The sequence below is a fragment of the Lactobacillus sp. PSON genome (assembly GCF_052615405.1).
Window position 1 is genome coordinate 1 of sequence record NZ_JBQXFW010000002.1, and the last position, 57,671, is coordinate 57,671.

General features: G+C 33.0%; 53 protein-coding genes and 1 other annotated feature (1 of these 54 running past the window's edge). Of the genes, 15 read left to right on the forward strand and 38 right to left on the reverse strand.

What is annotated here, in order from left to right; translation table 11 throughout:
• Positions 1-308 precede the first annotated feature (308 nt).
• The 3 genes from serS to ACTHPI_RS00475 all read right to left on the reverse strand — a co-directional run bounded on the left by serS (position 309) and on the right by ACTHPI_RS00475 (position 3,000).
• Positions 309-1,616: a serine--tRNA ligase gene (gene serS / locus ACTHPI_RS00465; protein WP_445352216.1), complete on the reverse strand. Its 1,308-nt coding sequence runs from the start codon at positions 1,614-1,616 to the stop codon at positions 309-311.
• Positions 1,617-1,843: 227 nt separating this feature from the next.
• Positions 1,844-2,395 carry a GNAT family N-acetyltransferase gene (locus tag ACTHPI_RS00470; protein WP_445352217.1) on the reverse strand — a complete coding sequence of 184 codons (552 nt, stop codon included), beginning with the start codon at positions 2,393-2,395 and terminating at the stop codon, positions 1,844-1,846.
• Complete coding sequence (locus ACTHPI_RS00475) at positions 2,395-3,000, reverse strand: TVP38/TMEM64 family protein (RefSeq protein ID WP_445352218.1); 606 nt, start codon at positions 2,998-3,000, stop codon at positions 2,395-2,397. Before ACTHPI_RS00475 ends, ACTHPI_RS00470 begins: the two co-directional genes overlap by 1 nt.
• 149 nt (positions 3,001-3,149) lie before the next feature.
• Between ACTHPI_RS00475 and ACTHPI_RS00480 the strand changes: the two genes are divergently transcribed.
• The 3 genes from ACTHPI_RS00480 to ACTHPI_RS00490 all read left to right on the forward strand — a co-directional run bounded on the left by ACTHPI_RS00480 (position 3,150) and on the right by ACTHPI_RS00490 (position 6,287).
• Complete coding sequence (locus ACTHPI_RS00480; RefSeq protein ID WP_445352219.1) at positions 3,150-3,944, forward strand: alpha/beta hydrolase; 795 nt, start codon at positions 3,150-3,152, stop codon at positions 3,942-3,944.
• Positions 3,945-3,946: 2 nt separating this feature from the next.
• Positions 3,947-4,816, forward strand: coding sequence for a helix-turn-helix domain-containing protein (locus tag ACTHPI_RS00485; protein ID WP_445352220.1), 870 nt, complete (start codon positions 3,947-3,949; stop codon positions 4,814-4,816).
• Positions 4,817-4,904: 88 nt separating this feature from the next.
• Positions 4,905-6,287, forward strand: coding sequence for an NAD-dependent succinate-semialdehyde dehydrogenase (locus tag ACTHPI_RS00490; protein WP_445352221.1), 1,383 nt, complete (start codon positions 4,905-4,907; stop codon positions 6,285-6,287).
• Positions 6,288-6,318: 31 nt separating this feature from the next.
• Here ACTHPI_RS00490 and ACTHPI_RS00495 read toward each other — a convergent pair whose 3' ends face one another.
• From ACTHPI_RS00495 to ACTHPI_RS00580, 18 genes are all read right to left on the reverse strand, one after another.
• A complete protein-coding gene (locus ACTHPI_RS00495; protein ID WP_445352222.1) occupies positions 6,319-7,320 on the reverse strand; it encodes a zinc ribbon domain-containing protein in 1,002 nt (333 codons plus the stop codon).
• A 177-nt stretch (positions 7,321-7,497) separates the two neighbouring features.
• Positions 7,498-11,355 (reverse strand): MMPL family transporter, encoded by a 3,858-nt coding sequence (locus tag ACTHPI_RS00500; protein WP_445352223.1) that lies wholly within the window; start codon positions 11,353-11,355, stop codon positions 7,498-7,500.
• Positions 11,356-11,370: 15 nt separating this feature from the next.
• Complete coding sequence (locus tag ACTHPI_RS00505) at positions 11,371-11,937, reverse strand: TetR/AcrR family transcriptional regulator (RefSeq protein WP_445352224.1); 567 nt, start codon at positions 11,935-11,937, stop codon at positions 11,371-11,373.
• Positions 11,938-12,064: 127 nt separating this feature from the next.
• The gene (locus ACTHPI_RS00510; protein WP_445352225.1) at positions 12,065-13,018 is read right to left on the reverse strand and encodes a serine hydrolase; all 954 of its coding nucleotides are present in this window, start codon (positions 13,016-13,018) and stop codon (positions 12,065-12,067) included.
• Between the two features lie 14 nt (positions 13,019-13,032).
• On the reverse strand, positions 13,033-13,950 hold the full coding sequence (locus tag ACTHPI_RS00515) for a magnesium transporter CorA family protein (protein ID WP_445352226.1): 918 nt from the start codon (positions 13,948-13,950) through the stop codon (positions 13,033-13,035).
• Positions 13,951-14,071: 121 nt separating this feature from the next.
• Entirely contained in the window at positions 14,072-15,370 is a 1,299-nt protein-coding gene (locus ACTHPI_RS00520) for an extracellular solute-binding protein (RefSeq protein ID WP_445352227.1), read from the reverse strand.
• Positions 15,371-15,420: 50 nt separating this feature from the next.
• Entirely contained in the window at positions 15,421-16,722 is a 1,302-nt protein-coding gene (locus ACTHPI_RS00525) for an MBL fold metallo-hydrolase (protein ID WP_445352228.1), read from the reverse strand.
• Positions 16,706-17,530, reverse strand: coding sequence for a carbohydrate ABC transporter permease (locus ACTHPI_RS00530; RefSeq protein ID WP_445352229.1), 825 nt, complete (start codon positions 17,528-17,530; stop codon positions 16,706-16,708). The genes ACTHPI_RS00525 and ACTHPI_RS00530 overlap by 17 nt, the downstream gene beginning before the upstream one ends.
• Before the next feature lie 2 nt (positions 17,531-17,532).
• Positions 17,533-18,399, reverse strand: coding sequence for a carbohydrate ABC transporter permease (locus tag ACTHPI_RS00535; RefSeq protein WP_445352230.1), 867 nt, complete (start codon positions 18,397-18,399; stop codon positions 17,533-17,535).
• Positions 18,399-19,484, reverse strand: coding sequence for an ABC transporter ATP-binding protein (locus ACTHPI_RS00540; protein WP_445352231.1), 1,086 nt, complete (start codon positions 19,482-19,484; stop codon positions 18,399-18,401). Before ACTHPI_RS00540 ends, ACTHPI_RS00535 begins: the two co-directional genes overlap by 1 nt.
• A gap of 319 nt (positions 19,485-19,803) precedes the next feature.
• Entirely contained in the window at positions 19,804-21,231 is a 1,428-nt protein-coding gene (locus ACTHPI_RS00545; protein WP_445352232.1) for a C69 family dipeptidase, read from the reverse strand.
• A 68-nt stretch (positions 21,232-21,299) separates the two neighbouring features.
• Positions 21,300-22,121, reverse strand: coding sequence for a DNA/RNA non-specific endonuclease (locus ACTHPI_RS00550; protein ID WP_445352233.1), 822 nt, complete (start codon positions 22,119-22,121; stop codon positions 21,300-21,302).
• Between the two features lie 22 nt (positions 22,122-22,143).
• Complete coding sequence (locus ACTHPI_RS00555; RefSeq protein ID WP_445352234.1) at positions 22,144-23,100, reverse strand: exonuclease domain-containing protein; 957 nt, start codon at positions 23,098-23,100, stop codon at positions 22,144-22,146.
• 108 nt (positions 23,101-23,208) lie between these two features.
• Positions 23,209-23,844, reverse strand: a complete 636-nt coding sequence (locus tag ACTHPI_RS00560) for a DUF421 domain-containing protein (RefSeq protein ID WP_445352235.1) — start codon at positions 23,842-23,844, stop codon at positions 23,209-23,211.
• Positions 23,845-24,291 carry a DUF3290 domain-containing protein gene (locus ACTHPI_RS00565; RefSeq protein WP_445352236.1) on the reverse strand — a complete coding sequence of 149 codons (447 nt, stop codon included), beginning with the start codon at positions 24,289-24,291 and terminating at the stop codon, positions 23,845-23,847.
• A gap of 69 nt (positions 24,292-24,360) precedes the next feature.
• Positions 24,361-25,101, reverse strand: a complete 741-nt coding sequence (gene pnuC / locus ACTHPI_RS00570; protein WP_445352237.1) for a nicotinamide riboside transporter PnuC — start codon at positions 25,099-25,101, stop codon at positions 24,361-24,363.
• Positions 25,102-25,322: 221 nt separating this feature from the next.
• On the reverse strand, positions 25,323-26,105 hold the full coding sequence (locus ACTHPI_RS00575) for a PAS domain-containing protein (protein WP_445352238.1): 783 nt from the start codon (positions 26,103-26,105) through the stop codon (positions 25,323-25,325).
• A 113-nt stretch (positions 26,106-26,218) separates the two neighbouring features.
• A complete protein-coding gene (locus ACTHPI_RS00580; RefSeq protein WP_445352239.1) occupies positions 26,219-27,823 on the reverse strand; it encodes an ATP-binding cassette domain-containing protein in 1,605 nt (534 codons plus the stop codon).
• 127 nt (positions 27,824-27,950) lie between these two features.
• Between ACTHPI_RS00580 and ACTHPI_RS00585 the strand changes: the two genes are divergently transcribed.
• Together ACTHPI_RS00585 and ACTHPI_RS00590 are read left to right on the forward strand one after the other, a co-directional pair.
• Entirely contained in the window at positions 27,951-28,865 is a 915-nt protein-coding gene (locus ACTHPI_RS00585) for a prolyl aminopeptidase (RefSeq protein ID WP_445352240.1), read from the forward strand.
• A 141-nt stretch (positions 28,866-29,006) separates the two neighbouring features.
• Complete coding sequence (locus tag ACTHPI_RS00590) at positions 29,007-29,633, forward strand: PepSY domain-containing protein (RefSeq protein ID WP_445352241.1); 627 nt, start codon at positions 29,007-29,009, stop codon at positions 29,631-29,633.
• A 30-nt stretch (positions 29,634-29,663) separates the two neighbouring features.
• On the opposite strand, the gene ACTHPI_RS00595 is transcribed toward ACTHPI_RS00590, so the two are convergent.
• Together ACTHPI_RS00595 and ACTHPI_RS00600 are read right to left on the reverse strand one after the other, a co-directional pair.
• A complete protein-coding gene (locus ACTHPI_RS00595; RefSeq protein WP_445352242.1) occupies positions 29,664-30,182 on the reverse strand; it encodes a GNAT family N-acetyltransferase in 519 nt (172 codons plus the stop codon).
• The gene (locus ACTHPI_RS00600) at positions 30,182-30,637 is read right to left on the reverse strand and encodes a MarR family winged helix-turn-helix transcriptional regulator (protein ID WP_445352243.1); all 456 of its coding nucleotides are present in this window, start codon (positions 30,635-30,637) and stop codon (positions 30,182-30,184) included. The genes ACTHPI_RS00595 and ACTHPI_RS00600 overlap by 1 nt, the downstream gene beginning before the upstream one ends.
• Before the next feature lie 104 nt (positions 30,638-30,741).
• Here ACTHPI_RS00600 and ACTHPI_RS00605 point away from each other — a divergent pair, with 104 nt between their 5' ends.
• Positions 30,742-31,113 (forward strand): DUF1304 domain-containing protein, encoded by a 372-nt coding sequence (locus ACTHPI_RS00605; RefSeq protein ID WP_445352244.1) that lies wholly within the window; start codon positions 30,742-30,744, stop codon positions 31,111-31,113.
• Positions 31,114-31,151: 38 nt separating this feature from the next.
• Here the strand turns inward: ACTHPI_RS00605 and efp are convergent, their stop codons facing one another.
• Together efp and coaA are read right to left on the reverse strand one after the other, a co-directional pair.
• Positions 31,152-31,727, reverse strand: a complete 576-nt coding sequence (efp, locus tag ACTHPI_RS00610; protein ID WP_445352245.1) for an elongation factor P — start codon at positions 31,725-31,727, stop codon at positions 31,152-31,154.
• A gap of 36 nt (positions 31,728-31,763) precedes the next feature.
• A complete protein-coding gene (gene coaA / locus ACTHPI_RS00615; protein WP_445352246.1) occupies positions 31,764-32,678 on the reverse strand; it encodes a type I pantothenate kinase in 915 nt (304 codons plus the stop codon).
• Positions 32,679-32,734: 56 nt separating this feature from the next.
• On the opposite strand from coaA, the gene ACTHPI_RS00620 reads away from it, so the two are divergent.
• Positions 32,735-33,298: an SGNH/GDSL hydrolase family protein gene (locus ACTHPI_RS00620; protein WP_445352247.1), complete on the forward strand. Its 564-nt coding sequence runs from the start codon at positions 32,735-32,737 to the stop codon at positions 33,296-33,298.
• Between the two features lie 17 nt (positions 33,299-33,315).
• Here ACTHPI_RS00620 and ACTHPI_RS00625 read toward each other — a convergent pair whose 3' ends face one another.
• From ACTHPI_RS00625 to helD, 4 genes are all read right to left on the reverse strand, one after another.
• Positions 33,316-34,137: an amino acid ABC transporter substrate-binding protein gene (locus ACTHPI_RS00625; RefSeq protein ID WP_445352248.1), complete on the reverse strand. Its 822-nt coding sequence runs from the start codon at positions 34,135-34,137 to the stop codon at positions 33,316-33,318.
• Between the two features lie 2 nt (positions 34,138-34,139).
• The gene (locus ACTHPI_RS00630; RefSeq protein WP_445352249.1) at positions 34,140-34,760 is read right to left on the reverse strand and encodes an amino acid ABC transporter ATP-binding protein; all 621 of its coding nucleotides are present in this window, start codon (positions 34,758-34,760) and stop codon (positions 34,140-34,142) included.
• 11 nt (positions 34,761-34,771) lie between these two features.
• Positions 34,772-35,413: an amino acid ABC transporter permease gene (locus tag ACTHPI_RS00635; protein WP_445352250.1), complete on the reverse strand. Its 642-nt coding sequence runs from the start codon at positions 35,411-35,413 to the stop codon at positions 34,772-34,774.
• Positions 35,414-35,562: 149 nt separating this feature from the next.
• Positions 35,563-35,796, reverse strand: a binding site (T-box leader).
• Positions 35,797-35,845: 49 nt separating this feature from the next.
• Positions 35,846-38,140, reverse strand: coding sequence for an RNA polymerase recycling motor HelD (gene helD / locus ACTHPI_RS00640; RefSeq protein ID WP_445352251.1), 2,295 nt, complete (start codon positions 38,138-38,140; stop codon positions 35,846-35,848).
• Positions 38,141-38,290: 150 nt separating this feature from the next.
• On the opposite strand from helD, the gene ACTHPI_RS00645 reads away from it, so the two are divergent.
• Positions 38,291-38,986: a matrixin family metalloprotease gene (locus ACTHPI_RS00645; protein WP_445352252.1), complete on the forward strand. Its 696-nt coding sequence runs from the start codon at positions 38,291-38,293 to the stop codon at positions 38,984-38,986.
• Positions 38,987-39,049: 63 nt separating this feature from the next.
• Positions 39,050-39,700, forward strand: a complete 651-nt coding sequence (locus ACTHPI_RS00650; RefSeq protein ID WP_445352253.1) for a histidine phosphatase family protein — start codon at positions 39,050-39,052, stop codon at positions 39,698-39,700.
• A 32-nt stretch (positions 39,701-39,732) separates the two neighbouring features.
• Here ACTHPI_RS00650 and ACTHPI_RS00655 read toward each other — a convergent pair whose 3' ends face one another.
• Both ACTHPI_RS00655 and ACTHPI_RS00660 read right to left on the reverse strand, forming a co-directional pair.
• Positions 39,733-41,586, reverse strand: coding sequence for an FtsX-like permease family protein (locus ACTHPI_RS00655; protein ID WP_445352254.1), 1,854 nt, complete (start codon positions 41,584-41,586; stop codon positions 39,733-39,735).
• Positions 41,587-41,597: 11 nt separating this feature from the next.
• Positions 41,598-42,344 (reverse strand): ABC transporter ATP-binding protein, encoded by a 747-nt coding sequence (locus ACTHPI_RS00660; RefSeq protein WP_445352255.1) that lies wholly within the window; start codon positions 42,342-42,344, stop codon positions 41,598-41,600.
• A gap of 138 nt (positions 42,345-42,482) precedes the next feature.
• Here ACTHPI_RS00660 and ACTHPI_RS00665 point away from each other — a divergent pair, with 138 nt between their 5' ends.
• A complete protein-coding gene (locus tag ACTHPI_RS00665) occupies positions 42,483-43,094 on the forward strand; it encodes a hypothetical protein (protein WP_445352256.1) in 612 nt (203 codons plus the stop codon).
• Positions 43,095-43,119: 25 nt separating this feature from the next.
• Here the strand turns inward: ACTHPI_RS00665 and ACTHPI_RS00670 are convergent, their stop codons facing one another.
• Positions 43,120-44,397, reverse strand: coding sequence for a TcaA 3rd/4th domain-containing protein (locus ACTHPI_RS00670; protein WP_445352257.1), 1,278 nt, complete (start codon positions 44,395-44,397; stop codon positions 43,120-43,122).
• Between the two features lie 111 nt (positions 44,398-44,508).
• On the opposite strand from ACTHPI_RS00670, the gene ACTHPI_RS00675 reads away from it, so the two are divergent.
• Positions 44,509-45,639: a glycoside hydrolase family 3 protein gene (locus ACTHPI_RS00675; RefSeq protein ID WP_445352258.1), complete on the forward strand. Its 1,131-nt coding sequence runs from the start codon at positions 44,509-44,511 to the stop codon at positions 45,637-45,639.
• 29 nt (positions 45,640-45,668) lie between these two features.
• Here the strand turns inward: ACTHPI_RS00675 and ACTHPI_RS00680 are convergent, their stop codons facing one another.
• Positions 45,669-47,837, reverse strand: a complete 2,169-nt coding sequence (locus ACTHPI_RS00680; protein WP_445352259.1) for a nuclease-related domain-containing protein — start codon at positions 47,835-47,837, stop codon at positions 45,669-45,671.
• Positions 47,838-47,909: 72 nt separating this feature from the next.
• A complete protein-coding gene (locus ACTHPI_RS00685; RefSeq protein WP_445352260.1) occupies positions 47,910-48,623 on the reverse strand; it encodes a hypothetical protein in 714 nt (237 codons plus the stop codon).
• A gap of 414 nt (positions 48,624-49,037) precedes the next feature.
• On the opposite strand from ACTHPI_RS00685, the gene ACTHPI_RS00690 reads away from it, so the two are divergent.
• Positions 49,038-51,035, forward strand: a complete 1,998-nt coding sequence (locus ACTHPI_RS00690) for an SLAP domain-containing protein (protein ID WP_445352261.1) — start codon at positions 49,038-49,040, stop codon at positions 51,033-51,035.
• A gap of 232 nt (positions 51,036-51,267) precedes the next feature.
• On the opposite strand, the gene ACTHPI_RS00695 is transcribed toward ACTHPI_RS00690, so the two are convergent.
• The 4 genes from ACTHPI_RS00695 to ACTHPI_RS00710 all read right to left on the reverse strand — a co-directional run bounded on the left by ACTHPI_RS00695 (position 51,268) and on the right by ACTHPI_RS00710 (position 54,771).
• On the reverse strand, positions 51,268-51,360 hold the full coding sequence (locus ACTHPI_RS00695; RefSeq protein WP_347337947.1) for a putative holin-like toxin: 93 nt from the start codon (positions 51,358-51,360) through the stop codon (positions 51,268-51,270).
• 270 nt (positions 51,361-51,630) lie between these two features.
• Positions 51,631-53,382 (reverse strand): SLAP domain-containing protein, encoded by a 1,752-nt coding sequence (locus ACTHPI_RS00700; protein ID WP_445352262.1) that lies wholly within the window; start codon positions 53,380-53,382, stop codon positions 51,631-51,633.
• 900 nt (positions 53,383-54,282) lie between these two features.
• Positions 54,283-54,531 (reverse strand): DUF2922 domain-containing protein, encoded by a 249-nt coding sequence (locus ACTHPI_RS00705; protein ID WP_445352263.1) that lies wholly within the window; start codon positions 54,529-54,531, stop codon positions 54,283-54,285.
• Positions 54,532-54,561: 30 nt separating this feature from the next.
• Positions 54,562-54,771, reverse strand: coding sequence for a DUF1659 domain-containing protein (locus ACTHPI_RS00710; protein ID WP_445352264.1), 210 nt, complete (start codon positions 54,769-54,771; stop codon positions 54,562-54,564).
• 190 nt (positions 54,772-54,961) lie between these two features.
• Here ACTHPI_RS00710 and ACTHPI_RS00715 point away from each other — a divergent pair, with 190 nt between their 5' ends.
• From ACTHPI_RS00715 to ACTHPI_RS00725, 3 genes are all read left to right on the forward strand, one after another.
• Complete coding sequence (locus tag ACTHPI_RS00715; protein WP_445352265.1) at positions 54,962-55,462, forward strand: hypothetical protein; 501 nt, start codon at positions 54,962-54,964, stop codon at positions 55,460-55,462.
• A gap of 212 nt (positions 55,463-55,674) precedes the next feature.
• Entirely contained in the window at positions 55,675-56,103 is a 429-nt protein-coding gene (locus ACTHPI_RS00720; protein ID WP_445352266.1) for a hypothetical protein, read from the forward strand.
• A 176-nt stretch (positions 56,104-56,279) separates the two neighbouring features.
• A protein-coding gene (locus tag ACTHPI_RS00725; protein WP_445352267.1) for a KUP/HAK/KT family potassium transporter crosses the window boundary here: on the forward strand, positions 56,280-57,671 show its 5' portion. Its footprint extends 633 nt past the window's final position; 1,392 of the gene's 2,025 nt are visible here — the first part of the coding sequence; it begins with the start codon at positions 56,280-56,282; the stop codon falls past the right edge of the window.

A 57,671-nucleotide genomic window follows, 5' to 3' on the forward strand; every position in this document is an offset into this window, starting at 1 on the left:
TTTCGTCAAGAACTTTTTTATTTTTTCTTTTCAAAAGTTTTTTTGAGCTCTCCTGCCATCTTTCTTTAGCTTCTCGCTTTTTCCTGACGACAGTTAAATATATTACCAGCTTTTCTTCTTTTTGACAACCCCTTTTTTAAATCTTTTTTTCAAAAGTTTTTACTTGAGTTGTCTCTTCCTTTTTCAGAAGTTCTTTATCGCTTCAAGCGACTTTATTAGAATACAGGACTTTCTCTTAAATTGCAACCCTTTTTTCTAACTTTTTTTAAATTAAATAAAAAAGAGGACCGAAGTCCCCTTTATATCAACTAAATCAAGCTTGCTTGCTTAGTAATTTTTTTCATGCCATTCATGTATGGTACCAAGGCATCTGGTACAGTAACACTGCCATCTTCATTTTGGTAATTTTCCAAAATTGCAGCTACAGTTCTACCAACAGCAAGACCTGAACCATTTAAAGTATGTACTAAATGAAGCTTACCGTCTTCACCACGGTAACGGATTTTAGCACGACGAGCTTGGAAATCAGTACAGTTTGAACAACTTGAAATTTCACGATACTTATCTTGTGCTGGCATCCAAACTTCAAGGTCATAAGTTTTAGCACTAGTAAAACTTGCATCCCCAGTAGAAAGGGCTACAACATGGTATGGTAAGCCTAACTTTTGTAGTAAATGTTCAGCATTATGAGTAAGCTTTTCAAGTTCATCCCATGATTCTTCTGGCTTACATAATTTAACCATTTCAACTTTTCTAAATTCGTGCATTCTAATTAAACCACGAGTATCACGTCCAGCAGATCCTGCTTCACTTCTGAAAGCTGGTGACATAGCAGTTACATTGATAGGTAATTTTTCATCATGAATAATTTCATCGCGGAAATAATTTACCAATGGTACTTCAGCAGTTGGAATTAAAGTTAAATCACGTGGCTTATCTGGATCATCATTATCAACAATAGTATAAACATCTTCATGGAATTTAGGGAATTGTCCAGTACCTTGCATTGAAGCATCATTTACTAAATAAGGTGGAATAATTTCAGTGTATCCTTCTTTAGTGTTTTCGTCCAAGAAGAAGTTAAATACTGCACGTTCTAAAAGAGCTCCGGCACCCTTATAGTAAACAAAACGAGCTCCAGAAACTTTGGCACCACGATCCCAATCTAAAATATCAAGGTCAGTTCCAATATCCCAGTGTGCTTTTGGCTTAAAGTCAAACTTAGTTGGCTCTTCCCACTTACGAACTTCTTCATTGTAGCTTTCATCAGGACCAATTGGGTCTGAATCTGCTGGGAAGTTAGGTAAACGAAGCAAAATATAGTCTTGTTTTTCTGTCAAATCACGAATTTCTTCATCCAAATCCTTAATTTGAGCACTTACTTCTTGCATTTGCTTAATAGCACTACTTGCATCTTCTTTATTACGCTTTGCTTCACCAATTTTCTTAGAAACATCATTTCTTTCAGCCTTAAGTTGTTCACTCTTGGTTAAATCTTCACGACGTTTTTTATCAATTTCAACTAATTTATCTAATTCTTCAGGCTTAATTCCGCGTGTTGCAAGCTTATCTTTAGCCCAATCAAGATTCTCACGAATCACTTTGATATCTAACATTTAAAAACCTCCATACAAAAAGAGCCGACTTATCCCTATATTTGGGACGAATCGGCTCTTACACTGTCTTTCGCGGTACCACCCAACTTCAGCCAAAAGATGGCTGCACTTCATTGAAATGACTGATAACGGCGTCAGACCGTGCAACTATTAATTGCCCACATTTAGAAATCTGGAAGCGACCGCACCTGCTTCTCACCACACTAGCAGACTCTCTTTAAGCAGTCTTAGGATTTCGTGTTTTCGTCTATTTTAAGCCATTCTGCTTTTTTGAGCAAATAATATTTTTCTTTATAAGAAAAAACTTCTGAAATTTGACTCATATCATATTCATAAACATACTTAAAACCTAAAATTTCAAGTAGCTTTTGACTACGAATATTTTCTTCAAAAACTCCAGCCCAAATTTCTAATTGATCTAATTCTTGAAAAGCATAATTCAAAATCAATCTTAAAGCTCTTTTCATTAAACCTTGACCTTCATAAAATGAGTCAATCAAAAAGCCAATCTCTTTAGATTTTAATAATCCACTTCGTTCATCTAGTCCTCGTTCATATAGTTCGACAAGTCCAATTACTCTATTAGTACTTTTTAAACAAATAGCAAAACTATATTTTCTTTTAGCATATTGCTTTGCTGCTTGCAAAGCCTCTTCATAATTTTTAAATTGGTTGAATCCTGCTAATTTATGAAAGCGAGAATTTTGTCCCCAAATGTATAAAACTGAAGCATCCCTCAACTCAAAATTTCTCAGATATATTTCTTCATCCTCAATCATTATTTACCTACTATCTTCAAAAGCCAATTAGCTCCATAAACAAGTCCAATACTATAAGCTGCAATCGTCCAAGGTTTACATAAAATTATAATCCAAAAATATGTCCAGAATTTCATCTTTGTTAATCCTGCTAATAAGCATAAAACATCATCTGGAGCAGCAGGAGCTAAAATACACAAGGCAAAAAACCAATTAAATTTCTTTTGATTTTTCGTCCATTTCATATATTTATCTAAAGTCTCTTCTGAAACAATATGCAAAATAAACGGTCTACCGTAATAACGAGCTAAGAAAAAATTAATAATCGATCCGATACATATTCCAATATAATTATATATAAAACCAGCTATCGGTCCAAAAAATACCACTCCCCCTAATAAGGAAACTCCCCCAGGAATGATTGGAATAACCACTTGTACAATTTGTATCAAGACAAAAACTATTGGCCCAATAATTTGTTTGTTTGCTAAATATGCCTTCATTTTTTCTTGATCGGTAAAAATTCCCAGCTTATACCAATAAATCACAAGCAAAACAATAATAATTCCACAAACTATCGTGGCATAATTAATCAACTTTCTACTAGTTTTTGCTGATAAATGCATCTCTAATTCGCCTCCAAAGTAAAATACCTCTAATTATATTTTAACTATGATTACATACTTGGAACAGTATTAGCAATTGTCTAACACATATTTTTGAGATTTTTAATATATAATGGAGTATGAATAGAATTTTGAAAGGGTGTGTAATTATGGTCGTAAGAAAAAATGATATTGTCTATGATACAGACAAAAATTTAAAAACTGATATTTATTTTCCAAATGATACTTCATCAAACACAAAGATTTTAATCTTTTGGCATGGTGGAGGCTGGTTCCGCGGTAGTAAAGAAGCAGCTAAAAAAATGGGAATTCGTTTTGCCAATGCTGGCTTCATGACTTTTATTCCTGAATATAGTCTTGCACCAAGTCAAATTTTTCCAGAAGCACATAATGATGCAAATCAATTTGTCAAATGGCTTTTAAAATCTGAATATACTGATGACGATGATCAAAAAAACATTGTTCAAATTGGAGCCAGTGTTGGTGGCACCATGGCATTAAATATCGCTGGCAAATATAGCTTCCCAACTGTCACATGGTCAGCACCAGTCGATTTTTCTGGTTGGATGAAAAAACACGAAGATGTTAAACCTTCATTTGAAGCAAAAGATGAACTAGGACTTACTGAGCCCCATGAAATCAATAATGCATTTTATAAATATTTTACTCTTACTTATGCGGGAGCTAATGATCCAAAAATTCTTAAAAAGATGGATGCTTCTTCATATGACTATAGCAATTTAAAGGAATTAATGATGATTAATTCTGCTGATGAATTAACTCCTTTGAAGAGTGTTTTGAATTTTGTTGATTTTTTAGCTCAAAAAAACTTAGGGGTAGAACTTCTAGTCATCAAAGGTTACGGACATGCGATGGATTACGCTAGCGATTACGTTGACGAATCTCTCGACTTTTTATATCAGACTATTAAGCGTCAAAAATAATTATGATTAATATACAAAAATTTATCCAAATCAGAAAATCACAAAAAATTTCTCAAAATGAACTTTGTAAAGATATCTGTACTCAGTCCACTTTGAGCAAGTTTGAAAATAATGGACAAGTTCCTTCTTTCAAAATTTTACAAAATTTATGCGACCGAATGAGCATCGAAGTTGGTGATATTATGACCACCAGCCAAGATAATAAAGCTACTCAAAAAATGTTTGAAGCTGAATTTGCTTTTACTACTTACAACTACACTAAAATTTATAAATTACTAGAAGAAATTGACCTCAATGATTTAAAACATAAAACAGATCAGCTACATTACAATTATTTACGAGGGATGTTTGCTTTTGAAAGTGATCGCAACAGCATGACCGGACTTTTTTATTTTAATAACATTTTAAATGATGATTCACTTACTAAAAATAATATTTATCGTCTTTTAGCCCTTAATGGCTGTAGTAAAATTTATTTTGAAGAACACGAAATGACTAAAGTACATCATTATTATGATCAAATACTAAAATATATTAAAGATGTTCCTATCGAAGATGAACTAACTACTTTACAAGTTCTATCAATTTTGTGTAATGCTGGCGAATTTTATGGTCAAGAAGAGGAATTCAAACAATCTAACTCTCTTTTGAAATATGGTTATAAAATTGCTAGCCAACGTCATACTGTTTATTTTTTAGCAAGAATCCTTTTACAATTGGGAATTAATGATATTAAACAAGATAAAAAAATTGACATTATCTTGCAGCATTTGTACGACGCATGTGCGTTTGCTCGCATCAATAAAAACCATGTAACTTTAGTTAAAGCTCGTAACTTAATTAAACAAGTTGAAAATAGGACCATAAATTAATTTTTAGTTTTTTATTTTCAAAAAACTAGTTATTATTTTGAAAGCGTTTTATAATATCAACATAAGTAGTTTTATACAGAGGAAAATTATGTCTAAATACGAATCTATCAATCCATATAACGGCGAAGTTTTCGCTACATTTGAAAATCCAGATAAACAAAAAATTGAAGAATCTCTTAGATTAAGTCATGCACTATACAAAAAATGGCGCCATGAAAAACCTGAAACTCGTGCCAAGCAACTTCATGAAGTAGCTCAAGGACTAAAAGAACATGAAGATGAACTTGCCAGAATGATGACTCTTGAAATGGGCAAACTTTTAAAAGAAGCTAAAGAAGAGGTTGAAATTTGTGTACAAATTTGTGAATTTTATGCAAAACATGGTACAGAAATGCTTAAACCTCAGAAATTAAATTCTGCACTTGGCAATAGTTATTATTTAAAGCAAGCTACAGGCGTTATTATGGCTTGTGAGCCTTGGAACTTTCCACTTTATCAAGTTATCCGTGTCTTTGCTCCAAACTTTGTAGTGGGTAATCCAATGCTTTTAAAACATGCACATAATGTACCATCAAGTGCCGCTTTAATTGAAAAAGTTATCAAAAGATCCGGTGCTCCTGAAGGCAGCTTAATTAATCTTTATTTAAGTTACGATCAATTAGCTGATGTAATTGCTGATGACCGTATTCAAGGCGTTGCTTTAACTGGATCAGAACGAGGAGGCAGTTCTGTTGCTGCAGAAGCTGGAAAAGCTTTGAAAAAGTCTACAATGGAATTAGGTGGTAATGATCCATTCATCGTTTTGGATGACGCGGATAGCGAAGTTTTGCGCAATGTGTTAAGTGATGCAAGAACTTATAATGATGGACAAGTCTGCACTTCTTCTAAACGAATTATTGTTGTTAAATCTCGCTATGATGAAGTTTTACACGAACTTAAAAATGTCTTCTCTAATTTAAAGCCGGGTGATCCACTTGACTCAAGCACTACTCTTTCACCAATGAATTCTGTTGGCTCTAAAGAAAAATTAGAAAAATTAGTTAATGAAGCTATTGATAATGGTGCTGAAGTCTTTTATCAATATCCTGAAATTGAATCTAAAGGTGCATTCTTTAGACCAATTATCTTAACTCATCTTGGAAAAGAAAATCCTGTTTTCGACAAGGAAATGTTTGGTCCTGTTGCTGAAGTATATTGTGTTGAAGATGAAGACGAAGCTATTGCATTAGCTAATGATTCAAGCTACGGTTTAGGTTCTTCAATTATCAGCAGCAATATAAAACATGCCCAAGATTTAGCTAGTGAAATTGAAACTGGTATGACCGTCATTAACGGTCGCTGGATCACTTCAGGTGACTTACCATTTGGTGGAGTTAAGAAGTCCGGCTACGGTCGTGAATTAAGTAAATTAGGTCTAATGGCATTTGTTAACGAACATTTAGTTATTGACGTCACTGACTCTAATAAATAATATGTTTATTTTATACTGAAAAAGATTGAGCTTATTGCTCAATCTTTTTTGCTCTTTTGAATAAATTATAGCCAGCAAGTCCAGTTGTTATTACACTTATTAAAACCAAAAAGTAAACTGATGCTCCAAGCGATACTGCATAAGCAAGGAATTGACTAGTAACTTGACTAAAAATTCCGCTTGCTGCTCTAGTTGGAGTTGATACTTTAAATATAACTAAAATCAAAAATACTGTTTCAATTAAAGACAAAATAAACGCTGTAGTTTTACTTTGAGATGTATTTTTTAAAGTATTGAAAATCACATAAATTGGAAAAACTACTAACAAAAACCAAATTAAATATAAGGATAAGGCTGTTAGCCAATTCTGTTGCGATAATAATCTTCCTGCTAAATTTAAAACCACTTTTGAAATTGATAAGTGCTCTGTATAAGTAATACTTGAAACTGATGCACCAGAACCAGTGAATAAAACAACTAAATTAATAATAGAAGTTAAAATTACAGACAAAGGAATATAACTAAAATGATTAATTTTCTTTGCTTTAACTTTTTTAACTCGCTTAGCTACATCTGGATGAGAATCTCCGAACTTTTTACTTTGACTTTTAACTTTTTCACTATGAGTTTCAATACTGTTAAACATATCGGAACCAACCTGATTAATTTTTTGAGTTAAACGTTTATCAGCAGTATATTGCTCAATTTTTTCTTTACGATTGCAAACAATATAAAGCCAACATATCAAAAGTAAAAAACTAATCCAACCTGCTGATCGAGAAAAGCTCATTACAATTAATAAAACTACTCCTAACACAAACACTATTGTTGCATTTGCTCTTACCCATTCAATCATCTTTTGAACAGTTGAATTTTGGCTTTTAGGTTTAAATTCTTTACGATATTGTGATCGACTTACTTTTGGAACATCATCAGAAAGCTTTTGATGATATTCTTCTAAATTAAAGCCACAATTTGGACATACTTTATCATCTGCTGTAACTTTTTGACCGCAATTTGGACAAGTTGACATATTATTCCTCCTTGGTATTTTTATCATTATACCATTAAGCCCAAATAGTCGCTGTCAGCTAATTGTTTTTTGAAATAAACTTATACTATCTTGAATTAGAAAGCTCTCAAAATGCCTAAATTTAAATTTTAGAGCAAAAAATAAAGCAAGTTCAATTACGAACTTGCTTTATTTTTATTATTTCATTGAATGCTTATGTTTACCCAAATTAAAGCCTGAAAAACCTTCATAAGTGAGTTTAACTCCAGCAGTCAAAGTAATTGGCATGATAAATACCAAGATTAGAAGTCCGACAATAACAGTTAAAGCAACTTCAATTAATGTTGGAATTCCAGATGGAATTAATGCAGCAAAAGTACCACCTAAGATAACAGCTGCAGAAATTACAACTGTACCAATAATTCCACATGCCTTCAAAATTCGTTCACTTGGTGAAGTCAATCCTTCAGTCTCTAATTCACGATAACGAGTCATAAGGAAGATACTGTAATCTACCCCAAGAGCAATTAACATGATGAAGCTGAAGAATGGAGTATTCCAAGTAAGCATGTCACGACCTAAGATTGCTTTAACAATCCATTGATTAATTGAAAGTGAGCATAGGTAAGCAATAAGAAGAGTACCTAAAATGTAAACTGGTTGAAGAAGTGAACGAGTTACAAACATAAGAGCAATTCCGATACCAATAAGCATAATAGCTGCGGTTCTTAAGAAGTCGCTACTTGCAACATTCTTAGTATCTTCAATCTTAGAACTTTGTCCACCCATTGCAACAGTTGCATTACCTAACTTAGTACCTTGAAGTGACTTTTTAGCCATTGCACTAAGTTCTTGTGAACGCTTAGTTGCTTCTTCGGCACTTGGATTTGAGTTAAAGACAATAATAAGCATTGCTGATTTCTTATCTGGGCTTAAGTAAACATCAATTGACTTTTGGAACATTTCATTTTGAATAAATTCTTTAGGAATGTAGAAAGTCTTAGCTGCAGCAGATGAACTTAATCCTCTTAAGTAAGTTTCACCTTGACCTAAACCACTATTAACTCTATCAATACCTGAAGTAATCTTAGGAGTACTGTCTGCTAAACGGTTTGCTCCTGATGACAATTGACTTGCACCTGAGGACAACTGACCTACACCATTTGCTAATTGATCAGCACCACTTGCTCCTTGTGCTAAGCCTGAGTTAAGACTGCCAGCACCTGAACTCAATGTACCAAGACCATTGTAGAGTTGACCTGCACCACTATTAAGACGACTTGCACCTGAACTCAAACTACCAAGGCCATTGTAGAGTTGACCTGCTCCTGAGTTCAAACGGTTTGCTCCTGCGCTAAGTGAACCAAGTCCAGTATTCAAAGTACCTACACCAGAATTAAGTTGTGCAGCTCCGCTATTAAGACGACCAGCACCTGCACTAAGTGAACCTAAACCATTGTAAAGTTGGTTGGCACCAGCATTCAAACTAGTTGCACCATTAACACCTTGTGAAACGGCATTTTGAACTTGACTCAAACCAGAATTTAATTGGTTAAGTGCTTGAATAGCACCAGGAAGAGCTTGGTTAGAAGCCGCTGCTAAAGTATTAACTTGAGTCTTCAAAGCTTGAAGTTGCGTTAACATATTAGTTTGCTGAACCGCAGCCATTGAACTTTGAAGTCCCTTAGCAGCTTCAGTAGCTTCAGCAATAGTACCATTTAATGAAGAAGCAGCACTTGAAGTATTAGAACTAGACATTGCGCTTGCTACAGCCTCTTGAGCAGCTTCAGCACCCGCTGCGGCTGCCTTGCTCTTTTGTTCATCTGTAGCATCTGAATCAGCTAATGCATTTGATACTGCACTTGATACTGCACTACCAATTTGTCCAGCAGCTTGACTTGCATTATTAGATGAACCACCTAAACTACCCGCAGCGCTTTGTAGTTTAGCTAAACTACTTTCAAGTTTAGCAGCATTTGCTTGTGCTGATTGCAAACTTGAAGTAAGAGAACTTGTATCAACAGACCCATTCAAAGCTGAATTTAATTGTTGAATACCATTATTAATTTGTGGCAATGCTGTTTGAAGCTGTGCCAATTGTGATTTATTTGAACCATTCATTTGAGCTGCTAATTGTGAACTCATTTGATTCAAACTATTAACTAATTGTTGAGTACCGTCCTTTAAGCTGCCGGCACCATTTTGTAATCTATCAGCACCACTTTGAAGACTACTTGCACCATTTTGAAGAGCTAAAGTACCACTTTCAAGACGACCAGCACCATTTTGCAAACGTGCCACACCACTTACAAGTGAACTAGTACCAGATTGTAAACTGCTTGCACCACTTTGAAGGCGACTAGTACCACTCACAAGACTGCTGGTACCACTTCTCAAAGTACCTGCACCGTTTTGTAAACGTTCCGCACCACTTTGAAGGCGACTTGCACCATTTTGAAGGCGGCTAGTACCACTCTTCAATTGGTCAGCACCATCTTGAAGACGACTAGTGCCACTCTTTAATTGGTCAGCACCATCTGCTAAGGCGCTTGCGCCACTAGTTACTTTTTGACTACCTTTGCTTAATTTACCAAGACCTGTACGGGCATCATCAACACCATCATTTACAGTATTCAATTGGTTATTTACATAAAGGGCATCAATTTTTTCACCATATGGTTGAGTAACCGAAGTTACAAATGATACATCTTTAGATTGTTGAAGTTGGTTAGTCAATTGATCAATTAACTTCAAATTATCTTCATTATCTAACTTATGATTACTCTTAATGTATAAGTATGAAGGTTCAGCCATTCCTTTTGAGAAGTGCTTTTGTACAATTAAAAGTCCTTGCTTTGCAGGAACACTGTCGGCAATTTCATCAGTATCATCATAATTTAAATTACCGTTGTACATTAACATAAATGGTGTAACGACTACTGCCAAGATAATTAAGAAAAGGAACGGATGCTTCAAAGTTGAAGCAGAAATTCCGTGCCAAAGTTTATCTTCACTTTCGCCGTTAAACTCTTTAGCAGGCCAGAACATCTTTTTGCCTAGAACCGCCATAAAGAATGGATTCAAAGTTAGAAGTACAACTAAAAGGACTGCTACACCAACTGCTACACCAACTGCAGATTGATAGATTGAGAACTTAGCTAAACTTAAAGCTGTAAATCCGATTAAAATTGAACTTCCTGAATAAAGAATGGTTTTACCAGCATTACGAAGAGCATCACTAAGCGCTTCATACTTATCCATCCCTTTACCCAAATCTTCTTTAAACTTGTCATACAGCAAGATATTATAGTCAGTACCAATACCAAAGAGAACAATAACCATAAATACTTGCGTAAAGTTTGAAAATGGGAAACCTGAATGTTCAACTAAGTTAGTAACAATTGAGAATGAAGTAATAAATGATACCCCAACTGTTAGTAATGAAATAAGCGGAACAATTGGTGACTTAAAGACAATAACTAATACAATAAAGATAAAGACAACGGTAATTGCTTCAGTCTTTTTAATACCTTCTTGAATTGAAGTCGAGAAAGCATTTTGCAAGATATCTGCACCCGTTATATAAGTACGAACACCTTGCGTCTTAACTGCATTGTTAATTTGTTTATCAACATCACTAATTCGACCATGCTTTTTAGAAATATTTAGTTGCATTACCCAAGTTGTGCCATCTTTTGATTGCAATTTCTTTCTGGTTGCAACATTAGAATCAGGAGCTAAAACGTCCGTAATTCCATATTTCTTTTTATGGTTTTCCAGATAGCTAACAGTATTGTTGATTGCAGCCTTGTCAGCATCTGTTAATTTGCCATGTTCCTTATTAAAAACAACCGCAACTTCATAGGTATCTTTTTTCTTTTTACCCCAATCGTTTTGGATTGTTTGTGCAACTTCGCTTTGAACGTTCTTAGGTAGCGAGATTGTAGAGTGCTCGCTAGTCAATTGGCTAACGTTAGGCAAAGCAATAACTGAAACTAGCAAAATTAAAATCCATGCAATTAATGAAAAGACATGGTTTTTCAGAAATTTTTGCACTTTTCCTTTTCCTCCCTAATTCTGTGTAACTGCAATTGGTTGGACAAGCCGTAAAATCATTTCATGATAATTACGATTTGCTTCATCTTTATTTTCAGTTGAAAAAGATGATGACTTATCTAAAAAGACATAGCCTAGTACCGCACCAATCAAAGCATGAAGTGAAATGGCATTATCTTTTTTTAAATTAAGCCTTTCACCTAAATTAATAATATTGAGAATTTCTTGATTAATTGCATCTTGTTCAGAATATTCATTCAAATGATACAAAATACTAGAAAGTGCTGGATCATTTAAAATAAAATCTCTTGTTACATCTGCAAAAGTCAAGAGCGCTTCTCTACCTGAAAGCCCCATTAAATTTTCAACCAAATGTTGGTTTAAAAGCTTAATTCGACTTGCTCCTACCAAGGAAAGTAGCTGCTTTCTCCCTGAAACATAATGATATAGTGATTGTGACCTGACACCTAAGGCTTTAGCTAAAGCTGGCAAAGTAGTCTGAGTCAAACCTTCATCTCGAATCAGTTCAATTGCTTTCTCAATTATCTTATTTAAATCAAGGCTTCTCCTTTTTTGTGCCAATTTCACCCCTCCTTTTAATAGCATAATAGATACTATACCACTACAAAGTGAAGATTACAATCTACAATGTGTAAATAGTTAAATATAAAAACAAGATTTACTTTTGCAAATCTTGTTTTTTTCAATCTTATTTAGCAAAATATTTATAAACTACTTGACCTAAATCCGCAAACTTTTTACTATTTTCACTCCACACAGAAATTGCATACGCATGATTGCGTCCTTGAACGATGGCAACAGCTGAATTATCATCCCCAATTGAATATGATGCACTAGCTATTTTTTTAACTAAGTTAGTTCTAGGAGTTGCCAAACTTAATGTTGTAAGGAAACGACTAGCATATTTTTGGTTTAAAGCACGTCCTTGATATACTCCAACCATAGTTTGAGTTAAATCAGCAGCTGTAACTTTACCATAAGGTTCTTTATTAAAGTTTTCAGAAATTGTAATTTGGCTTGCTCCAAGCTTTTTAGCAACTGCATCAATATTACTTTGACCAATCTTTCTAATCAAAGCATTCGCTGCAGTTTTGCTGCCACGCATCATTGCTTGTCTCAAGTATAAAACTCCATATGACATTCCAGTCTTTACTACTTTTTCGCTATTAACTTGATCAGCTTTAGTAATTTTAATTGCTGTTTTAGAAGAAATCTTTCCTTTTTGCTCTTGTTCAAATAACCCTAATAAAATGTACATCTTCATAATTGTATTTACATTATGAGTCTTACTAGTATTAGCTACTCGAGCAAAGCGAGAAGAATTAGTTAAATCCTGAACTGCTACTTGATAACTATTATCAATTCCCATCACAGACTTAATCTTTTGAGCAAGTTCTTTTTTACTGCCTTTTGCTATTTTTATATGATTAGAGTATTCTACAGAATCAATTTTAGGTTCTTTTTCCTTGGGCTTACTAAGTTTTGGAGACTCTTTTTTCTTAGTAAGTTTAGATTTATTTATTTTATTTTTAGATTCAATTACACTAACCTGTGCATTATTAACTCGCTCCACATTCCATGAATAAAGTCCAAAGGCAATTAACGTTGTCACAATTGAGCTAATAACTACATTCTTTTTCATATTTTTTCCTCAATCTAGAAAAAGTGATGCTTCCGCATTAACACTACAAGCCAAACCATCAATAAAATCATCAAAACTGTAATAAAAATCCAGTCAAATCCACTATGAAACATTGGTAAATCAACGTTCATCCCATAAAAACCTGTCATAATAGTTGGAATCGTTAACACTAAAGACCACACAGTTAAAAATTGCATTGTATCATTCAAGTTATTGTTCATCATATTATTTGAAGTTTGAGACAAAGTCTTAGTAACTTGTTGTGAAATCTGCACCATTTCGGCAGACTGGCTTGATTCAATAAGCACGTCATCAAGACGTTCTCGAGCTTCTTTAGTAAATTGCAATTTTGAATGGTCTAAACTGTGCAGCATCATTAAGTCAGTTTGAATAGAACTAGATAAATAAACCAAACTTTTTTCAATATTAGATAATTCTACCAAGTCCTTATTGTTAATATCATCAGATAACTTTTGATCTAGACTATTTCTTTCAGAATCAAGCTGAGTGACTGCACGCTGAAAATATTGAGAAGCATATAACAAAAAAATCATCAAAAGTTCTGTTACATCTTTTGCTTCTGACAGGCGCTCTCTCATATGCTCATCATTAAATTCATCAAATACATAACTAGTTGATTCAGTATGAAAGGTAAATACATTTTCCCCTACAACCAAAAATGTAATCGGACGAGAAGTAAAGTGCTTAATTGAATTAGTCGGCCAAATAGGAACATCATATACAAGCAAGTGACTGTGCGTGCGAATATCATAGTCATAGTGCGGACGTTCATGACGGTCAGAGATATATGAAATAATATCTGGCGTAAAGTTGAACTCATCTTGGAGTCGCTCACTATCTTGCTCACTTAAGTTACTAATGTCATACCACTTATATTTTGTTTCTATTGGAAAATTTTGCTGTCTAATCAACCAATCTCACCTCTACATTTATTTCTTTTTAACATTTACCATCTTACCATTTTTTTAATTTTCACGCGCAAAAAAACAGGTCTTAAGACCTGTTTCTTTAATTAAAATTTGTCATTCAGTTTTATTGCTTCCAAGCAGCATCAAATTTAGATTTACCTGCATTAATTGCATTATTAATGTTTTGTTTCTTTTGAGCTGCAGAAAGAATATTTTGCATAATACTGTTTAATTGAGTATAAGCAGCATTTGAGTTCTTTTCTACAGGAACACTGTATAAGTGATCCATAGCTGTATCAAGCTTAGCAGGAAGTTTAATATTCTTATTTGCCTTGTATTGACTTGACTTAACAACACTATTATTAACTGGAATATAACCAGTTGCGTTAGCCCATTTAAGTTGGCTTGATTTAGATACTAAGAACTTCACGTACTTAAATGCGGCAGCTTTTTGATCACTAGTTGCATGATTAAACATATAAATATCAGTACCTTGTTGCATAGTGTATTTACCTGGACGAGCTGCAACATCATAAGTGAACTTATTACCTACACCCTGCTTAACAAAACCTTCACCTGCAGAAGTTCCGATAAACATTGCTACTTTTTGGTTAGCAAATGGTCCTGATAAATAGTGTTCTGATCCTGCTACTCTGAAGTAACCTTTCTTAATACCATCTGCATAGTAATCAATCACACTCTTTGAAGTATTACCCGAGAAATTAATCTTGTTTGAGAAGTCAACCCCAGCATCTTTCATCCCTAATACATAGTAGTTCGAAAGTGAGTCAAATCCAGCACCTACAACTTGATGGTTACTCTTTTTATAGATAGTTTCTGAAGCTTCTTTAAGTTCTTTCATAGTTGTTGGAACCTTCTTAATGCCATACTTCTTAAACATATCCTTATTGTAAGTCAAAGTTTCAATTGACTTGTTAAATGGAATACCATATTGAGTACCTTTGATTTGGGCACCTTCTAACAATTCTTCACGAATGTCAGATTTCTTGCTGCTGCCCCAACCTACATTCTTATTATTAATGTATGGTGTCAAGTCAACTAGCATCTTATTTTGTGCAGCTGTATAGAGCCAACCAGGATAAGCTTGAGTAATAGTTGGTAAGTTATTTGGTGATTGCAATGTTGAATTGATCTTAGCTTGCAAGTCATTATAAGAACCCTGATTTTCTAATTTTACAGTAATCTTAGGATTCTCCTTTTCAAATTCCTTAGTCAACTTTTGTAAAGTTGATTGTTGAACACCAGTCATTCCATGCCAAAAGACTACATTAGTCTTTTTAGTAATTTTTGATGGAATTTTTGATGATTCTGAACTATTGCTCTTTCCATTAGAGCAAGCTGCAGTTCCAACTAAAGCTAAACCAGCGATAGCTGCCATAACAAGTTTTTTACTAAACTTCATTTGGATATATCCTCCCAAAAATAAAACTAAACAACAATTTTTTTGATTCACTAAAGCGTGATAGTTTCTCCACGCTCAGGTAAAATCCGTTTTCCATAGGGGTTTTCTTCCAATTCCGGATGCAATGTGTGCACCGGAGCTAAAATTTGGGGTTGAACCTCTTGAATGATTTCTTTCAATTCCTCTTCATCAGCATGTCCTGAACAGCGAAGAGCCTTAAATTCAATGCCATTTTTAGCAAAATTATCTACAAATGGCTTATACGCTGGATCAAAATCACCTAAAGGTTCAGCGTTGGAATGGATATATAGTCCGCCTTCCATGAGTTCATCATAATTACTATCAATTTGCCAGAGGTACTTGCTAGTATCTTGAAGCAATTCTTGATAAGGAAGCTCCAATTTAGAATCAAGATCAGCAAATATTTCCTCCCCTGGCAAGTAGTAATATGGAATATCTTTATTTAGACTTGCTTTTAATAAATGTGCCCGTTTAGCATGTAATACTACAGTTCGCGATGAAGCATTAATTATATTCAGAAGACGTTCAACATTAGTTGGATAAGTATTAAAAGTTATTTGGCGAGCTGGATTTTCTTTTTGTAAATTGATAATTTCTTCAGTTAATTCTTTTTCATTCTGAGGACCAGTAAATTCTTCACTATCTTCATCATGCTTTTCTTCTGGCCATGAAACACCGGTACCTTCAATAATGAATAGATCACTATTTTTTGAAGCTTGTAAGTATTCATGAACTTTGTCAGGATTATAGCCATGGAGGCGAATATCTCCTGTATAAGAAATCATCTTATCAGGGGTATGAATAATTAATCCCGTTGCTCCATATGCATCATGGTCACTAGGCCATACCTCCAAAGTGATGTCACCTACTTGAATCGGCTTTTTGTATTCGGCTGCAATAATTTCGCGAGTATAAGTTTTATCATGACCGGCAGCAGGAAGTAAAAAGTCACCTTTTTCATTTAATGCTGGCAATAAGTTAGCAGTAATAGGACCAGCATATAGCGGAATTTCTGGAGCAAGTAGATTCAAAACCTTACTATGGTCTAAGTGAAGATGAGAAATATAGGCTGCAGAATGTTCCCATTTTTGGGTATCAATAGCTTTTCCAGTAATAGCTGGATCATAAAAATCCGGTACGTCCCCAATTAGCTTATATTTAATTAGAGTTTTAAAATCTTCATCTTCTAATTTCAATCCTAATTCTGGCCGATACACTTCTCCTAAATCAAACAAAACGTGCGACTTATTATAAGCCACTTCAATCATCGGTCCACCTATAGTAGTTAACCCATTATAAAAAGTTACAGTAGTCTTATCCTTTAAGGTCATTGCGCACTACTCCTCGAATAATTTGTTTTCTAAAGATAAAATACAAAATCAAGATTGGCAACACTGTTAAAGTTGCTGCAGCAAGTTGCAATTGAGTTTCACTACCTGCATCACTTGCAAAAGACGTCAAACCATTGTTAAGAAGACGCATTGAATCTTCATTAGTTACTAATAATGGCCATAAGAATGAATTCCATCCAGAAATAAAGCTAAGTAAACCAACAGTGAAAAGCCCACCTTTGGACATTGGAACCAAAATTTTCCAAATGTATTCCCAATCACTAGCTCCATCAATCATAGAAGCTTTATAAATTGTACGTGAAATTGAACCAAAATAACTTTGAAGATAATACATATAGAAAATAGAAGTTAAAAATGGAAGAACTAAACCAATATAAGTATTAAGTAAGCCCATCTGAGCAATTGTATTATAGTTAGTAAAAATTATCGCTTCTCCCGGTACCATCAGCAATGATAAGAGAATAACTTGAATAAAATGTTTTCCTTTAAAGTGTAAGTTAACCATCGCAAATGCTCCCAAAAGTGCATTAAATAAACTGACAATAGTAGTTACACTTGCTGTAATAAAAGTATTAAGGAAATATCTAGCAAATGGAGCTTGAGCAAATACTTTCGCAAAATTTCCCCATTGCGGACTTTTCGGAATTAATGTTGGTGGAATTTTGGTAGTTTCTTGAAAACTCATCAATCCTCCCAAAATCATATAAATAAAAGGGAAAATTGTGATAATTGCAAACAAAATCAGGATAATATACCCAACTAAAACTCCCCAGCGAATTTTCTTCATTATTAATGTCCCCCTATTTTCTTCATCATTTTACGCTGTAAGAAAGTTACAAACAAAATAATAATGAACAACACAACTGTTGCAGCCATTGCAACACCTGGTGTGCCGACAATTTGGAATTTATTATAAATATAAAATACTGCTGTGGTTCCAGAGTTTCCAACACCTGCTTGTCCATTAAACAGGGCATATACAGAAGTATAAACTTTAAAGGCTGCAATAATATTCATTGTAAGTAAGAATGCCAAAGTTGGGACTAGTTGCGGAATAGTAATATGCCAGAACTTTTCTGTTCCATTTGCACCATACATATCAGCAATCGTGTAATAATTAGGATCAATATTTCTAAGAGCACCCATTAAAATTACAATGTTAAATGCTAAAGATGTCCATATTCCAAAAATTATAATCGTAGTCAATGACATTGCGGGGTCATCAATCCAATTTGGTGCTGGCAAATGAAAAGCTCGTAAAATAAAATTAAGCATTCCGTAATCGCCATTAAAAATATAGCGAAAAACAATACCAATCGCGATTGTTGATGTTACATAAGGCATGAAGAAAGTAGTTTCAAAAAATGACTTGTGTTTAACTTTGCTAAAAATCAGCCATGCTAACATCACTGAAATTGCTAGTCCTACAGGAACTGAAATTAAAGCATATAAAACAGTATTTCTAATTGCTAACCAAAATTCAGGATCTTTAAAAATATATTGATAATTACTAAATCCAGCCCAATCCAAGTTAATAAGTGATCCACCTTGAAAACTCATTACAAAAGCTCTCAATATCGGATAAATACTAAAGCAAGTTACAAAAATAATTGTTGGTGCTAAAAATAGCCATGCTTTCTTTTGATTCTGCTTCATTAGTAAACACGCTCTCCTTCCGGAGTAAAGATAAATACACGATTTAGTCGCATCTTAAGTTTTATATTATCTCCTGTTTTAATTGGTGTTTCTAAACTTACCAAGCTTCGAGCTTGAACTCCATCATGATCAAACTTCAGGATTCTTTCGCGTCCAATAAGTTCCACATCTTTGATATTAGCAGATACATAACCATTTTCATCTGGCAAAATATTTTCAGGACGAACCGACAAAATATAATCTCCATCTGGCATATCTCGTTTAAAGCGACTTTGATCTAAATCACTCACTTTAATTTCAAAATCTGATGCAGTAATTACACCATTTGATAGCTTAACTTTAAAATTATCAATTACAGGATTACCCACAAAATTAGCCACAAAGTAATTATTAGGTTCTAAGTAGAAATTCTGACCTAAATCATCTTGTTGAATCACACCTTCATTGAAAAGAATAATCTTATCTCCAATAGAAAGTGCTTCTTCTTGATCGTGAGTAACAAATAAAGTTGTAATTCCTACTTCTTTAACAAGAGAGCGAATTTCTTCTCTAATCTTAAGACGAAGTCGGGCGTCAAGATTAGATAAAGGTTCATCCATTAATAATATTTTAGGTTCTTGAACAAGAGCACGTGCAATTGCAACACGCTGTTGCTGACCACCAGATAATTGACCTGGCTTTTGATTAGCAAACTCAGTAATTTGCGTAATTTCCATATATTTTTCAGCTATCTTCTTAGCCTCTTCTTTTGACTTTTTCTGTTTTCCAACAGTTAATGGAAACATTACATTTTGAAGCACTGTCATATGAGGATATAGAGCATAATTTTGGAAAACATAGCCAATTTGACGATCTTTAGGAGCAGTCTTAACTACAGATTTTCCATCAAAAAGAATCTCTCCACTTGTTGGACTAAGAAGACCAGCCAAAATATTTAACATTGTTGTTTTCCCACATCCAGAAGGTCCTAATAAACATACAAGGTCACCCTTTTTTACTGAAAAACTAACATTTTTTATAGCTTGATGTCCATTATCATATACCTTCTTCAGATTTTTAACTTCAACAAAATTATTTTCATTCATAAAATCACGCACCACTATATATTGTTATACTTATAAAATTTCATCATCAATTTTAAGATAAAACTAGCAAAAGTACAAATAATTTTTGTAAAAAGATTCGTAGTTTCCGTGAAACTTGATAAAATTTATTGTGAAACCATATCGTTTTTAGTTATTTTTCTTAACTATATTATAGAATTATACTATAAATGTTCTTATTTACAACATATTGTATGTCATCTATCTAGACCAATAAAAAAAGACTACTGCGTTAGCAATAGTCTTTTTAAGAAATAAATAACTTTTTACTAAAAAAATTATCCGAACAATCTAATTTTCATTAAAGATTGTCCCCACGTTCAAATTGATATTTAGAATTATTCAAAGCTTGACGAACTAAATCACTCATTAAATGCTTAGTTTTTGCGGTGATTTTATTTGCGGTAATTTCATTTTGTTCGGTTAAAAAACTAGTCAATTTATCAATTGAAAGCTCTTTTGCTTTTTCATCGATTTCTGAAATACGACTTACACTAAAGCTTTGACATTCATCACGATAATTATTGATTTGATAAATATATTGGTGGTAACGTGGTTCAACAATTACTTGAAGAGTTTTATATAACCAATAGGCACTTTCTTCAGGATTAACTGTATGGTCAGCCACCTGATAATTTTGTGGAGTGTTATTAATATTGGTATAGAAAGGTACATATGGAGAATAAGCATAAAAGCCCATATTTAACCATTGAATACCAGCTAATTCCTTTGGAACGTCATTTCTAATTTGCAAAATGCTTGATTCCTGATTTCTATCAAGAGCAATAGAACGAAACTTCTTTTGGTCTTTTTCATTTCCAGATGCAAAAGTATCCATTGGATCATATTGAGTGCCATTATAATGACTTGTTAGAAATTTTTGAACATCTTCAACACTAATTTTCTTTTCAGGAACACGAGTAAATGGCATTTCTTGGCTAGTTGGATCTTGCTCAATACTTGGATTAAATAATTTTTGACCATACCAAGTTCTAGGTGTGTTGTAATAACTATCTGCTTCATCTTTAGTTCCAAAAATATCACGGAAATTAAATATACCGTCTTGAGAAGGATTGAGATGATATTTATCTACAAAATTGCGAATTGTAGAAGCATACATAAAATTATCTTCATCTGAAAAATCAATATTTTGAATAACCATGATATTTGGACAAATTGCATATGAATCATCTGGAACTCGGGCTGCTACCCATTGATGACCAGCGGCTGTTTCAAGATACCAAACCTCTTTATTATCAGAAAATGCAATTCCGTTTGTTTCACCAGTACCATACTTTTCAATTAATTGACCCAAACGCTTTACACCTTCACGAGCCGTTTTAATAAATGGCAAAACTAAGTAAACCATTGAGTCTTCATTGATTCCATCTTTTACAAGTGGATCATGGCCAAGGCAGCGAGGATTAGTTGCTTCGGTTTCAGTTGCACTCATTGCTACATTGTACTCATTGATTCCTTGTTCATCCCATCTGCCTTCACTCTCATCAGCAGTAGGAGAAGCAGTCCATCTACAACCGTCACCTTTTAAATGCATCTGAAAGCCGTTATATTTAGATATATAATTTTCATCATAATGACGTGCTTCATTAACTACAAATAACTTTTCGTTAATACCGCCATAACCATCTTCATCACGAGCAATCATGGTTGAACCATCTAGGGATGCATCTTTACCTACAAGAATTGCAGTACAGTTATCTTTTTTCATTATGTACCTTCTTCATTTACTCATACATTAAAATATATATTAATTTTACACCCACTAGTATATTTTGGCTATTCAGATACTTTCATTTGACGATCTCTGCGTGCACGTCCACTACTATAATCAAAAACATAACCAGGCTGAACATTAAAAAGATAGACATTAAAATCTAATGGACCATTTGTAGAAATAGCTTGTAAATTAATACCACGAGCCATCAACTCATTACCTCTAAAAATTGGAGTTGCTTGATAAATTACTCGCTGATTTTCACGAAGAGCTCTTCTAACCTTACTTTCAAATATAGTCTGGATTTTTTGATTAGAATAAGCTGATTGAGTAAACAAGTTTTTAGGATTATTTTGATCTCCTGATTTATTACTTGGATTATATTGACCATCTTGATCAATTCCTGCAGAAACAGAGTAGGCAATTAAATGTCCCCGATTATAAATTTGAGTGCCATTACGTCGATTATAATGCCAGCCAGTAGGTTCAATAAATTGACGAACTCTTAAACTATCATTAGCAACATTACGCTTTTCTAAAAAAGCAGTATTAGAATGAGATGTTCTATTCAAGCTATCTAAATTTGAATAAATTACTTTGTTAACCTTCCAAGCGTTTTTAATTAAAGTAGATTTATCATTATTAACAGTAATATAAGCTTTATCTCCACTTTTAAAATCTAGTTTAGCTAGTTTTTCATAATCCGATTTTGATAAACCACCATAAGCAGTATTAGCACGTTGAGCTGTTTTTATTGAGTTCGGATTATTTTGGCCAAAGTTATTAGCTTTAGAATATATTCCCCAGGCAATAATTATTATAGCCGCAACAATTGTATATAGCGCACTATCTCTTTTTCTTTGTTTTTTTCGTTTTTGTGTCATCTCTTAATTTTACCCTTTTATATTAACTTCTTGCCCAATCATCAAGCATACTTAAGAAGAAACTTTCAGATAAGCGTTTGATTTTTGCACCATTTTTAATATATTGACGAGCAGCTTCTAAATCCTCGTTGTCGTGTCTAAAGAAATCATGATCACCCATTATCAAGTAATTTGTATCTGAATTTACTTCATCTTGAATTTGACCATTCATATTATTAATTACTTGCTTCATTTCAATTATGTCAAAATGAGGATTTCCAGATAAAACTACTTTTTTCAAGTTTAAAGGATTACGAAAACCTAAGTCCCATGCCTGTAGTTTATCATTTACTAAATCAAAGTTTTTCACTTTAGATTTAGCAGTGGTAAGCATTTCATCTGCAAAATTTTCCTTAAAGTAATCATATACCTTTTTTGTATCTAAAGAATCGTCCAATCCTCTGTGTTGTTCAACTTCTGCTATCCCGATTCTTTGCATACAATCAAGTAAGCGATTATGGCGTTCCTTAGGATAAAACACCCGTGCTAAGCGTAATACATCAACATAGTTATTATTTAACTCGGGTTCACCATATTTTTTAGCTAAATCATAAACAAAATTCAAATCAAAGTTAATGTTATAACCGATAATAATATCCTCGCCAATAAAACCGCGAAAATCATGAATTGCTTTCTTAACTGGAATTCCATCTTTTTCAATCATTTCCTGGGTAATACCATTCAACTTAGTAATAAAAGCTGGAACTGTATTTTTTTGAGGATATTTTATTAAATGGCTATATTTATCTACAACTTTTCCATTTCGAACTTTTATTCCACCAAGCTCGGTTACTCGATCTCTAAATGGACTCAAACCAGTAGTTTCAATATCAATCAAGGTATAATCACTTAAAAAATCTACAATTTCTTTTCCCTTATGGCGTAACTTATCTTCACTACCTGATACATATAAAACGCCCTCTTTTACAAAAATACTCATTCATTTCTCCTATTTACTAAACTTTTTAATTAATTCATAACTATTATGATTAACCTGCTCATAACTAAAGTCATAAAAATTAATACTATTTATTGATATATATCTTTTTTATTCATACCCTGTAAAATTCAGCTTACCATTATTATATTCTCCAAGAAATATATCCCCAATATCATTGAAGCCAGCATCTTTTGCTTGTTTTGTCAGCCAAGCTTCATTTTTATGAATCAAGTCAAGCACATCATAATTAATTTGACCATCACTAATTATTGGAAAGCGAATATTATCCTCATCATTTTCAATAACTGTTAATTGTCCATTTTGTTCAAAAATACAATTCTTTACTTTACTTATTGAATAAATTCCGCGACTACGCAATTTAAACATCAATTCATTAGCAGAAATTCCAGCTTTTAAACAATTATCAACTAAAACATGACCATTTTTTATTACTTGAACTGGCTTTCCATCAATTAAATTACGCACCCAAGTATTATGCTCACGACTAAATTTCAAAATAAATACAACTAAAGTCCAAACAATTAATACAAGCAAAAATTGCATTACTTTTATTGATGGATTATAAATAATTCCACCAATCACCCCACCTAACACATAGTTTTGCAATTGATCTAAAGCAGTAGTTGGAGCAAGATTTGTTTTACCAAAAATATTGATTTGAATAATCAAGGTCAAAATGCCTAGCGCAAATTTAATAAATAATTCTGTGTAGTTTAATTGCATTTATTTTACCTCCACCTTATGGTCAATTACATGAGCACGAGTTAATGAATAACTATTATTATCATCGTTCAAGTTTAACTGATAATCTTCATTTTTCGAATCAATTCTAACTATCATGCCATTTTGCAATGTAGTTGCATTAGCCATTACATCACTTTCTTTAACATTATTATCTCGTGCAATCGATTTTAAAAATGGAATAATCTGAGTTGCCTGTGATTTTTGAGCATTTATTTGAGTATATTTTTCATATTGGACTCCAGCAAACAAAAGCAAAAATAAAAGTGCAATTATCCCCAAATCACGATACCTTGTAGCGAATCTATCCCTTAAATACAAAATAGCAAAAATAATCATAGAAATCGCCGCTACCATCATAAGTACGTAAAAAACAGCCTTATCACTTTTTTGATTTTCTTGAATATATTTAATTGTATAAAAAGTCATTGTTTCACCTCTATTAGTTTGCTTTATTTTACCATAAGAAAAAAGCCACATAACTGTGACTTTTTATCATTAACCTTTGATTTCTGCAAGACCAGCCTTTTTACGTCCATGATTGAACCAAGGTGAAACAGTAAAGGCCAACACATCATTAACAACATATATTAATGAGTTAACTGCCATTGCTAAACTTGCATCCCCTTGAGCATAAGTAATCCCCCAAAGAATTAATTGGAAAATACCACTAGCTGTCCACCAGAAGTATTGATTATTATAGCGCATGAAACACATAATTCCTGCAGTAAGTGAGATAGCAAAACTAATAGCATCAATCCAAGGACGAGGATCATTAGTAAACTTCCCAATAAGGAAACCAGATATTGCATAAACAGCTAAGGTACCAACTATAGCAATTACCCATTCTTTAGCACCAAATTTTCTTAAGTGATTTTTAGTATCATCATTCCATGATTTAACTGAAAGAATAATTGGCAAGTCAAGTGTAGCAATATAAGCAATTTGTTCAAAAATTGACAAATAATTCTTTGCTTCAAGACCAGCATAGATAAAACATGCAGCTGAAATAAGTCCAAGCCAACCATTGATTGCTTTAGTGGCATTAATTGCTAAAACACAAAGAGTTCCTAAAAGCGTACCAATAAATGTAACCAAGGTAACCATATCAAACTTACCTTGAATTAAAAGTGCAAGTTGAAAACCAAACGCAAAGAACCACAACATATAATTTTGAATTGGCCAACCCTTTAACTGATTAAATAACCATACAAAATAATTCTCATTCCTAGAATTCATTAATTCTTATCTCCTTTTCTTTAGGTCACAACACAAGATGTTGTGCCTTATCCGTTCTGTAAATAGAACATCTTGTAAATCAACGTTAACTATAATAAGTTAAAAATTATTCAGATTCAAGAATTGACATTTCTAGATATTGTGGTAGATAAAAATGTTAATCCCTACATATAGTGTTTATAACAGGCTTTAACACTATTTTTTATTTTCAGAAAAATTTTTTAATAAAAAAAGGCGATTTTTAATCGCCTAAAAAATTGATGCTCTGAAGCACCACTTGTTGCATCAGTTTTATCTTCATGTTTTTCTTTGACTTCTTCTGCTTTTGTCGAAGCACTTGTTGCAGCATCCGGATCAGAATTTCTGCGGTAAGTTGCACCACTTGTTGCATCAGGATCAATCACTAATTTTTGTCCAGTAGTTTCACAGAAGTATTTTACTAATGGATATAAATCTTGTACCCATTCATAAATACCAACGTAATTTCCTTTATCATCTTCTACACGCTTATAGTAATGCAAAATAAGTTCTTTTAAATTACCTGTAGGAACTGGCATATAAACTTCATCGTGTCCCGCTTCTTTAGTGCGAAGTGCATGGACTACTTTCTTAGCATTAGGAATTACATCTCTAACATCTGGGTGAATAGCCTTCATTGTATCTCCGACTTGCTCAGGAGTTCTCTTAGCCTTCATTTTTGCATTAGGATCTTTAGGACGGTTATACCATAAAAATTGATTATTATCATCTACAAAGGTTAACTCACCAATAGTATTTTGAAGCATCCAATTTAACTGGTTAACAGTCATTAATCCTGAATCAAGCTTAACGTAATCATTACCTTCTGCAGCGTTAACTTTTTTAGCTGCTTTATCAAGCCATTCAGGATCATTTTTTTCTATGCCTTCAATAGTGGTGCCAGCAGTTGACTTAGCTGACGCATCAAAATCTTCTTTTAAATATTCATTGCGATCCATATCCTGTAACCATTTTGGTTCTGCCATCGTTACTCATCTTCCTTTACTTAATTTTTATTTATCTTGATAAGCTAATTTTATTATGTAAGCATTTTCAGTACAAGAATAAATAAAATTCTATATATTTTTTTAAATATTAATTACATCTTTGTCTCTATTCGATGCTTATCCAGATGAATAATTTTATCAAACATTTCTTTTTCTTCAGGTGAAATTTTATGTGCTACTTCAATTACTGCAACTTTAGGATTCTTGAGTAAAGTTTCATGAATAGCTAAAGATAATTGCGGGTCAAGCGCACTGGTTGCTTCATCAGCTAATAAAATTGGACGTTCTGATAAAAGCGCTCTTGCAATTTCTACACGCTGAATTTGGCCCCCTGATAAACTATTACCATCTTCTCCAACGTTTTTGTCTAAACCTTGTTCTTTAACCAATTCATCCAAGCCCGCTTCATGAATTACACTTTTTAATAAATTATCATCGACTTTTCTGCCTAAAGTAATATTAAAACGTAAGGTATCATCAAACATAAAAGGCTTTTGATTTACATAAGAAAAGAAATTATGAGCCTGATTCCAATTACCAGTTACATCTTTACCATTTAATATAATCTTACCTGTTTTTGGATTTTTTAATCCTAGCATTAATCGCAATAAAGTAGTCTTTCCCCAACCACTTGGTGCCATCAAAAGTACTTTTTCACCTGGCTTAACACTTAAGCTTACGTTATCAAAAACTTTTTTATGGTCTTGACGGGTTATATAAGATAAATTTTCAACCTGCATCCCATCAAAATGCTTAATCTTTTTCTTGTTATATTCACTATGGTGCTTTAAAGCTTGAACAGTCTTTTTCCACATTGGAACAGTAGATTTAACTTGATTAAATTCGTTAAATAGAGTCACAACTGGTGTAATAAAGTTCATAGCTAAATCTACCATCATTACTAAAGTTCCGACTTTTAATTTACCTTGCATCATTAAAATTCCACCAATTGTACATGGAATAATAAAGCAAAATAGTTCAGCTGCTGAATAAATCAACTCCAATGCCCAAGCTTGCGTCAAAGACATATTTCTCAAAGCATTTTCCATATTTTGTGCAGCTTTAGCAGCTCGAGTTACGATATTTGAACGAACATTATATAGTTTGGCTGACTGAGCACCATTTAATGAATCAGAAACACTTTGAGTATATATTGCATTTTTCTTTGCCCAAATATCCGACTTACGAGTAATAATCGGACTAGTAATGAGTTGAATAATTGCGGGTGCAATCATTGCTACTACAAACACAACTGTCATTTGCCATGAACTATAAAACGCAAAACTAATAGCTCCAATAAAGGTAAGCGATTGTAAAATCATATCAAGTTGAGCATTAACTCGATTAGTCTCAATTTGCTTTAAATCATTAGTCATCAATGACAACCCATTCTTAATATCTGGTTCCCCTTGATCAACTAAATATGCAAGATTAGCACGCTTAAAAACCATATTAACATCACGCACAATTGTCATTTTCACTGTTTCATAAATAAAGTTGCTAGCCATAAAGCCCAACTGACCAATTGCCGTAAAGATTGCTAATCTAATTAAATGCATATAGTCATGTGAACCTGATGATGCCACATTCAACATAATCTGAATCATATAAGCAACAAAAACTATATTGCAGGCTTTAATTGCTGCTAAGATAGTGAACAAAATCACCTGGCTTTTTTTAGCATATTTTAAACTCATCAAAATCTCCTTAAAAGTTTGGGATATTCTATATTATACGCAAAAAAGGGCAAGTTTCACAAATTGGCTAGAAATTATATTATGAGTTAAAATAAAATGTAAAAGATTATAAAAAAAGGAGAAAATTATGCAAACTGGTAGTAAAATCATTACTTTAGATAATGGTTATCACTTATGGACCAATACCCAAGGTGAAGGTGATATCCATTTACTCGCTCTTCATGGTGGCCCTGGAGGAAACCACGAATACTGGGAAGATGCGGCAGAACAATTAAAAAAGCAAGGCTTAAATGTTCAAGTTACTATGTATGACCAATTAGGTTCTCTTTATTCAGATCAACCTGATTATTCTGACCCAGAAATTGCTAAAAAATATTTAACTTATGAATATTTTTTAGATGAAGTTGATGAAGTTCGTAGAAAATTGGGCCTGGATAACTTTTACTTAATTGGTCAAAGTTGGGGTGGCCTTTTAGTACAAGAATACGCAGTTAAATACGGTCAACATTTAAAGGGTGCTATTATTTCTTCAATGGTTGATGAAATTGATGAATATGTTGCTAGTGTTAATCGTCGTCGTCAAGAAGTACTTCCACAAACTGAAATTGACTTTATGCATGAATGTGAAAAAAATAACGATTACGACAACCAACGTTATCAAGATGATGTTCAAATTTTAAATATCAACTTTGTTGATAGAAAGCAACCTTCTAAGCTTTATCACTTAAAAGATATTGGTGGCAGTGCTGTTTATAACGCCTTTCAAGGTGATAATGAATTTGTAATTACTGGTAAACTTAAGGACTGGCACTTCCGTGATCAATTAAAAAATATTAAGGTTCCTACTTTAATTACTTTCGGTGAAAATGAAACTATGCCAATTTCTACTGCTAAAACAATGCAAAAAGAAATTCCTAATTCACGCTTAGTTACAACTCCAGATGGAGGTCACCATCATATGGTTGATAATCCAGATGTTTATTATAAGCACTTAGCTGACTTTATTCGTGAAGTAGAAGATGGTTCTTTTAAAGGCGAATAATTATTATAAGTCACATTAGTGGCTTATTTTTTCACTTTAAAATTTAAGAATTTGATAATATCAATTCAAATAAAGTGACACAGTGTCTCTTTACGGATATAATTATTTTAAAACTATAACTATATTTTTAAGGAGAAAATCATGAAAAGAACTAAACTAATTCGTCTAACATCATCCTTTACTCTTCTTGGAATTTTATCTCTTAGTACAGTAGCCTGTTCTAACAAATCTGAAAATGACACTTCTTCAAAATCAAGTACTCAAAGCAGCAGTAGCACAAAAAGTAAAACTGAAAAAGCTGTTAACAAAACCAAAGCTAAAGTAAAGACTTCTCAAATTAATATCAGCCAGACTAAAGCTCTTAATATTTTTGATAAAGATTATAATGATAAGAAAATCAAAGATATTGATTTAAAAGTAGAAAATGGTAATTATGTCTACGAAATTGAAGGCTTTGATTCTACAAAAGAATATACTATGACAATTGATGCTAATAGCGGCAAGATAATTAACAAACATTCTGAAACTCTAGATTTAGATGAACATCTTAAACAAGGCCTTAACTTTGATAAAGTGATTTCTCGAGATGAAGCAAGCAAACTTGCTGAAAAGCATGTCAAAAATAGCACAAGTACTGAATGGAAATTAGAACAAGATAATAATAATGCTTACTGGGAAGTAAAAGTCGATGATGGTCATCAAAAAACAGAAGTAAAAATTGATGCTCAAAATAAAAAAATCATCGACACTGAACATGACGATGATTAAGCACTAGACAGTTCAATTGAACTGTCTTTTTTAATGCAAATTTTTAGCTAAAATATAATCAATCTGAGGATCATCCCCAACTTGATAAACATGTTGACTTACTTTCTCAAAGCCATCTCGCTTATAAAACTTTTGCGCATTTATATTCTTTTCATAGACTCCAAGCCACATATAGTCACGATTTTCTTCACGGGCTATTTTTTCTGCAAGTTTTATTAAAACTAAGCCTAAGCCTTTATGCTGAAACTTACTTCTTAAATAAATTCTCTCTACCTCAAGTGCATTCGGCTTTACAGACTCTGTTTGAGCATCTTCATCATTAATCTTTAAATATCCTGCAACTTCATCTTCTACCAGCAAAAAGAAAAATCTACTGTGTGGATTATTAATTTCTGCCAATAATTTTTTATCGGCATATGCTTCTTCTAAAAATCGCTTCATATCATCTGGAGCAGTAAATGGATCAAAAGTTTTCTTAAAGGTTTCCCGGGAAATATTTTGTAAATCCTTAAGATCATTGCTAGTTACATTCTTAATTAAATAGTCCATTAATATGTCCTCTTTCCTCCATTTTTTACAAAGTTCCAATTTTCGCTGACATTTTCTTCTACTATTTGCAAAAGATATTTCAATTCATCTTTTTCAACATTACTTAAACCATTCAGTGCCATTTCATTTGAATAAACGTTCTCTCTTTGAATAAACTTAGCAAGCTCTTTTCCTTGATCTGTAACAAAAAGATGACGTATTTTCTTGTTTTCATTATCAGATTCTTTTTTTATCAAATTTTGCTTAACTAATTTTTGAATGCTTCTAGCAGCAGTAGTCCGATCAACATTTAAGATACTTGCTAAATGATCAGAAATAATACCTGGATTTTCATAAACTCGCACTAAATATAAATATTGACCTCGACTTAAGCTAATCTCCTTAAATTCAATATTAGCTATGGAATCAAGCGCTCTTGCAATAGTACCTATTTGATGCAAAATATCTTCGGTCATTTTCTCACATCCTTAAAAATATTTTATATCTTTATTGTTGCATTTGCAACAATAATTAGAAAAATTGTGAGATAATAAGATTAAAACAATCGGAGGAAAAATAAATGGAACTTTTACACAACATTGGAATGATTTTAGTTTTCTTAGTTGGAATTGAACATATCGCAATTTGTTACTTGGAAATTTTTGCAAGTCCAGAGACACAAGCCAAAGTCTTTAACATGTCATCTGACTTTACTAAGCAAGAATCTGCTCGTTTAGCACTAGCTAATCAAGGAGTTTATAATGGGATGCTAGGTTTAATGATTATCATTGTATTCTTCATGTTAAAAGGAGAAACTCTTATTCTCATTTGGCAATTATTGATGGGATTTATCATTGTAGTAGCTGCATTTGGTGGTTTTACTGCAACTAAAAAGATTTTTGTAGTACAAATGCTACCAGCAATTGTTGCTTTAGGCTTAATTAGCTTATAGCAACAAAAAAACTAGCCAAAGTTGGCTAGTTTTTTTGTTTAATGAGCTTGACTATCTGCACGAGATTTATATGTACCTTCTGCAGTATTAACGATAATCTTTTCGCCTTCCTTAATGAAGTCAGGAACTGTTACAACCAAACCAGTTTCCATAGTTGCTGGCTTACCACCACCAGCAGCAGTAGCACCCTTAATTTCTGGTTGAGTTTCTTTAACTGTTAAAGCAACAGTTGCTGGAAGATTTACCCCAATTAAATCAGTATCATTAACAAAGTCCAAATCAACAACAATATTAGGAATTAGATATAATTTATCATCACCTAAAATATCACTTGGCACTTCATATTGTTCATAAGTTTCAGTATCCATAAAGGTGTAAAGATCACCTTCACCATAAAGATATTGAGCTTTCTTTTTAGTCATTTCAACCAAGTCTACTTTTTCACTTGGACGCATTGTCTTATGAACAACAGCACCTGTCTTTATATCACGCAAATCCATTTGCATAACAGTGTTGCCTTTACCAGGCTTATGGTGATTTGCTTTAATAACACTGATTAACTTTCCTTCTTGGGTAAATACCATACCCTTTTTTAAATTAATTGCTTGTACCATAAAAATTCTCCTTTAATTCAATTGTACCAAATTAATTTAAAAATGACGTAAATATATGCTATCTATTAAATGTCCTGTTGTTTTATGTAAAATCAAACTAGCTCTTTGCTTAGTTGGAGCAATATATTGGCGCAAATTAACTAAATTAATCATTTGCCACACTTCTTCGGCATATTTTAAGGCATCTTCTCTTGGGCCATTGGCCATTTCATAATAGTAATTATTCTTATTATTTTTATTTAAGTCTAGAACTTTTTCAAATCGTTGCAAGTACCATTTTTCAATCATATCTTCTTCAGCATCAATATATAAAGAAAAATCAAAAAAGTCACTTGTCACAACTTGACCACTCTTGGGTAATTGTAATGTATTAATACCCTCCATAATCAAAATATCGGGATTTTGTACATGACCATATTTTCCTGGGACAATATCACTTAATTCTTGAGAATATAATGGATATACAATATCATCTTTTCCACTTAAAACATCTTTCAAAAAGTCACTCAACATAGTCATATTGTAGCTTTCTGGAAAACCTTTACGTGACATTAAATTTTTACGACGTAATTCTTGATTGGGATAAATAAAACCATCCGTGGTCATTAAATGTACTTTTAATTCTGGATAAGTTCTACTTAACAATAATTGCAAAAGTCTAGCAGTTGTTGATTTTCCAACAGCAACCGAGCCAGAAATACCAATGATAAAAGGAGCAAGTTTTAATTTCTTATGTAAAAAACTTTCTTGAGCATGTTGGGTATGACGCTTTTCTTTATAAACTAAATAAAGATAACTAATTAAGCTAGTGTATATTTCATGAACATCAGTTAAATCAACAACATCCCCTAATGATTTAATATTTAAAAGTTCTTCCTTAGTAATTTCGGCCTTATTCTTAGGAGCCAATGCAGCCCATTCATCTCTATTAAAGCATGTATAATTTTTCATAAAAATTCCTCTTAATTAATTCTATTTAGTTTATTATAGAGGAAAAGGAGCAAAATATGAAAAAAACGATTCTTTTCGGCGATTCTATTTTCAATGGTTTTCGTAATCATCAAAATACTAATTTAGTTACTAATCTTTTTCAAAATTTCTTGGGAAATAATATCCAAGTAATCAATCTTTCTAAAAGCGGTGCCACTACGGTTGAGGGACTAGATTATTTAAAACAATTAGACTCTAGTAGCAATCTAGTTGTCATTGAATATGGCACTAATGATGCTTCAAGTGGGTGGGGTGTCAGCCTTAAAAATTATTCTAGCAATTTACAAACTCTGATTGATTATATCGGCCCTCAGAAGTGCATTATTGTTGGACCTTTTCCACCTGATCCAAATAATTTTGAAATTAATCAATTTTATCAAAACATTGCAAATTTTAATCAAGTCGCAAAACATATTGCCAAGCAAAATCATATTCCATTTATTGATATGATTTCTGCTTTTTCTAGTTTATCTGATATTTCTTCTTACTACCAAGCAGATGGTCAACACTTAACTGATAAAGGTAATCAGCTCTTAGTTAAAACTATAGCTCCAACAATTTTATCTAAACTAAAAGACTAGCTTTTATGCTAGTCTTTTTAGTCTCTTCCTAAATAATTTGATTGTCTGCCAAACCACTTTTTATTTAATTTTTCTAACTTACCATTTTTTTGCAATTGACCCAAAGCATAATTGATTTTCTTACGCAGTGTTTTATCGCCCTTACGCATCCCCACTGCAAAATAATCTGCTGGAACCTTGTCATTGATAATTACTCGATACGCATCTTTATTTGCTTGATGAGCAATATAATAATTAGCATACACTTCGTCTAAAAGAATTCCTTGGATTCGATTAGCATTAAGATCTAAGAAAGAATTTGGCACTTGATCATATAAGACTGCCTTTTTTGCACGAAGTACATTTTGCTTTCCTTCATACCATTGTTCAGCAGTAGACCCCGTCTGCATACCAAGTTCCTTACTCTTCATCTGCTTAAAATTATGAACATTGCTATCACGTTTAACTACTAATACTTGACGATTTTTTAAATATGGTCTACTAAACATAACTTTTTCTTCACGCTCTGGTGTAATACTATAGCCATTCCAAATTAAGTCAATTGTACCGTTACGAAGTTCAGTTGCATTCATTGACCAATCAATTGTCTGAAAATTCACCTTTATTCCGTATTGCTTAAACACTTCTCTTGCTAAGTCAACATCATAACCTGCAAGTTGACCATTTTTTTGAGAAAAACCCATCGGCACAAAAGAATCATCTAATCCAACAACGACAGTTTTATTCTTAACAATTTTTGACCATGTATCTGTAGTATTTGCTTCTTTTTGTACATTACTACATCCAGCTAGCCCCAAAGATATTAATATTAGAGACAAAAAAAGTACAATTTTCTTCATCATTAATCCTCACTCAATGGTTTAACCTTTAATACTTGGTCAGCAACATTATTTGCAAATGTTAAATCATGAGTAATAATTACTTGAGTTAATCCTGTCTTTTTTAAGTTCAAAATCATCTTTTCAACTTCTTTTCTTAAAGTTGGATCAAGAGCACTGGTTGGTTCATCGTAGCAAAGAATTTTTGGCTGCATTGCTAACGCTCTTGCAATTGCAATTCGCTGCTTTTGTCCACCAGATAATTGATAAGGATATTGCTTTTCATGTCCCATCATTTGCAAAGTTTTTAGTAATTGTTCTGCTTCTTTATCTGCTTCTTCCGTACTTTTTTTTAGGACAAGCCTTGGTGCTAAAGTTATATTTTGCATCACACTTAAATTAGGAAAAAGATTATAATCCTGAAAAACGACTCCTACTTTACCAGAATCATAACTTTTTCCATCAATTAAAATTTCGCCACTATCCTTAGTTTCTAGTCCTGCAATAATTCGAAGCAAAGTAGTTTTACCGGCACCAGATGGACCAACAATTGTTAAAATTTCACCATCTTGTAAAGTGAAAGAAATATTTTTTAAAATTTCACGTCCATTAAAAGCTTTACATAAATTTTTAACTTCTAACATATTCTTTACCTCTACTTGTAATAACTAAAGTGCTTTTCCACTTTCTTTTGTAAAAATGCACAAATACTAATCAAAAGCAGGTAGATTGCTGCTACGATTACTAATGGAACTAGGGTTACATCACGTGCCATCGCAACATTTCCCGCTCTAAGTAAGTCTCCCAGTCCAATTACATAAACTAAAGATGAATCTTTAACTAAGTTAATAACTTCATTTCCAATTGAAGGCAACACAATTTTTATAACCTGGGGAATAATAATATGAGTCATTGTTTGAAACTTATTTAAACGCAAAACTTGAGCCGCTTCAAATTGTCCCTCATTAATTGACTGCAATCCTCCTCTAAAAATTTCAGCAAAATATGCAGCATAATTAAGCACAAAAGCCAAAAGTGCAGCTTGATAACGTGGAAAAACAATATGTAAAATCGGTAACCCATAAAATACAAATATCAATTGCAATAAAAGTGGAGTTCCTCGCATTATCCATACATAAAATTCTACTAACCATTTAACAGGTTTAATTTTACTCATTTCTCCAAGCGCAACTAAAACTCCCAGCGGCATAGCTAAAACTAATGTCCAAAAGAAAACCTTTAACGTCATTAATACACCAGCTAAAAGCGCCGGCATAATCTGCATAATATACTCCATAATTCCACCTACTTTTTTAATAAAAAAGTCCTCTTGATATAATCAAGAGGACGTAAAATTGCGTGTTCCCACCTCGTGTTCACAGTTAGCTCACACTAAACTGCCTCACTAAGTTTACTAACAAAAAACGCCTTCCTAGACACATAGTCTAAGAGGGCGAATTATTCCGCGGTTCCACCTCATATTTACAGCTGATTCACATCAAACTGCCTTGATAAGTTCGTTAATAAACCTTTAGCTGTAACGGGCTACCCGGACTGCTCTACTGTTTTTTCAAGGAGTCAACTCACAGATGTGATTCATCCACGCCGTTATCTCATTTCCACCATCAAAGACTCTCTATTAGCGGTCAGTGAATTACTAGTTCTGTTCTAAGTTGTTTTAATATTCTTCAATATTATATGATACTGACACCTTTGTCAACAGCTTTACTTACTTTTCATCATAAGTTTGCTCGTTAACATCAAGAAGGGGACTTTTTTCTCCAGTATAAATAATGTCCAACTTATACATCGCACGTGAAGTTATCGTATAAACTAATTGAGTTTCATCAAGTTCATGATAATTCTTTTTAGATGCATCCCACATAATAACTGAATCAAATTCTAATCCCTTAGCAAGATATGATGGCACAATTAAAGTTCCAGGTACTAAACGCTGATTAGCTGTAGCAATTAAGGTTGCTTTTTCACCTTTTTCTTTTAACTTTTCACTAACATACTTTGCACTCGCTAAGTCCTTAGTAATTACTGCTGTAGTTTGCTTATTTTTATTATTATCATTTAAAATTTGCACTGCTACATCAATTGCTTGTTCATCATTTTTTCTTCCCCAAATTACAGGCTTTGGACCACGGCGATTAAAGGATTCAATTTTTTCTCCTTCACGTAGAATCTGTTTAGTAAAGTCTGTAATTTCTTTAGTTGAACGATATGACTTAGTTAGTTGCACTACATCTGTTTTTTCAGGATCAAACAAACCAGAAATTTGCTTTAAAAGACTACGGCTTTCATCTTTAGTAAAGATTGCTTGATTCAAATCTCCCAGCATTGTGAACTTAGCTCGCGGAAAGTTAAACTTAAGATATGCTAATTGGAAAGGAGTATAATCTTGAATTTCATCAATAAAAGCATAACGCATTTCATAATTAGTCCTGCGACCAGTTACTAAATCATAAAGATATAAATATGCAGAAACATCATTCATATGAATATCGCGATTTTTAAAGCCTTCCTTAACTTCTTCAACGTGTTTATTCCATGAGTCTTCTGAAATTTCCCACTTACTTAAATCAGTCATCTTTGGAACCGCACGTAAAAAGCGCAAGTATTGAGCACGCATATTAATAAACTGATTATGGTTAATTCGACGATTAACTTTCTTCAATTCCTTAACAACGATTTTTCTACCTAAAAACTTTTCTTCTTCAGTTTCTGAAGCAAATTCCTGATCTGGTCTATCATACAGACTGTTCAATTCTTCTTTACTCAAGCCTTCAATCGTCTCAGAAACCCATTTTTTCTTAACTTCTGGTGCAATCTTTCGATTAAGCAATTTAACTAATTCTTCACGAGTTGCATCAATTCTATTAGCTAATTTGTAATTATCATTGAAAGAATAGTATATTTCTTTGATTTTTTCCTTATCAAAATATGGCTTTTTCTTATCACGGAAATAAATATTCTTGAAAACCATTCCTCGCTTATTCAGGTGCTTCGCATAACGAGTTACTAAATTAAAAAAGTTAACTGAGTCCTTAAAGGCGCCAATTGTTGTATCTGCTGTTTTATCTTCAAATTGTTTAAAAAGATTTTCAACATTCATTCCAGGTAAACGTCTAGATACAAACTGCCAATATGTCATTTGTACCATATTTTGCTCACCCATTTCAGGTAACACATTCTTGATATAATCATTAAATAATTGATTAGGACTAAACATGATTACATCACTTGAAGTTAAATTACCGCGATAGCGATACAATAAATATGCAATTCTTTGCAAAATCGCACTTGTTTTACCCGATCCTGCAGCACCTTGTACAAATAAAAGATCTGCACTAGTGTTACGAATAATTTTATTTTGTTCTTGCTGAATTGTAGTTACAATTGACTTCATTTGTGTGCTTGATTTTTCAGATAAAGCTTCTAAAAGCATCTGATCTCCAATAGATTCATTGGTATCAAACATGTTGATGATTTTACCATTTTCAATCATAAATTGACGCTTTTTAGTCATGTCAACTGTTACTTCTCCAGCTGGTGAATTATAAGTAACATTGCCCAGTTTTCCATCGTAATAAATCGAAGAAATTGGAGCACGCCAATCATAAACTAAAAAGTGATCCTCAGTATCAGCAAAAGAGCCAAGACCAATATAAATAGTTTCTGGTTTTGACCCTTTTTCAGTAAAATCAACTCTAGCAAAATAAGGCTTCTTTTCTAAGCGTTCAATTGTATCAAGCTGCTTTGCAGAATGTTGCCAAGCATGTTCACGTTCACTTAAGAGTTGCTGCTGTTGGTGAATAGATAAGGCTGTTTCCATTGAAGTAGAGTAGCCATCATAGTCAAGTTTTACATCATCAAAAAAATGTGAATTAAGCTCGCGTGCCTCTCCTTCTGCTGATTTGATAGACTTTTTAAGTTCTTTTTCTTTATTTTTAATAAGACCCATTACATAATCAAGATGGGTTTGTTCATATTGTTCTTCACTTGTTTTTTCAGTCATATTGTCACCTTCCAAAAAAGCTTGTATATTATTTTATCATTATTTATCTCATCATCCTAATAATTAACATTATGCTAATAAAACATAAGCAAATGTTTATAAAAATTTCACCATTTAGGTTTATAATTCTAAAAATGGAGTTGATAAAATATGAAATCATTTTTCCGTTTTTTGAGAAATATTTTATTGTTATTAGTATTAGTCCTGTTTTTTTGGACTTATGAAAATAATACTAATGTCAGAATAGCTACTAATGATTCACTTACAACTATTAGTCAGCGAATTAATAAAATATTTTCTACTGGAAATATAAATATTCCAAAGTTTAATAATTCATCAATTAGTTCAAATGATAACCAGCAAGGTATTTCTAAAGAAAAAACTAATAACGAGAATGTTGGTAGCTGGTCAAAGCCAGAAGCCAGAGTTTATATCAATATTAAAAATAATCCTCAATTACGTTCTGCAAGCATAGATGCAATGAATGCTTGGAATAGAACTGGAGCATTTACCTTTCATGAAGTAAATGATAAAGCTAATGCACAAATTGTTGTCAGTGTAATTGACGACAGTTCAACAAGCGCAGCTGGTGTTACTTCAACTACATACAATCCTGTTACCAAACACTTATTAAAAGCTAAAGTCCATCTAAATCGTTATTATCTGCAAAATAGCTGGTATGGTTACAGCGACAGCCGCATTATTAATACTGCAGAACATGAGTTAGGCCATGCGATTGGTCTTAATCATACTAATAAGGTTTCAGTTATGTACCCAAAAGGTTCTATTTATACCATTCAGCCACGTGATATTGCTGCTGTCAAAAAAATTTATAAAGAAAATTAATTTTTTATTCGCAATCACTTCTATTACAATATAAGTGATTGTTTTTTATTTAAGGAGAAAGCTATGAAAAGAATATATATTGTTCGACATGGACAAACTTTTATCAATCGTTATAACAAAATGCAAGGCTGGTGCGACACACCTTTGACTACTTTAGGTGTTGAAGGAGCTGAAGAAGCTGGAAAAAACTTAGCTCAAATTCCATTTGATATTGCCCTTTCAAGTGATTTAAAGCGTGCTAGTGATACTTGTGAATTAATCATGAAGCATAATATAAATAAAGATGAATTACAACATATTGCCAGTCCATTCTTCCGTGAACAATTTTATGGTTATTTTGAAGGAATGGATTCTGAAATGGCCTGGCGAATGATTGGCGGACCACATGGATATGAAGACCGTCATGAAATGTTAAAAGAAGAGCGAATTGATACTATCAAAGATTGGATCAAAGAAGCTGACCCTTATCATGAAGCAGAAAATGCTCAAGAATATTGGGAACGAGTAGATCAAGGATTCAGAATGATTAGTGAACTTGATGGCGCAGAAAATATTTTACTGGTAACTCACGGCTTTACAATTCGTAGTATTGTTGATCACTACGGAACTGATATTGATATCAGTCAAGGACCTCGCAACGCTTCAATTACTATGATGACTATGGATGATAAGGGTAAAATGAAAATTACTTCTTATAATAAAATGCATGCTTAATAAAAAAAGTCTCGGCAATAGTCGAGACTTTTTTAGTCTTTTTCTAGTACAATTCCTTCATAAAGTTTAACTGTAATTAAGTAATACAAGAAATAAAGAATCAAGAAAATTGTAAATGGAATCCAAATTTTATCATATGGATTAGCTAACAAACTCTTAAAGAATTGTAAGCCAAACAAGACATCTATAATTCCTATAACAGCTGGAAGAGCAAACAATACTCCTATTTCCTGGGAAATAGACTTCTTAAGCAATTTCTTTCGTGCTCCCATCTTCCAAAGCATCTTATAACGAGGCTTATCAGCGCCTGCTCCTGATAATACTTTAAACATTAAAGTTGAAGCAAGCATTGCTAAAAATGCTATTCCTAAGAAGAAGCCCATAAATTCAAATCCAGATGCAATCATTAGAACTGGACGATATGAACCTGACTTAGTTCCTGTCAATAATATATCCTTCATTTCTGGATTTATATTTTTAGGAAGAGCTGCATTTTGCAATTCTTCAATATTATTAAAGTTCTTCTTAAAATCATTTACCAAAAGCAAATCAACCTGCTTTTGTTTAAGCTTTAAACTATTAAACTTCTTTTGAGAAACAATCTTTAATTCCGCATCAAATGATACTGGAAATACACTTAATAATTGCTGTTGCAAGTTATATCGCTTTATCTCGTTTTTCTGATTTAAGTTTTTAGTAGTTAATGTAACTGTAGTATAAGATGGGGTTGCATCCTTCATATTATAGCTTTGAACTTTGATTTTATTTTTATTAATATCATTACCACTTACATATACTACTTCTTTATCATTAGTATCTTTTTGTTTTTTAGTTAAAAGTTTGTAATTAAGAGTTGTCTTTTGACGCACATCTACGTGCTTTAATTTTTTATCTACTGACTTATTTTTGTTAAACAAGACTACATCATAATAATTTGCTTTCATAGTTTGGTCAGTTAAATTGCTGAAGTTGAGACCAACAGTAATTGCACCAAGTGCCAAAGCAAAAAGTAAAGAAACAACTGTTAAAATTCGATTGTAATCATGAATTCTGAATTTTAATTGTCCAATTGTAAACACACGAAGCTTTTTATAAGAAAATGCGTGGCGATTTTCTAAAAATGTAATTGCAGTTGTAGACAAAGAAGCAAATAAGAAATATGAACCTAAGGTAATTGTTATAAAGCCAATAAAGATAGAATTAGTTCTCAAACTTTTATAATTTGCCATTGACCAATAACCAATTACCAAAAGAATAATACCACTAATAATTTCAATACTGCGCCAAATAGGATGTTTAGATAACTTGACTGGCTTTTGATCTTCATGAACTAAATCAATAACTTTTGTCTTACGTAATTTAATACTATTCCAAATTGCCGCTAAGAAAAATAATACAACAAAGAAAACTAAAGTCCAAACTAGGGCTGGAATATAAAAACCTACAAATTGGCTAATCTTTAACCCTAATTGATTAACTAAAAGAGTAGATACTCCTTGTGTTAGCAATATTCCAATCACTTCACCCAAAATTGTTGCAAGAATACCAATAATCAAAGTTTCAGTAAAAATCAAACGACCAATTTTAGAATTTCGCGCCCCAAGCATCATGTATATTCCATAATCATGCTTGCGCATACTTAGCAAAAAACTATTCGCATAAACTGTATAAACTAAAGTAATTAAAGATAATAAAACAATCCCTACTCCAAATACAAGCTGTGTTGTTTGAAAAGCAATAACTAGATTTTTCTTTAAAAAACTTGGATTAAGTGCCAAAGTTAAAAACATGTAAAATATTGCTGCTGATAAAGTTAAACCTGAAAACAAGACAGCATAGTCTTTAAATCGGCTTTTTAGTCCTGTAAAAGAAAGCTTCCACAACATATTTTTCCTCCTTAATTTCTACCAAGTTCCGCAATAATATCTTGATAAAATTCTTCACGAGTCTTATTTTCACGTTTCAATTCTTTACCAATCTTACCGTCTTTAATAAATAAAATCCTTTGTACATATGAAGCAGAATATGGATCATGAGTTACCATCAAAATAGAAACCTTATCACGTTCATTCAAAGTTTTCATAGTTTCTAATAATTCAGTAGCTGACTTGGAATCCAAAGCTCCTGTTGGTTCGTCTCCAAGCAAGATAGCTGGTTCATGAACAAGAGCGCGAGCTGAAGCAACGCGTTGCTTTTGACCACCAGAAATTTCAGCTGGATACTTACTTAAAATTCCTTCAATATTAAGTTTCTTAGCAATTGCATTAACTAATTTATCAATTTTAGAAGCAGATACGCCTTGTAAACTAAGTGGAAGAGCAATGTTTTCACGGTTAGTTAAGTTTTCTAATAAGTTAAAATCTTGAAAGATAAATCCAATTTCTTTACTACGAAAATCTGCCATTTCATTTGAATTAAGAGTATTAATATCACGATTGTTGATAATAACATTACCAGTAGTTGGTTTATCAAGCGTTGAAAGAATGTTGAGAAGAGTTGTTTTACCAGAGCCAGAAGCACCCATAATTGCAACGAATTCTCCATTTTCTACTGAAAAGTTTACTCCTTTTAAAGCTTGGTATTGCTTTTCACCTTTTTTACCGTATGTTTTAGTTACTGAATCTACATTTACGACTTTTGACATAATTATTCCCTTTCATTGCAAAATTATCATACTGTATTATTTATATAATACAGTATGATAATTTGATAAATTTGTCAATAAATTTTTGCTTAAATCAAAAAATCTTTGTAAACTTTAGTTAGGTTTGGAGGAAAAACTATGGCCGAATTAAATTTTAATTATTTAAAAAATAACCCAATCTTTGCAAGCGAATATAAACCTGCTAGTAAATTATTAAAGCTTTACGACTTAGAATATTATCGTGAAGTAATGATTAATGCTCGCTTATTAGCAGAAAATATTGTTAAAAAGATTTTTGATTTAGAAAATTTGAACAAATATTATCCTCTTACTAATAGGGATGAAAGACGCAGTTTACGTAGTGATACAAAATACTTGCAAGCGCAGCTTAATTATCCATTAAGTATTATCAACTTAATTAATGAAGTTAGACGGTTTGGTAATGATGCTGTTCACGATCAAAATTATAAGTTTTCTAAAGGACAAGCTTGGCGCGCTATCTGTGATATTAATGATATTTTTGTTTTTATTTTAAATTCTTACACTGATGAAAAACTCTATTATATGCGCCCTGATATCGCAATGGATGCAGCAAGCAATAAACGCTATGCTAAACGTAAAATTATTAATTCACCTAAAAAAGTTATAACTAAAAAATATAATCCTGAAGCTATCCAAGCACGTGAATTATTGAAAAAAAAGAAAAAGCATCATTTTTCAAGTCGTTTAAAAAGATTTTTACATAAATAATAAGAGCTCCGTTTAGGAGCTCTTATTATTTAATTTCAATGTCTTTAATTAGTTGTTGACCATTTTTATTTTCAAAATTGGCATAATCTTCCATAATCACCATCTTTTTATGCTTATATTTGTAAATTGCATCAAATCTGACCTGACTATGATTAATACCTGTTGGAATAATGGATTGAACTGTTACCTGTGCGCTTAATTTTTTAGATTTATATTCCTTAAGAGCCTCTTTAACTTCCTTTTTTAATTTTTTATAACTCTTATTTTTTTCACCTTTTATAAAACTATCAGGATTAACTTTCAAAAAGTTATGTGCCAAAATATCCGAAGCTTCTTTTGCTTGAATTAATCCAGGCCACAATGGATTTACAATATAATTTCCATCTGTGTCTTGATAAATAGCTGTTTTTTTATTTCCTAAATAGTGAATATGGTGATTATAATCCGTACTACCTTCTGCTGTGTTGGATAGGCGCTGATTAATAACTTGGGCTAAATTATCTACAGGTTCACTTTTAATAGTTTTATCCTTATATTTAGTTTGAACATATAAAGTCATATTTTTAGACAAGGGATAATTTTTAAAAAGATATTCTCCTGACTTATCTAATATTGCTACTTTTTTATTATTGATATAAACCACACCATCTGGCACACTATGGATTCTAAAAGTTGCAGTTCTAATTAACAGATCAATCGTTTTATTTGACCAAATATCAACAATCGAATCTGATTTAAGATTCCTTCCGCCTACTTTAGTATTTACTACTAGATGATATTCCCCAGGAAATATTAATCCAAGATTTTGATAATAATTTTGACCTGCGCCATTCATCGTTCCACGATTATTTCCATTCACGGTTAAATATGAATCAGGATTATTTGTTTCAACTTGTGGTTGATAAACTTTAATTCGTAATTGATATTTAGGAAAAATCATAAAGTATTCTCCATTTTGAATCAATTGCATTTGGTCATCATACTGCCCATTGTGTAAATCATTTGATAATTCCGTTAATTTTTGTGGATTTTTGCGATAGTAATTTTGTAACGGCTTTAAACTATCCTCAGTCACCTTAAGGTCAGGATCAGCAGGCTGCACAAATTTACTTAAATCACTATTAGTATTTTGAATACTAGTTATGATTCGATCAATTTGTTTATTTTTTTGGTAATAATATTGTCCCCAACCATAAAAACATGCAAAAATTATTAAACATAATAATGTAATTGCAATTAACCATTTATGCTTTGAAGACCATTTCTTCTTATGATTTTTAATAATTGTTTCTTTTTTGTTCATTTTACTTCCTACTCAATTTTAGTTAACTCTTTTATTTTAGACTAACAATTTAGCAAAAATAAGCAAATTTTTTGTATCAAATATAGTATTCTATTAATTAAGGAGAAAGAAATGAAAAAGAAAAAATTTATTTATCTATTATTACTAGCATCTATTATTCTGGCTGGATGCTCGCAAAAGAAATTGTCTAATTCTAAATCAAACTCAAAAAGAACTATCCAAAAATCAAATGATATTGATGAAAAAATAAAGAAAATGTCTCTTGATCAAAAAATCGGACAGCTTTATTTTGCACATAGCACTGGCAATTTTGAGCAAATGTTTCATGATATTCAAAAATATCAACTAGGTGGTATTACTTTATTTGCACCAGATTATCAAAGAAAAAGCAAAAAACAATTTCAAAATGAAATGCAACTCTATCGACAAAAAAGCCAACACGGTCTGTTAATTTCGACTGATCAAGAAGGTGGTACTGTTTCTCGGTTATCTAAAACTAAACTAGCAAACGGACGTAAGTTTCCTAGTCCGCAAGTCATTTATCAAAAAGGTGGTCTTAAGCAAATAAAGCAAGAAAATATTGAAGTCGCTCAATTACTACGCCAAAATGGCATTAACATGAATTTTGCACCAGTTGCTGATGTATCTTCGAAATCTTCAAGTTTTATTTATGATAGAACTCTTGGAGAAAATTATCAAAAAACTGCCGAATATATTTCAGTTGCTGTTAAAGCAATTCAAAGTCAAAATGTTGCTGCAGTTTTAAAACATTTTCCTGGTTATGGTGACGCTAAAGATACTCATAACGGTTTTGCTGAAGTAAATAAAAAACTCACTGATTATGAAAAAGAAGACCTGCTTCCATTTAAAGCAGGGATAAATTGTGATGTCGATGGAATTATGGTTTCTCATATAATAATTAAATCACTTGATAATAAACGACCAGCTTCACTTTCTCCAAGAGTCCATCAACTCTTAAGAAACCAGCTTCATTATCACGGTTTGATAATCACTGATGATTTACAAATGGGAGCTATTACAGAATATGGTCGCGTAAGTCATAATAATGTTGACGTTTTAGCCTTAAAAGCTGGAAATGACATCTTATTAGGTGGAGATTATCAAACTGGTATCCCTGAAATTAAAAAAGCAATTAAAAATGGTCAAATTTCAGAAAAACAGATTGATGAATCTGTTAAGAAAATTTTCAAACTAAAACAGCAATTAAAAATTTTAAAATAAAAAAAGAACCTTGTTAACAAGGTTCTTTTTTAGATTAATGTTATTCCAATAAATGTGCTTACAACTACGGCAATTGCAATTGGGACAACTGCATCTAACTTTCCTTCTTCAAGACTTTGCAAAGTCTTAACATGGTCATTATAAGATTGAAGCAAAGAATTAACATTGTGTTCAGTAGTGCTTAATAGCTTATTTTCATCTCGAATAATATTACCAAGATGTTCCATATTCAAGCCAACTTCACCACTTAATTCAATTTCAGTATCAGTCAGTCGACTAGTAAAGTAAGGTAAAATAGCTGAGAGAGAACTGTATTTTTGGAATTGTTGTTCAAATTCAATCAACTCATCTACTACATCATTAAGTTCAGCAATTACTTTTTCTAATTCTTCAATACTGTGCAATTGATTCCAAATGTTTTGATTTAATTCTTCACCTGAATATTGGTCGAGATATGGGAAAAACTCATAATTATCATGAATCTTTTCATAGAAAATAGATTTTGATTCTAATGCACGTTTAACTCGTTCAATTCCTTGTTCATCCAGTTGCATGTTTGCAGTATCACGATGAACAACATGGTCTAATTCTGCTGGATTAACAATTAAAGTTCGATTATAATCACGGTAATAATTTGGATTATCAATTAAGAAATCCTGTTTTTCAGGATTAGTTCGATTAACGATCACAAGTAAACCTCTAATTGCATCTGCACGTAGAAGTTTTTCAACTAAGTGATCAGCAAATAATCCCTGTGTTTCTAATTTTAATTTTTGATAAACTGCATCTTTATGAAGAGAAATTTGTTTTCTGATCTTAGCCTTATCTAATTCACTTTTTGCTCGATAAATTCTGCCATCTTCTATATCACGAGACTGAACTTCAATTAAGAAAATTCCTGCCGGTGTGATTGCAATGTGGTCAATTTGAATAATGTCCCCATTAGGTGCTGGTAAAGAAACATTATCTAAAACTTGAACTTTTGGATCATTTTTAAGTTTTTCAATTGCTATTTCTTCACCTGCCGCTTTGGCTAAAATAGAACTTAATTTTTTATAAGCATCTTGTTTGCTACTACCTTTAAAAACCTCTACAGGTCTTAAATACCATTGCAAGTCTGTGATTTTTTTATAAATATCTGCATCAGATTCTCTTAAGACTGCAATCTTATTATAAAGATTATCTACTTCATTATTATATGCAGCAAACGTACTATTGATAAGATTAATTCCTGTAAGATTATCAATAGATAAATCATGCAAAATTTGATTCTGCTTACTTTCCTTTTTTCCTTTTCGTTTACGTCCAATATATTCAGCTTGACGCAAAGAATCAAGCGCTTTAGAGTCACTTACTTTTTGATAATTAAACCAATTATAAGTTCCAGTTGGTGCACCATCTTTAATTTTTTCAATTTGCTTTAGTTTCGCTGAGATAATATTGTCATACTTTTCTCGTACTTGTTCAACTTTATTAGGAACACTATAGAAATCACTGTATTTTTCTAAAGAAAAAATCTCTCCGCTTTCGCCACAAAATAGTCGCTGATTAACTTTTCCATTCTTATATGTGGTCAATAAATATCCCGCTCGACTAATTGAGAACTCACGTACTTGTGTGAGCTCACCAGTCAAAGCATAAACTAATTGATAATGACGAAATCCACCCTTATCATAAATATCCCTAATTAATAAATCGCCATACTTACTCTTAAGTATTCGATAATCATCATGTCCATCAGAAGCAGATCTAACAAAACCGTCTATTTTTTCAACTAAATCTACTTTTTTATCATTGAAAGTCTGATATTCTGGTGTAAATTCTTTCTGAATATCTGCAACTTTTGTTTTGATTTGCAACAATTCATTATATGTCTTTTCTAAACGCGTTTTATGCCATACTGTGTAAAGAGCATATTCCGCTAATAAAATGACGATACTCAATGAGAGCATTAACCAGAACTTACTGCCAGTAAAATGCAACATTGTTCCCATTGCACACATAATAAAAATCACAATAAGCAATGGTAACCAAATTTTTGGCATTTTAGTTACAATTTGCTTGATTTTACTTTCAGAGATGGTCGCAATCTTGTCAGTTATCAATTGAAATAGCTGAGATTGATTAGCTGATTGACTTTCAGCTAATTCACGCTGCTTGCTAAGGATCTGCTTATCAAGGTCTTTATTCACAGCCATCAAATTCACTTCCTCCGTGGTTTTATCTTCTATATAACTATATTCTACTATAATTAGTAATTTCTATTAAGCTTATTTATCCCACCATATGACCCAACGCTTCGTTGGTAAGATTAATCCTGCTATAATTGCCACAATTCCCACTATAATTGCAATAATTCTTAAAATAGTTATTAGTTTTTCAAAAAATGATAAACCTAAAGGCGGTTTAACTAAACTACCATAATAATATTGTTTAATAAGGTTGAAGAATTGATTACTGTTATATCCATAATGCTCAAAGTATTCATTAGGATTCATTTGATCGCTTTTATTTTTAGAAATTTCACTTTTGCTTTTTAATGTATGATTTGCATTATTAGGCTTTAAATTATATTGATGCATCAAAGAAGCTGCATAAATTGCAGCATTATCAATACTATGGGCAAAGCTTACAGGATTATCTTCTTCTTTTAACTCAATATGGATATATTTATGATCATCTAAAGCAGAATTAGGAGTATGAAATTGAATCACTCCATGATTATCAATATAGGCATGTACTTTATCTGCATCACCACGCCCCTCACTGATTACAATTCCTTCTGGATATTTTTTGTGATATTTCAGTCCTGTATCACTATCTTTAATCTTAGTAATTAATAAGTTATGCGCCGTTTTTGTGCTGATATAAGTATTAATATTAGGTATTTCTGGAAAAAACAACCCACTAAAAATAATAATGATAAGCAACCCTAGCCATACTAAACTAAAGCCCTTACGCCTATCCTCTCTGCGTTCTCTCATTTGTTACCAATCTTCCTACTCGTCTGAATAAATTCGCACAATTTCTACCTATTGTATTGTATAATAATTTGTCTTATTACAGGCAAAAAAATAAATAATCAGTCTCTATTTTACTAATTTTTAAACAAAAAGAAAAAAATATTTCCTAGGAAATGAATTTTTAAGTACTCAAATATTAGCCACTTGTATTTTCAATAAATCCCACCCACCAACCCCAATATATAAAAATATATAACAAACACTTACACTATCAACCACCACCCATGCTGACCCTTCAGCAAGACTTTACTACCTCAGAAGCTTTATAACCTTCTGGTTCTTGTCTTGAAGTGTTTTGTACATTATAGGCTCTTACACTTGCTGAATCTTTCGTCCCTTTGCATTTTTTTGTTTTTTCAAGGAGGATTAGACCACATGAAGAAAAATTTACGTATCGTTAGCGCTGCTGCTGCTGCTCTTTTAGCTGTCGCTCCTGTCGCTGTTTCTGTTGTTTCTACTGCTGACGCTGCTGACGATATCACAACCGGTGGCGCAACTAAGCCACAACAAGAACATAGAGATCATAACATTGATTTTGCAAGTAATTTAGGTAATCAAGACTTAGATAAAGCTGGTTTTAGTAGTTTTGTAGATTTAAACAACTTTAATTTAAGTAATTTCCTTAAAGATGTTGGTAGCAAAATTAGCGTAAGTGCAAATGATGGTTCAAAGCCTGAAATCGTAGCTACTGATGAAGCACAAATTACTAAAAAAGCTACTGATGATACTAATGCTCAATTTCAATTAAAGCAAAGCGATTTACACGCTGGTAGTACTTATTACCTTCAAGTTGCTGTAACTGTTAGAGGATTAAGCAAGGATACTAATATTAAGTATACTGCAAACAATGGTGCAGTGTACTTACCAAATAATGGTCAACCAAGTAGCCAAGGCACTATCAGAAATATTTACCTTGCTATTCCATTGCACTTCTACAACTCTACTTTACATGATCAACCAAGTTTTGGTTCAACTTACTTAAAGAACAATGCTTTGGCAAATGGTCAAACTATTGAAGCACCTAAGACTGTAAAGATTAATAATAAAGATACTAAAGTTAGTGTTAATGATTCAGCTACTGTTTTAGCTGCAATTGAAAAATTAGGTTTATCTTCAAACCGTTCAAGTTATGCAACTGGTATCCAAGCTGGTAAGACCAATGTTCTTAAATACGATGCATCAAATACTGACTTTGTAAAAGATTGGGCAAATTACTCAAATACTATTTATACTCCAGTTGATAAACCAGACAAAGATCGTCCAGTTACTAACTCATTCTCAAGTCGCTGGACTCCTGGTTCTGATACTTACACTTTAAAGCGTGTTAACATCTTTAGTGGTAAGTTTGCTACTGTTACTGTTGCATTCAACAAGAATTCAGAAGACCTAAGCTTCCCATTAATTCAATACAGAACTTTAACTGGTGAATTGAACAATGAAGGTAAAGATTGGTTCAGCGTAAAGCAAGCTAACAACACTTTTAATACTGCAATGCCAGTAGCTACTGTTAAGCTTGGTGACTCAAACTGGGCAGAAACTGTTTTGAACCACTTCCGTGCTTTACAATCATCAAATAACAATGATAAGTTACGTTTAACTACTGATAACCTTCATGTTGATAACATGAACGTTAACCAATCTGGTCTTTACAACGCAACCTTAAAGGCAACTAACTCAAATGGTAAGACTACTACTTTGAACTTCCAAGTTGCTGTTTCAGGTGATAAGAAGGATGAATTAGCTAACTACTTCGTATCAGCAGAAAATGGTCAAGTAGTTAACTTAGTATCAATCGTTAACGGTACTGTTTCAAACCAAAACGGTGTAGTAGCTAACAATGGTCAACAAATCGTTGTTTACCCTAATGACACTACTACTGTAAACGGTGTTGAATACACTCGTGTAGCTTCAGTTGGTAAGACTCGTGAAGCTTCAAACCTTTGGATCCCAACTAAGAACTTGAAGGCTGCTGTAGAAAAGAAGCTTGAAAAGACTGGTACTGTTAAGGTAATGCACAACTCATACGTTTACAACGAAAAGCATGAACGTGTAGGTAGCCGTGTAATCGCAACTTACTCAAATGTTGACGTTTACGGTACTAAGGAAATCAACGGTAAGAAGTTCTACAGAATTAGCGCTGACAAGGAAGAATACATTGACGCAGCAAACGTTGATGGTACTAAGCGTACTTTGAAGCACAATGCTTACATCTACGCAACTTCAAAGAAGCGTGCTAATAAGAAGGTTCTTAAGAAGGGTACTACTGTAACTACTTACGGTTCAGCAGTTAAGTTCAGAAACGGTAAGGCTTACTACCGTATCGAAGGCTGCACCGCTTCAAACAAGATGTACGTTAAGAAGGCAAACTTTTAATTAAGTAGGTCTGTACATCTACCCTAACTTTTCCAAAAGTTAATATAAAAAGACGAGCGATGAGCTCGTCTTTTTTGTTATTTTTATGCTATAATGAGATAAAGAAAAAGAGTAGCTGATAGCTACTCTTCAGGCCCGCTTTAAGAGCGGTGGCTTAATTATAAGTACAGTGTGCACCGACTCATAACTCTTCCAAAGTTATATATGTGAGCGGTGTTTTTTGTTTGAGAAACTATTTATCGTGATGGTTATCAATATACGACAAAAGCGCAATAATAAAAGAACCAAACATAATTGCAAGACTTAAAGCCTCGTAAACAGACATCTGGCAGAAACCTTTCTGTAAGTGATTGTGCCATAAGCCTCACCTCCAGGAGACAAAAACTGCCACCGCTCATAAAACTTGCCGATTAATATTATACCAAATAAAAAATATTTCTAAAATTAGAAAAACATTTTTGATAGTGCTTTTGAACACAAAAAACCGCAGGTCCTCAATATTAAGGATCTGCGGCTTTCGTTTGTATTTTGGAGAAATGAATCTAAAGAAAAAGTGAGATATATTCTCACTTTTTCTTTTATAATTAAGTTCTAATTAAAAGTTAGCAACTTTAACGTACATCTTCTTAGTTGCAGTTGCGCCTTCAATACGGTAGTAACGCTTACCGTTCTTGAACTTGTATGAACCGCCGTAAGTTACAACAGTTTCACCCTTCTTAAGAACAGTCTTAGTTGCGCGCTTCTTTGAAGTTGCGTAGATGTAAGCATTGTGCTTCAATACACGCTTAGTACCGTCAATGTTTGAAGCCTTAACGTAAGCATCCTTGTTAGCAATCTTGTAGTAGCTTGCACCGTTGATAGTTACAGGCTTAGCAACTACTGAAATAGTGCTGAATGAAGCAGCAGTCTTCTTGCCGTCAAGAGTAGTAGCCTTACCATTCTTGTCGTAGTAAGCAGCTGCGTGCATAACAGTCTTGTCTACGCCAACTTCTTCAGTAAATACTGAAGATTGTACAAATTCGTCTGAGCTTGCGCTGTTGATACGAGTGTATTCAACACCGTCGATAGTTACAGTACCGAAAGTTGCAACGTTTTGACCAACAGTTACAGTGTTGTTAGTTTGAGTAGCCTTGTTACCATTTACAGTGTAAATGTTACCAGCAGTCTTAACAGTCTTGTAAGCAGCGTTCTTAGCACCAACAGTTAAGTTGAATACTACGCTTGAAGTCTTACCTGATGGGTTAGTTGCACTTACAGTTACTGGGTAAGTACCAGCTACTGCAGTGTTAACCTTAGAAGTGTCAACCTTAACGTTCAACTTAGTAGAGTTGTCTGATGAAACAACAGCAGTAAATGCTTCTTCAATTGCCTTAGTGTTAACACTTGAGTTAAGTGGCATGTAGTTGAATGAAGCGTCATTTGCTAATGACAATGCTTGGTTAGCACCTTGGTAGTTCTTCTTGTTGTAAGTGATTACTGGGTAAGTCTTAGCTTCTGCATCAGTCAATGCTTGAGTATTGAATGAAACGATAACTGGAAGAGTTGCACTCTTTTCGTTGTTTGCAGTAGCAGTTAAGTTAACAGTAAATACATTTGAACTTGGAATAGCAAATGAACCGTTCTTAACTTCGATACCTGCAGCTGATAATGCTGCGTTTACAGCAGCTTCAACGTTAACGTTGTTCATAACCTTAGCTGAAGCACCGTCAGTCATCTTAACAGTGAAGTTTTGAGCGTTAATAGCCTTAACAACATCTGAAACGCTAACAGTCTTAGTTGAAGCAGCAACTGAAACAGCACCATTAGTTACAACAGTGTTGTCCTTAACGAAGTATGGAGTACCAGTTAAGTTCTTGTCAGTTAAGTGGAAAGCATCACTAGTGAATGCTTGGTTTTGTGAAAGGTCACTTGCCTTGTATGCAGTAGTTGCTGGCTTACCTGCTAAAGTACCACCTGCAATAGTGTATTCCTTACCAGTAGTCAAACCAGTTAAGTTGAAGTTCTTAACAACAACTTGGTATGAATCTTCTGCATTTAACTTAGTGTCGTTTGAAAGTGCAGTAGTAGTACCAGCCTTAACGATTTCAACGTTCTTGGCACTAACAGTAGCACCGTCTACAGATACCTTAACTGACTTGATTGCGTCAGCAACAGTGGTTTGACCAGCGGTAGCGTTAAGTGATACGTTAACAGTAAGTGCGTTAGCCTTAGCTGGAGTTTGTTGTGAAGCAGTAGCGTTGTTTACAGTAACAGCAGCGTCAGCAGTAGAAACAACAGAAACAGCGACAGGAGCGACAGCTAAAAGAGCAGCAGCAGCAGCGCTAACGATACGTAAATTTTTCTTCATGTGGTCTAATCCTCCTTGAAAAAACAAAAAAATGCAAAGGGACGAAAGATTCAGCAAGTGTAAGAGCCTATAATGTACAAAACACTTCAAGACAAGAACCAGAAGGTTATAAAGCTTCTGAGGTAGTAAAGTCTTGCTGAAGGGTCAGCATGCGTACAGGCAACACGCCTGAAGCATTGTCCGATTGCTTACCACGATTCATATTGTACTAACCTTAAGCAAAAAACGCAAGCTTAAAACGGCTATAAAACCCATTTGTAATAAACTTTTTGTGCAAAAAAATAACGAATGAAATTCACTTACCACCTTTGAAGCCCAATCTAACAATAAAAAACAAGCTTTTATATATCTTTACAATTTATTTATTCCTTTTTTAAAAAATCTCAAATTTTACAAAATTTTGACGAAATTTTCTCCTTTTGTAACACTCGGGTACTCTTTTTACCACTTCCTTAAATATTTCGTATTGTTTTAAGCAACAAAAAAGCAACCTCTACACGAGATTGCTTTTTAATAATACGCATACGAGTAACCAACTCATCTGCAACTTATACTAACTAACAGCTCAAGTAACCAACTGGAGCAAAATAGCACAAGTGATTGATATATTTAAACAATTAATTACCCCATTGATTCTATTTTCACTGGGTTATGTTTTTAAGTATGTAGCTGAAATTATAAAACAGTTTAGATTGTTGATTAACCAACATCAGTCTAAATCAAACTTCAAGTTTCAGCAGCGACAAACTTGTCACAAAAGACATCACTATGCTCAGTGTCACCAAAATCAAAAAGATTAATCTTTTGTACGACTACAAAATACGTAGTCGTTTTTTCTTACTAAAAAGGGCAATCTCTACATGAGATTGCCCTTTCCAAATTTTTCTCAAATACTCAAAATTAATCCTTATTAGATTCAGTATCGTCAAACACACTAGTAACAGTTCGTTCAATGTATTGAGCAGATTGAGGAGTCTTATACATATCAACTTCTTCCTTACTAAAAATATTTTCTTGAGCAATTATTCCCATTGCATCCCTCACCGCCGCCTCTTCCAAATCCGGCACCGCATTATTCAAAGTGATACTCGTCTTTTTATTCTTGCCATTTAAAAAAGTCATCTTTAAAGTCTTTGTAGTTTCTGTCATTATTATTCTCCTTTTATTTCCTATTAATTATTAAACTAACGCTACACCATGTTTTTGAATAAGGACAATTGCATCAAGAGAATCTTTTTGCAGTGAGCTGATTGCTTCACCCACTTTTTTAAGACTTTCTGCTTGAGCATCTTTTTTCACATTTTTATAAATTTTCTTTTTGCCATTTTCACCATATTTTTCATTACCAAAAGTAAACTGCACTGATTGTTCTAATAATTCGTAATTCATTTTTTAAAACCTACCTTATAATATTGTTTTGGATACATTAGATCTGCAAGTCACCTGCGCGCCTTGATGACTTACACAATTACTAACGAAACTAACCTAAAAAATGTAAACCATTTTTGAAAAAAACTTTACCAATTCGCAAATACTTCTTTGCTATAATATATAAAAATTCAATTCAAGGAGTCATTTTATGAAACGATCTACTATAGGAGTCATTATTGGAGCGGTTGCTATTGCCTTCGGAGGCGGTGGAATGGTAGCTACTACTCAAAATATTATCCCCACTTCATCTAGCAATAAACAATCACACTCTAACTCACAATCATCAAAGTCTGATCAATCAGATAACAATTCCACATCCGATGATCAAGAGCAAATGAATTCTTCTAGTGACAATCCAGATTCTCAAAATCAAAGCTCTTCATCTAATAATAAAAAAGAAGAAAATAATTCTTCTAACGAGCAATCTTCCAAGTCTTCTTCTACTTCTTCTAATGATGAAGATTCTAAAGACAACAAACAATCTTCTGATACCTCTGATAAAGATGCTTCAAATGAGACTAGTGCCACTAGCGATACTGGCAACGCTGGCAAAGTTAAAGATGGAGCTGGAGCTAAACAAGATCAATCAGTTGATGGTAAAGAAGTAGACTCTAGCACTGTGAGTAATGATAAACAAGCAGATCAATAAAGCTGGATACGATTCATCTTCTTGGAGTCCACAAGATAGCATTAACTTATACAGATATGCTCATAAACATGGTCATAAGACCCCAAGTTCCATTACTAAACAAGACATCAAAAATTATCTAAAAAAGTAGCCATGGTTGCTTTTATCGCAAAAACTCGGTAAAATTACTATTGACTTTTTAGTATTTTCTATTGCTTAAAGGAGTACCTACGTTGACTGAAGAAAAAAAGACTAATCAAAATATCGAAGAAACTGAAGAAAACGATGACTTAAAGGTCGTAATGCCTGAAGCTAACCGTGTTGTTATGGATCAAGAAGTATTTAAAGAACAACCTGATTACTTGAAGGTTTTTGCTAATTTCTATATTGCTCATTTTGATGGACGTGACTTAGAAATTATGAACTTATACGACACTGACCACAACATTGTTGATATTAACAACTACTTGCGTAATAATATTCACTTCCCACGTAAGACTTTAGTTAAGCATGTTCTTCAATGGCATGATTACAACTTCAATAATTTACTTGACGAAATGAAGAAAAAAGAAGACATTGACCCAGAATCAATGGTTACTTACGAAGCTTGGAAAGATTGGTACGAAAAGCGTCGTAGCGAAATTCAAAACGCACTTTCATAGTTATTCTTTTAAATACCTTTGCTCAATTTTTAGAGTAAAGGTATTTTTGTATATATTAATATAATTTCACACTTGAAAGTTAAGCCAAAATAGTTGAAAATAGATATGTTTTATAAAAGAGATGCTTCTTGCATCTTTTTTTACTAAATATCTATTTTCGTTAAGGAAGTACTAACATGACACAGAATACACGTAAAAAGATGTCGGCGGCAGGATTATTGATTGCCATCGGTATCGTCTACGGTGACATTGGGACAAGTCCTTTATATGTTATGAAGTCGATTGTTGCAGGTAACGGCGGCATTGCCAATGTTAACCGCGACTTTATTGTCGGTTCCATTTCACTTGTTTTATGGACTGTTACTTTGCTCACCACTTTGCAAACTGTGATTATCGCTCTTCGTGCAACTAACCACGGTGAAGGCGGAATCTTTGCTTTGTACGCTTTAATTAGGAAACGTGCTAAATGGCTCGTATTGCCTGCTTTAATTGGTGGAGCTGCCATCCTTGCTGATGGTACATTAACACCTGCAGTTACTGTTACAACTGCTATTGAAGGACTTAAAGGGATGGAGTTTGGTCACGGAAACATTCCTGTCAACACTCAGGAAATGGTAATCATTATTACCGTAATTATTCTCTTATTCCTATTTGGAATTCAACGTATGGGTACCAGTATCATTGGTAAAGCTTTTGGTCCTATTATGTTCGTTTGGTTTACATTTTTAGGAATCATTGGGTTGATGAATATGAGCCATGACTGGTCAATTATTCAGGCTATTAACCCTTACTATGCAATCAAATTATTATTCAGTCCATATAATAAGGCTGGAATCTTTATTTTAGGTTCTATCTTCTTGGCTACTACTGGTGCTGAGGCACTCTATTCTGATGTAGGACACGTTGGTAAGAACAATATTGTTGGATCTTGGCCTTACGTATTTGTTTGTTTAGCTCTTAACTACTTTGGTCAAGGGGTATGGATTTTACAAAATCCTGGTTATCATACTACTGGTGACTTTAATCCATTTTATGAAACTATCCCATCAGACATAAGATTAGCAGCAATCGTGTTAGCAACTATTGCTGCAGTTATTGCTTCACAAGCTTTAATCACTGGTTCATTTACACTTGTTGCCGAAGCCAGTGGACTTAAGTTCTTGCCTAGAATGAATATTCTTTATCCATCAAATGAAAAAGGACAAATTTATATTCCGTCTGTTAACAAAATGCTTTGTGCAGCAACTATTGCCTTAGTTCTTTACTTTAGAACTTCTGCGCACATGGAAGCAGCGTATGGTTTGTCAATTACCATTTCAATGTTAATGACAACTATTATGCTTTATGAATGGTTAAGAAAAGAACAAATTCCTATGCTTTGGGATCTACTTTTCTTAGTATTCTTTGGAGCATTGAATATCATGTTCATGCTTTCAAGTTTAAGCAAGTTCACTCACGGTGGTTATGTATCATTAGTCATTACTGGATTCATCTTAATGATCATGTACGTTTGGTTTTACGGTAATAAGATTCGTGATAAACGTGAATCCCGTAACGCCTACGTTCGC

Bases quoted from the DNA above. Each gene is read 5' to 3' on its own strand.
- ACTHPI_RS00495 (WP_445352222.1), bottom strand. From the start codon at position 7,320: ATGTCAACTTGTCCAAATTGCGGTCAAAAAGTTACAGCAGATGATAAA.
- ACTHPI_RS00690 (WP_445352261.1), top strand. From the start codon at position 49,038: ATGAAGAAAAATTTACGTATCGTTAGCGCTGCTGCTGCTGCTCTTTTA.
- coaA (WP_445352246.1), bottom strand. From the start codon at position 32,678: ATGAAAAATTATACATGCTTTAATAGAGATGAATGGGCTGCATTGGCT.
- ACTHPI_RS00655 (WP_445352254.1), bottom strand. From the start codon at position 41,586: ATGTTGTGGAAGCTTTCTTTTACAGGACTAAAAAGCCGATTTAAAGAC.
- ACTHPI_RS00645 (WP_445352252.1), top strand. From the start codon at position 38,291: ATGAAATCATTTTTCCGTTTTTTGAGAAATATTTTATTGTTATTAGTA.
- ACTHPI_RS00710 (WP_445352264.1), bottom strand. From the start codon at position 54,771: ATGAATTACGAATTATTAGAACAATCAGTGCAGTTTACTTTTGGTAAT.
- ACTHPI_RS00590 (WP_445352241.1), top strand. From the start codon at position 29,007: ATGAAAAGAACTAAACTAATTCGTCTAACATCATCCTTTACTCTTCTT.
- ACTHPI_RS00520 (WP_445352227.1), bottom strand. From the start codon at position 15,370: ATGAAGTTTAGTAAAAAACTTGTTATGGCAGCTATCGCTGGTTTAGCT.
- ACTHPI_RS00695 (WP_347337947.1), bottom strand. From the start codon at position 51,360: ATGTCTGTTTACGAGGCTTTAAGTCTTGCAATTATGTTTGGTTCTTTT.
- ACTHPI_RS00565 (WP_445352236.1), bottom strand. From the start codon at position 24,291: ATGACTTTTTATACAATTAAATATATTCAAGAAAATCAAAAAAGTGAT.
- ACTHPI_RS00605 (WP_445352244.1), top strand. From the start codon at position 30,742: ATGGAACTTTTACACAACATTGGAATGATTTTAGTTTTCTTAGTTGGA.
- ACTHPI_RS00525 (WP_445352228.1), bottom strand. From the start codon at position 16,722: ATGACCTTAAAGGATAAGACTACTGTAACTTTTTATAATGGGTTAACT.
- ACTHPI_RS00685 (WP_445352260.1), bottom strand. From the start codon at position 48,623: ATGAGAGAACGCAGAGAGGATAGGCGTAAGGGCTTTAGTTTAGTATGG.
- ACTHPI_RS00535 (WP_445352230.1), bottom strand. From the start codon at position 18,399: ATGAAGCAGAATCAAAAGAAAGCATGGCTATTTTTAGCACCAACAATT.
- ACTHPI_RS00600 (WP_445352243.1), bottom strand. From the start codon at position 30,637: ATGACCGAAGATATTTTGCATCAAATAGGTACTATTGCAAGAGCGCTT.
- ACTHPI_RS00635 (WP_445352250.1), bottom strand. From the start codon at position 35,413: ATGGAGTATATTATGCAGATTATGCCGGCGCTTTTAGCTGGTGTATTA.
- ACTHPI_RS00680 (WP_445352259.1), bottom strand. From the start codon at position 47,837: ATGGCTGTGAATAAAGACCTTGATAAGCAGATCCTTAGCAAGCAGCGT.
- efp (WP_445352245.1), bottom strand. From the start codon at position 31,727: ATGGTACAAGCAATTAATTTAAAAAAGGGTATGGTATTTACCCAAGAA.
- ACTHPI_RS00715 (WP_445352265.1), top strand. From the start codon at position 54,962: ATGAAACGATCTACTATAGGAGTCATTATTGGAGCGGTTGCTATTGCC.
- ACTHPI_RS00625 (WP_445352248.1), bottom strand. From the start codon at position 34,137: ATGAAGAAAATTGTACTTTTTTTGTCTCTAATATTAATATCTTTGGGG.
- ACTHPI_RS00700 (WP_445352262.1), bottom strand. From the start codon at position 53,382: ATGAAGAAAAATTTACGTATCGTTAGCGCTGCTGCTGCTGCTCTTTTA.
- ACTHPI_RS00470 (WP_445352217.1), bottom strand. From the start codon at position 2,395: ATGATTGAGGATGAAGAAATATATCTGAGAAATTTTGAGTTGAGGGAT.
- ACTHPI_RS00660 (WP_445352255.1), bottom strand. From the start codon at position 42,344: ATGTCAAAAGTCGTAAATGTAGATTCAGTAACTAAAACATACGGTAAA.
- ACTHPI_RS00675 (WP_445352258.1), top strand. From the start codon at position 44,509: ATGAAAAAGAAAAAATTTATTTATCTATTATTACTAGCATCTATTATT.
- helD (WP_445352251.1), bottom strand. From the start codon at position 38,140: ATGACTGAAAAAACAAGTGAAGAACAATATGAACAAACCCATCTTGAT.
- ACTHPI_RS00595 (WP_445352242.1), bottom strand. From the start codon at position 30,182: ATGGACTATTTAATTAAGAATGTAACTAGCAATGATCTTAAGGATTTA.
- serS (WP_445352216.1), bottom strand. From the start codon at position 1,616: ATGTTAGATATCAAAGTGATTCGTGAGAATCTTGATTGGGCTAAAGAT.
- ACTHPI_RS00555 (WP_445352234.1), bottom strand. From the start codon at position 23,100: ATGAGTATTTTTGTAAAAGAGGGCGTTTTATATGTATCAGGTAGTGAA.
- ACTHPI_RS00530 (WP_445352229.1), bottom strand. From the start codon at position 17,530: ATGAAGAAAATTCGCTGGGGAGTTTTAGTTGGGTATATTATCCTGATT.
- ACTHPI_RS00620 (WP_445352247.1), top strand. From the start codon at position 32,735: ATGAAAAAAACGATTCTTTTCGGCGATTCTATTTTCAATGGTTTTCGT.
- ACTHPI_RS00510 (WP_445352225.1), bottom strand. From the start codon at position 13,018: ATGAAAAAGAATGTAGTTATTAGCTCAATTGTGACAACGTTAATTGCC.
- ACTHPI_RS00490 (WP_445352221.1), top strand. From the start codon at position 4,905: ATGTCTAAATACGAATCTATCAATCCATATAACGGCGAAGTTTTCGCT.
- ACTHPI_RS00650 (WP_445352253.1), top strand. From the start codon at position 39,050: ATGAAAAGAATATATATTGTTCGACATGGACAAACTTTTATCAATCGT.
- ACTHPI_RS00545 (WP_445352232.1), bottom strand. From the start codon at position 21,231: ATGAAAAAAGATAACTGTACTGCAATTCTTGTAGGTAAAGATGCATCC.
- ACTHPI_RS00540 (WP_445352231.1), bottom strand. From the start codon at position 19,484: ATGAATGAAAATAATTTTGTTGAAGTTAAAAATCTGAAGAAGGTATAT.
- ACTHPI_RS00665 (WP_445352256.1), top strand. From the start codon at position 42,483: ATGGCCGAATTAAATTTTAATTATTTAAAAAATAACCCAATCTTTGCA.
- ACTHPI_RS00705 (WP_445352263.1), bottom strand. From the start codon at position 54,531: ATGACAGAAACTACAAAGACTTTAAAGATGACTTTTTTAAATGGCAAG.
- ACTHPI_RS00550 (WP_445352233.1), bottom strand. From the start codon at position 22,121: ATGACACAAAAACGAAAAAAACAAAGAAAAAGAGATAGTGCGCTATAT.
- ACTHPI_RS00560 (WP_445352235.1), bottom strand. From the start codon at position 23,844: ATGCAATTAAACTACACAGAATTATTTATTAAATTTGCGCTAGGCATT.
- ACTHPI_RS00585 (WP_445352240.1), top strand. From the start codon at position 27,951: ATGCAAACTGGTAGTAAAATCATTACTTTAGATAATGGTTATCACTTA.
- ACTHPI_RS00670 (WP_445352257.1), bottom strand. From the start codon at position 44,397: ATGAACAAAAAAGAAACAATTATTAAAAATCATAAGAAGAAATGGTCT.
- ACTHPI_RS00630 (WP_445352249.1), bottom strand. From the start codon at position 34,760: ATGTTAGAAGTTAAAAATTTATGTAAAGCTTTTAATGGACGTGAAATT.
- ACTHPI_RS00485 (WP_445352220.1), top strand. From the start codon at position 3,947: ATGATTAATATACAAAAATTTATCCAAATCAGAAAATCACAAAAAATT.
- pnuC (WP_445352237.1), bottom strand. From the start codon at position 25,101: ATGAATTCTAGGAATGAGAATTATTTTGTATGGTTATTTAATCAGTTA.
- ACTHPI_RS00475 (WP_445352218.1), bottom strand. From the start codon at position 3,000: ATGCATTTATCAGCAAAAACTAGTAGAAAGTTGATTAATTATGCCACG.
- ACTHPI_RS00575 (WP_445352238.1), bottom strand. From the start codon at position 26,105: ATGGCAGAACCAAAATGGTTACAGGATATGGATCGCAATGAATATTTA.
- ACTHPI_RS00480 (WP_445352219.1), top strand. From the start codon at position 3,150: ATGGTCGTAAGAAAAAATGATATTGTCTATGATACAGACAAAAATTTA.
- ACTHPI_RS00580 (WP_445352239.1), bottom strand. From the start codon at position 27,823: ATGAGTTTAAAATATGCTAAAAAAAGCCAGGTGATTTTGTTCACTATC.